The organism is Delftia acidovorans SPH-1, from assembly GCF_000018665.1.
GTDB classification, from domain to species: domain Bacteria; phylum Pseudomonadota; class Gammaproteobacteria; order Burkholderiales; family Burkholderiaceae_C; genus Comamonas; species Comamonas acidovorans.
The window spans coordinates 2,092,231-2,143,825 of record NC_010002.1 but is presented as its reverse complement, the minus strand read 5'-3'; the positions used below and the strand labels follow the sequence as shown (position 1 = coordinate 2,143,825).

At 63.5% G+C, this 51,595-nt stretch carries 72 protein-coding genes, 1 tRNA gene and 1 pseudogene (2 of these 74 running past the window's edge); 33 read left to right on the top strand and 41 right to left on the bottom strand.

The annotated features are described in order from the left end of the window. The 27 genes from DACI_RS31925 to DACI_RS09630 form a co-directional block, all read right to left on the bottom strand. On the bottom strand, window positions 1-899 hold the 5' portion of the coding sequence (locus DACI_RS31925) for a hypothetical protein (protein ID WP_012203880.1). The gene continues 112 nt to the left of window position 1, outside the view; 899 of the gene's 1,011 nt are visible here — the first part of the coding sequence; the start codon lies at window positions 897-899; its stop codon lies off the left edge, out of view. A gap of 253 nt (window positions 900-1,152) precedes the next feature. Then, entirely contained in the window at window positions 1,153-2,697 is a 1,545-nt protein-coding gene (locus tag DACI_RS09755) for a hypothetical protein (RefSeq protein WP_012203878.1), read from the bottom strand. A 41-nt stretch (window positions 2,698-2,738) separates the two neighbouring features. After that, entirely contained in the window at window positions 2,739-3,110 is a 372-nt protein-coding gene (locus tag DACI_RS30730) for a hypothetical protein (protein ID WP_012203877.1), read from the bottom strand. 862 nt (window positions 3,111-3,972) lie between these two features. Beyond that, window positions 3,973-5,037, bottom strand: a complete 1,065-nt coding sequence (locus DACI_RS09745; RefSeq protein WP_012203876.1) for a hypothetical protein — start codon at window positions 5,035-5,037, stop codon at window positions 3,973-3,975. 1 nt (window position 5,038) lies between these two features. Beyond that, window positions 5,039-5,656: a phage adaptor protein gene (locus DACI_RS09740; protein WP_012203875.1), complete on the bottom strand. Its 618-nt coding sequence runs from the start codon at window positions 5,654-5,656 to the stop codon at window positions 5,039-5,041. Further along, on the bottom strand, window positions 5,653-5,964 hold the full coding sequence (locus tag DACI_RS09735) for a hypothetical protein (protein ID WP_012203874.1): 312 nt from the start codon (window positions 5,962-5,964) through the stop codon (window positions 5,653-5,655). Before DACI_RS09735 ends, DACI_RS09740 begins: the two co-directional genes overlap by 4 nt. Then, a complete protein-coding gene (locus tag DACI_RS09730) occupies window positions 5,964-6,278 on the bottom strand; it encodes a hypothetical protein (protein ID WP_012203873.1) in 315 nt (104 codons plus the stop codon). The genes DACI_RS09735 and DACI_RS09730 overlap by 1 nt, the downstream gene beginning before the upstream one ends. Window positions 6,279-6,338: 60 nt before the next feature. After that, window positions 6,339-6,770: a hypothetical protein gene (locus tag DACI_RS09725; protein ID WP_012203872.1), complete on the bottom strand. Its 432-nt coding sequence runs from the start codon at window positions 6,768-6,770 to the stop codon at window positions 6,339-6,341. A gap of 39 nt (window positions 6,771-6,809) precedes the next feature. After that, window positions 6,810-7,730, bottom strand: a complete 921-nt coding sequence (locus tag DACI_RS09720) for a DUF5309 domain-containing protein (RefSeq protein ID WP_012203871.1) — start codon at window positions 7,728-7,730, stop codon at window positions 6,810-6,812. A 34-nt stretch (window positions 7,731-7,764) separates the two neighbouring features. Next, window positions 7,765-8,700: a hypothetical protein gene (locus DACI_RS09715; protein ID WP_012203870.1), complete on the bottom strand. Its 936-nt coding sequence runs from the start codon at window positions 8,698-8,700 to the stop codon at window positions 7,765-7,767. Window positions 8,701-8,887: 187 nt separating this feature from the next. After that, a complete protein-coding gene (locus DACI_RS09710; protein ID WP_043781090.1) occupies window positions 8,888-9,208 on the bottom strand; it encodes a hypothetical protein in 321 nt (106 codons plus the stop codon). Next, window positions 9,186-11,465, bottom strand: coding sequence for a portal protein (locus tag DACI_RS09705; RefSeq protein ID WP_157059638.1), 2,280 nt, complete (start codon window positions 11,463-11,465; stop codon window positions 9,186-9,188). Before DACI_RS09705 ends, DACI_RS09710 begins: the two co-directional genes overlap by 23 nt. A gap of 41 nt (window positions 11,466-11,506) precedes the next feature. After that, window positions 11,507-12,808: a PBSX family phage terminase large subunit gene (locus tag DACI_RS09700; RefSeq protein WP_012203867.1), complete on the bottom strand. Its 1,302-nt coding sequence runs from the start codon at window positions 12,806-12,808 to the stop codon at window positions 11,507-11,509. Beyond that, window positions 12,805-13,278, bottom strand: a complete 474-nt coding sequence (locus tag DACI_RS09695) for a terminase small subunit-like protein (protein WP_012203866.1) — start codon at window positions 13,276-13,278, stop codon at window positions 12,805-12,807. The genes DACI_RS09700 and DACI_RS09695 overlap by 4 nt, the downstream gene beginning before the upstream one ends. Window positions 13,279-13,281: 3 nt before the next feature. Continuing rightward, complete coding sequence (locus DACI_RS09690; protein ID WP_043781089.1) at window positions 13,282-13,515, bottom strand: hypothetical protein; 234 nt, start codon at window positions 13,513-13,515, stop codon at window positions 13,282-13,284. A 573-nt stretch (window positions 13,516-14,088) separates the two neighbouring features. Continuing rightward, entirely contained in the window at window positions 14,089-14,475 is a 387-nt protein-coding gene (locus tag DACI_RS09685) for a sigma-70 RNA polymerase sigma factor region 4 domain-containing protein (RefSeq protein WP_012203865.1), read from the bottom strand. Window positions 14,476-14,488: 13 nt separating this feature from the next. Then, window positions 14,489-15,064, bottom strand: coding sequence for a recombination protein NinG (locus tag DACI_RS09680; protein ID WP_012203864.1), 576 nt, complete (start codon window positions 15,062-15,064; stop codon window positions 14,489-14,491). Beyond that, a complete protein-coding gene (locus DACI_RS09675) occupies window positions 15,061-15,393 on the bottom strand; it encodes a hypothetical protein (protein ID WP_012203863.1) in 333 nt (110 codons plus the stop codon). Before DACI_RS09675 ends, DACI_RS09680 begins: the two co-directional genes overlap by 4 nt. Further along, on the bottom strand, window positions 15,390-15,728 hold the full coding sequence (locus DACI_RS09670) for a hypothetical protein (protein WP_012203862.1): 339 nt from the start codon (window positions 15,726-15,728) through the stop codon (window positions 15,390-15,392). The genes DACI_RS09675 and DACI_RS09670 overlap by 4 nt, the downstream gene beginning before the upstream one ends. After that, window positions 15,721-15,918: a hypothetical protein gene (locus tag DACI_RS31115; RefSeq protein WP_012203861.1), complete on the bottom strand. Its 198-nt coding sequence runs from the start codon at window positions 15,916-15,918 to the stop codon at window positions 15,721-15,723. Before DACI_RS31115 ends, DACI_RS09670 begins: the two co-directional genes overlap by 8 nt. Continuing rightward, window positions 15,915-16,163: a hypothetical protein gene (locus DACI_RS09665; RefSeq protein WP_012203860.1), complete on the bottom strand. Its 249-nt coding sequence runs from the start codon at window positions 16,161-16,163 to the stop codon at window positions 15,915-15,917. The genes DACI_RS31115 and DACI_RS09665 overlap by 4 nt, the downstream gene beginning before the upstream one ends. Beyond that, window positions 16,160-16,657 carry a hypothetical protein gene (locus tag DACI_RS09660; RefSeq protein WP_012203859.1) on the bottom strand — a complete coding sequence of 166 codons (498 nt, stop codon included), beginning with the start codon at window positions 16,655-16,657 and terminating at the stop codon, window positions 16,160-16,162. Before DACI_RS09660 ends, DACI_RS09665 begins: the two co-directional genes overlap by 4 nt. Window positions 16,658-16,829: 172 nt before the next feature. Then, window positions 16,830-17,801 (bottom strand): DnaB-like helicase C-terminal domain-containing protein, encoded by a 972-nt coding sequence (locus DACI_RS09650; RefSeq protein WP_012203858.1) that lies wholly within the window; start codon window positions 17,799-17,801, stop codon window positions 16,830-16,832. Beyond that, window positions 17,779-18,153 carry a hypothetical protein gene (locus DACI_RS09645; protein WP_012203857.1) on the bottom strand — a complete coding sequence of 125 codons (375 nt, stop codon included), beginning with the start codon at window positions 18,151-18,153 and terminating at the stop codon, window positions 17,779-17,781. The genes DACI_RS09650 and DACI_RS09645 overlap by 23 nt, the downstream gene beginning before the upstream one ends. Next, complete coding sequence (locus DACI_RS30725; protein WP_012203856.1) at window positions 18,150-18,926, bottom strand: hypothetical protein; 777 nt, start codon at window positions 18,924-18,926, stop codon at window positions 18,150-18,152. The genes DACI_RS09645 and DACI_RS30725 overlap by 4 nt, the downstream gene beginning before the upstream one ends. A gap of 244 nt (window positions 18,927-19,170) precedes the next feature. Beyond that, a complete protein-coding gene (locus DACI_RS09635) occupies window positions 19,171-19,398 on the bottom strand; it encodes a hypothetical protein (RefSeq protein ID WP_012203855.1) in 228 nt (75 codons plus the stop codon). Between the two features lie 27 nt (window positions 19,399-19,425). After that, window positions 19,426-19,641, bottom strand: a complete 216-nt coding sequence (locus tag DACI_RS09630) for a helix-turn-helix domain-containing protein (protein ID WP_043781084.1) — start codon at window positions 19,639-19,641, stop codon at window positions 19,426-19,428. A 70-nt stretch (window positions 19,642-19,711) separates the two neighbouring features. On the opposite strand from DACI_RS09630, the gene DACI_RS31110 reads away from it, so the two are divergent. Both DACI_RS31110 and DACI_RS09620 read left to right on the top strand, forming a co-directional pair. After that, the gene (locus DACI_RS31110) at window positions 19,712-20,359 is read left to right on the top strand and encodes a LexA family protein (RefSeq protein WP_012203854.1); all 648 of its coding nucleotides are present in this window, start codon (window positions 19,712-19,714) and stop codon (window positions 20,357-20,359) included. A gap of 11 nt (window positions 20,360-20,370) precedes the next feature. Further along, complete coding sequence (locus DACI_RS09620) at window positions 20,371-21,060, top strand: hypothetical protein (protein ID WP_043781082.1); 690 nt, start codon at window positions 20,371-20,373, stop codon at window positions 21,058-21,060. 15 nt (window positions 21,061-21,075) lie between these two features. Here DACI_RS09620 and DACI_RS09615 read toward each other — a convergent pair whose 3' ends face one another. Further along, window positions 21,076-21,273, bottom strand: coding sequence for a hypothetical protein (locus DACI_RS09615; RefSeq protein ID WP_043781081.1), 198 nt, complete (start codon window positions 21,271-21,273; stop codon window positions 21,076-21,078). 10 nt (window positions 21,274-21,283) lie between these two features. On the opposite strand from DACI_RS09615, the gene DACI_RS09610 reads away from it, so the two are divergent. Beyond that, complete coding sequence (locus tag DACI_RS09610) at window positions 21,284-21,481, top strand: YegP family protein (RefSeq protein WP_012203852.1); 198 nt, start codon at window positions 21,284-21,286, stop codon at window positions 21,479-21,481. Here DACI_RS09610 and DACI_RS31920 read toward each other — a convergent pair whose 3' ends face one another. Then, on the bottom strand, window positions 21,482-21,640 hold the full coding sequence (locus DACI_RS31920; RefSeq protein WP_157059637.1) for a hypothetical protein: 159 nt from the start codon (window positions 21,638-21,640) through the stop codon (window positions 21,482-21,484). Between the two features lie 836 nt (window positions 21,641-22,476). Here DACI_RS31920 and DACI_RS09605 point away from each other — a divergent pair. The 22 genes and pseudogenes from DACI_RS09605 (at window position 22,477) to DACI_RS09510 (ending at window position 32,873) form a co-directional block, all read left to right on the top strand. After that, a complete protein-coding gene (locus tag DACI_RS09605; RefSeq protein WP_012203851.1) occupies window positions 22,477-22,818 on the top strand; it encodes a hypothetical protein in 342 nt (113 codons plus the stop codon). Between the two features lie 82 nt (window positions 22,819-22,900). After that, on the top strand, window positions 22,901-23,146 hold the full coding sequence (locus tag DACI_RS09600) for a DUF7446 family protein (protein ID WP_012203850.1): 246 nt from the start codon (window positions 22,901-22,903) through the stop codon (window positions 23,144-23,146). Between the two features lie 45 nt (window positions 23,147-23,191). Next, the gene (locus tag DACI_RS09595; protein WP_012203849.1) at window positions 23,192-23,503 is read left to right on the top strand and encodes a hypothetical protein; all 312 of its coding nucleotides are present in this window, start codon (window positions 23,192-23,194) and stop codon (window positions 23,501-23,503) included. Window positions 23,504-23,947: 444 nt separating this feature from the next. After that, on the top strand, window positions 23,948-24,196 hold the full coding sequence (locus DACI_RS31915; protein WP_012203848.1) for a hypothetical protein: 249 nt from the start codon (window positions 23,948-23,950) through the stop codon (window positions 24,194-24,196). Beyond that, window positions 24,193-24,489: a hypothetical protein gene (locus tag DACI_RS09590; RefSeq protein ID WP_012203847.1), complete on the top strand. Its 297-nt coding sequence runs from the start codon at window positions 24,193-24,195 to the stop codon at window positions 24,487-24,489. Before DACI_RS31915 ends, DACI_RS09590 begins: the two co-directional genes overlap by 4 nt. Further along, entirely contained in the window at window positions 24,479-24,673 is a 195-nt protein-coding gene (locus DACI_RS09585; protein ID WP_043781078.1) for a hypothetical protein, read from the top strand. Before DACI_RS09590 ends, DACI_RS09585 begins: the two co-directional genes overlap by 11 nt. Before the next feature lie 9 nt (window positions 24,674-24,682). Further along, window positions 24,683-24,919 (top strand): hypothetical protein, encoded by a 237-nt coding sequence (locus DACI_RS09580; RefSeq protein WP_012203846.1) that lies wholly within the window; start codon window positions 24,683-24,685, stop codon window positions 24,917-24,919. After that, complete coding sequence (locus DACI_RS09575) at window positions 24,907-25,206, top strand: hypothetical protein (RefSeq protein WP_012203845.1); 300 nt, start codon at window positions 24,907-24,909, stop codon at window positions 25,204-25,206. Before DACI_RS09580 ends, DACI_RS09575 begins: the two co-directional genes overlap by 13 nt. Window position 25,207: 1 nt before the next feature. Next, window positions 25,208-25,585: a hypothetical protein gene (locus DACI_RS09570; RefSeq protein WP_012203844.1), complete on the top strand. Its 378-nt coding sequence runs from the start codon at window positions 25,208-25,210 to the stop codon at window positions 25,583-25,585. Then, window positions 25,582-25,767, top strand: a complete 186-nt coding sequence (locus DACI_RS09565; protein ID WP_012203843.1) for a hypothetical protein — start codon at window positions 25,582-25,584, stop codon at window positions 25,765-25,767. The genes DACI_RS09570 and DACI_RS09565 overlap by 4 nt, the downstream gene beginning before the upstream one ends. Before the next feature lie 385 nt (window positions 25,768-26,152). Further along, entirely contained in the window at window positions 26,153-26,413 is a 261-nt protein-coding gene (locus DACI_RS09555) for a hypothetical protein (protein ID WP_012203842.1), read from the top strand. Between the two features lie 105 nt (window positions 26,414-26,518). After that, window positions 26,519-27,442, top strand: coding sequence for a recombinase RecT (locus DACI_RS09550; RefSeq protein ID WP_012203841.1), 924 nt, complete (start codon window positions 26,519-26,521; stop codon window positions 27,440-27,442). Next, window positions 27,423-28,052, top strand: a complete 630-nt coding sequence (locus DACI_RS09545; protein WP_012203840.1) for a lambda exonuclease family protein — start codon at window positions 27,423-27,425, stop codon at window positions 28,050-28,052. Before DACI_RS09550 ends, DACI_RS09545 begins: the two co-directional genes overlap by 20 nt. A gap of 16 nt (window positions 28,053-28,068) precedes the next feature. Continuing rightward, window positions 28,069-28,461, top strand: a complete 393-nt coding sequence (locus DACI_RS09540; RefSeq protein WP_012203839.1) for a helix-turn-helix domain-containing protein — start codon at window positions 28,069-28,071, stop codon at window positions 28,459-28,461. Next, on the top strand, window positions 28,458-28,655 hold the full coding sequence (locus DACI_RS09535) for an NrdR family transcriptional regulator (RefSeq protein WP_043781072.1): 198 nt from the start codon (window positions 28,458-28,460) through the stop codon (window positions 28,653-28,655). The genes DACI_RS09540 and DACI_RS09535 overlap by 4 nt, the downstream gene beginning before the upstream one ends. Window positions 28,656-28,691: 36 nt before the next feature. After that, complete coding sequence (locus DACI_RS09530) at window positions 28,692-28,979, top strand: H-NS histone family protein (RefSeq protein ID WP_012203838.1); 288 nt, start codon at window positions 28,692-28,694, stop codon at window positions 28,977-28,979. 32 nt (window positions 28,980-29,011) lie between these two features. Next, window positions 29,012-29,401, top strand: coding sequence for a hypothetical protein (locus tag DACI_RS09525; RefSeq protein WP_012203837.1), 390 nt, complete (start codon window positions 29,012-29,014; stop codon window positions 29,399-29,401). A 179-nt stretch (window positions 29,402-29,580) separates the two neighbouring features. Then, window positions 29,581-30,621, top strand: a complete 1,041-nt coding sequence (locus DACI_RS32360) for a hypothetical protein (RefSeq protein WP_012203836.1) — start codon at window positions 29,581-29,583, stop codon at window positions 30,619-30,621. Window positions 30,622-30,838: 217 nt separating this feature from the next. After that, window positions 30,839-31,081 (top strand): hypothetical protein, encoded by a 243-nt coding sequence (locus tag DACI_RS32355; protein WP_012203835.1) that lies wholly within the window; start codon window positions 30,839-30,841, stop codon window positions 31,079-31,081. After that, on the top strand, window positions 31,021-31,638 hold the full coding sequence (locus DACI_RS31105) for a Lar family restriction alleviation protein (RefSeq protein WP_318773083.1): 618 nt from the start codon (window positions 31,021-31,023) through the stop codon (window positions 31,636-31,638). The genes DACI_RS32355 and DACI_RS31105 overlap by 61 nt, the downstream gene beginning before the upstream one ends. A gap of 81 nt (window positions 31,639-31,719) precedes the next feature. Next, window positions 31,720-31,818 (top strand): annotated as a pseudogene (locus DACI_RS32785) (hypothetical protein); the annotation flags it as partial. A 53-nt stretch (window positions 31,819-31,871) separates the two neighbouring features. Further along, the gene (locus tag DACI_RS09510; RefSeq protein ID WP_012203834.1) at window positions 31,872-32,873 is read left to right on the top strand and encodes a tyrosine-type recombinase/integrase; all 1,002 of its coding nucleotides are present in this window, start codon (window positions 31,872-31,874) and stop codon (window positions 32,871-32,873) included. A 37-nt stretch (window positions 32,874-32,910) separates the two neighbouring features. Here DACI_RS09510 and DACI_RS09505 read toward each other — a convergent pair. Then, a tRNA-Ser gene (locus tag DACI_RS09505) sits at window positions 32,911-33,000 on the bottom strand. A gap of 33 nt (window positions 33,001-33,033) precedes the next feature. Further along, entirely contained in the window at window positions 33,034-34,350 is a 1,317-nt protein-coding gene (gene serS, locus DACI_RS09500) for a serine--tRNA ligase (RefSeq protein WP_012203833.1), read from the bottom strand. 137 nt (window positions 34,351-34,487) lie between these two features. Between serS and DACI_RS09495 the strand changes: the two genes are divergently transcribed. Then, window positions 34,488-35,186: a CBS domain-containing protein gene (locus tag DACI_RS09495; protein ID WP_012203832.1), complete on the top strand. Its 699-nt coding sequence runs from the start codon at window positions 34,488-34,490 to the stop codon at window positions 35,184-35,186. A 76-nt stretch (window positions 35,187-35,262) separates the two neighbouring features. On the opposite strand, the gene ispH is transcribed toward DACI_RS09495, so the two are convergent. Together ispH and DACI_RS09485 are read right to left on the bottom strand one after the other, a co-directional pair. After that, a complete protein-coding gene (ispH, locus tag DACI_RS09490; protein WP_012203831.1) occupies window positions 35,263-36,261 on the bottom strand; it encodes a 4-hydroxy-3-methylbut-2-enyl diphosphate reductase in 999 nt (332 codons plus the stop codon). 1 nt (window position 36,262) lies between these two features. Continuing rightward, complete coding sequence (locus DACI_RS09485; RefSeq protein WP_012203830.1) at window positions 36,263-36,733, bottom strand: FKBP-type peptidyl-prolyl cis-trans isomerase; 471 nt, start codon at window positions 36,731-36,733, stop codon at window positions 36,263-36,265. 97 nt (window positions 36,734-36,830) lie between these two features. Between DACI_RS09485 and radC the strand changes: the two genes are divergently transcribed. Next, complete coding sequence (gene radC / locus DACI_RS09480) at window positions 36,831-37,511, top strand: RadC family protein (protein WP_012203829.1); 681 nt, start codon at window positions 36,831-36,833, stop codon at window positions 37,509-37,511. Window positions 37,512-37,580: 69 nt separating this feature from the next. Then, on the top strand, window positions 37,581-38,240 hold the full coding sequence (locus DACI_RS09475; RefSeq protein ID WP_012203828.1) for a Smr/MutS family protein: 660 nt from the start codon (window positions 37,581-37,583) through the stop codon (window positions 38,238-38,240). A gap of 15 nt (window positions 38,241-38,255) precedes the next feature. On the opposite strand, the gene DACI_RS09470 is transcribed toward DACI_RS09475, so the two are convergent. Both DACI_RS09470 and DACI_RS09465 read right to left on the bottom strand, forming a co-directional pair. Further along, entirely contained in the window at window positions 38,256-39,539 is a 1,284-nt protein-coding gene (locus tag DACI_RS09470; RefSeq protein ID WP_012203827.1) for an MFS transporter, read from the bottom strand. 35 nt (window positions 39,540-39,574) lie between these two features. Continuing rightward, window positions 39,575-40,081: a MarR family winged helix-turn-helix transcriptional regulator gene (locus tag DACI_RS09465; protein ID WP_012203826.1), complete on the bottom strand. Its 507-nt coding sequence runs from the start codon at window positions 40,079-40,081 to the stop codon at window positions 39,575-39,577. Window positions 40,082-40,186: 105 nt separating this feature from the next. Between DACI_RS09465 and DACI_RS09460 the strand changes: the two genes are divergently transcribed. Then, window positions 40,187-40,783, top strand: a complete 597-nt coding sequence (locus DACI_RS09460; RefSeq protein ID WP_043781068.1) for a PaaI family thioesterase — start codon at window positions 40,187-40,189, stop codon at window positions 40,781-40,783. A gap of 72 nt (window positions 40,784-40,855) precedes the next feature. Here DACI_RS09460 and DACI_RS09455 read toward each other — a convergent pair whose 3' ends face one another. Next, on the bottom strand, window positions 40,856-42,934 hold the full coding sequence (locus tag DACI_RS09455) for a bifunctional 2',3'-cyclic-nucleotide 2'-phosphodiesterase/3'-nucleotidase (RefSeq protein ID WP_034390839.1): 2,079 nt from the start codon (window positions 42,932-42,934) through the stop codon (window positions 40,856-40,858). 310 nt (window positions 42,935-43,244) lie between these two features. Between DACI_RS09455 and DACI_RS09450 the strand changes: the two genes are divergently transcribed. Beyond that, complete coding sequence (locus DACI_RS09450) at window positions 43,245-43,505, top strand: hypothetical protein (protein WP_157059636.1); 261 nt, start codon at window positions 43,245-43,247, stop codon at window positions 43,503-43,505. A 60-nt stretch (window positions 43,506-43,565) separates the two neighbouring features. Here the strand turns inward: DACI_RS09450 and DACI_RS09445 are convergent, their stop codons facing one another. From DACI_RS09445 to DACI_RS09430, 4 genes are all read right to left on the bottom strand, one after another. Next, a complete protein-coding gene (locus DACI_RS09445) occupies window positions 43,566-43,943 on the bottom strand; it encodes a hypothetical protein (RefSeq protein WP_012203822.1) in 378 nt (125 codons plus the stop codon). Between the two features lie 245 nt (window positions 43,944-44,188). After that, the gene (locus DACI_RS09440; protein ID WP_012203821.1) at window positions 44,189-45,079 is read right to left on the bottom strand and encodes a LysR substrate-binding domain-containing protein; all 891 of its coding nucleotides are present in this window, start codon (window positions 45,077-45,079) and stop codon (window positions 44,189-44,191) included. 64 nt (window positions 45,080-45,143) lie between these two features. Continuing rightward, complete coding sequence (locus tag DACI_RS09435; protein ID WP_043781065.1) at window positions 45,144-45,542, bottom strand: hypothetical protein; 399 nt, start codon at window positions 45,540-45,542, stop codon at window positions 45,144-45,146. 650 nt (window positions 45,543-46,192) lie between these two features. Continuing rightward, window positions 46,193-47,581, bottom strand: coding sequence for a hypothetical protein (locus tag DACI_RS09430; protein WP_012203819.1), 1,389 nt, complete (start codon window positions 47,579-47,581; stop codon window positions 46,193-46,195). 145 nt (window positions 47,582-47,726) lie between these two features. Between DACI_RS09430 and DACI_RS09425 the strand changes: the two genes are divergently transcribed. After that, complete coding sequence (locus DACI_RS09425) at window positions 47,727-48,656, top strand: LysR family transcriptional regulator (RefSeq protein WP_012203818.1); 930 nt, start codon at window positions 47,727-47,729, stop codon at window positions 48,654-48,656. 3 nt (window positions 48,657-48,659) lie between these two features. After that, a complete protein-coding gene (locus DACI_RS09420) occupies window positions 48,660-49,589 on the top strand; it encodes a tripartite tricarboxylate transporter substrate binding protein (protein ID WP_012203817.1) in 930 nt (309 codons plus the stop codon). Between the two features lie 51 nt (window positions 49,590-49,640). On the opposite strand, the gene DACI_RS09415 is transcribed toward DACI_RS09420, so the two are convergent. Beyond that, a complete protein-coding gene (locus DACI_RS09415) occupies window positions 49,641-50,504 on the bottom strand; it encodes a DMT family transporter (RefSeq protein ID WP_012203816.1) in 864 nt (287 codons plus the stop codon). A 123-nt stretch (window positions 50,505-50,627) separates the two neighbouring features. Here DACI_RS09415 and DACI_RS09410 point away from each other — a divergent pair, with 123 nt between their 5' ends. Continuing rightward, window positions 50,628-51,595, top strand: the 5' portion of a protein-coding gene (locus tag DACI_RS09410) for an aminotransferase-like domain-containing protein (protein WP_043781063.1). 412 nt of this gene lie beyond the right edge of the window; 968 of the gene's 1,380 nt are visible here — the first part of the coding sequence; its start codon is at window positions 50,628-50,630; its stop codon lies off the right edge, out of view.

Here is a 51,595-nt window from a genome sequence, read left to right as displayed (position 1 = left end):
CCCAGCTGTGCACCACCCAAAGCCCCCAGCAGAGGGTTGCCCTGAGTGCTTCCGGTTCCCGTGGTGGTGCCAAATCCAGAGCCGATGCTGTTGATCAGATTCCCGAAGTTGTTGAGGTAGTTCAGCGGCGTGTTCTGGATGTTCGTGCCGGCGTTGATGCCGGTCTGGTTGTTGCCCATCAACTGGTTCCAGGTGTTGTTGCCCAGTTGCGCCCCCTGCAGCGCCCAGCTGTTGTTGTCGTTGTTGATCTGACGGTCAAGACCGGCGTATCCCAATCCTAGATTGCCCAGGCCCAGGTTGTAGCTGTTGCCTGCGTTGTAGAAGCCGAGATCGTTGTTCCGGCGCCCCAGGTCGTACTGCAGAGCGGTGTTGAATCCGTTGCCGCGCAGACCCGCGAGACCGCTTGCGATCTGACTCTGCAGATCGTTGTTTGCGTTCGCCTCAATGACGCCTTGGCGGGAACCGCCAAAACCACCCGCAGCCATGGCTTGCGACCCAATACCAGGAAGCACCCGGGTATTGAAGTTGTTCGTCATGTCCTTCGTCAGTGCGTCCGCCTGTTGTTGCAGATACGGATTCGTGCCCTGTTGGTAGTAAGCGCCGCCAGAAGAACCACCAGAGGATCCGCCGCCATAGGAGTTGTCTCCGGTGCTGACGTTGTAGCCGCCTGGACTTGTTCCTCCGAAGACTGCATTGCTGCCGCCGCCGATACTGCCACCACCAGTGGATGGACTGGGGGTGTTCGCACCCACAAGCCAGCCGTTGGCGTTGCCATCGCTGCCGAGGTACTTCCCCTCAATGACGCCGCCATACTCGTTTGTCAGCGCGCGGCCGTCAGCGCCAATCTGGTACGGGCTGCTGCCGGTCGTTCCATCCGCGTATTGGTAGGTATATGCCATTGTTCACCTCATCCCAAAAGGCGCCAGGCGCCGTTTCTGTATCCGTAGTACCCGGCACCGCTGCCAGGGTTCCAATCTGTGCCATCAGCCAGGACTACAAGGCCATCGAACAGCCTCGCAGGCTCTTTGTGCAGCGGCTGCAGATAGACAAAAGGCGCAGCTGCTTGCCACGCCGTCTGGATGTTCAGCAGTTCTTGATGCAGGAACTCTGGCAGTGCGCCAGGGTCTGGCGGGACGTTTCTTGGCACGTACATCAGTACCTCCCTTGCACGACGAAATCAGCATCGAAGCTCTGGAAGCGCCACGGCTGGTTGTCCAGTGATGTGACGCGGATGGCCAGGTATCGGCCCGTAGCGAACGAATCGACTTGACCGTATGGATTGGCTCCGATGGTGTGAACTACAGCAGGAGACCACTGCACCGGCATCTCGGGGCTCATCTGCGCGCCAAGCTCGATCTGCAGCTGCACACCCTGCGGCCCTGTCGCGCGGAATCGCAGGTTGCGGATCAGCTTGACCATCTCCGTTGTGTCAAGCGCCAGTCCTGTACGTTCTGCGACGCTTGTGTAGCGCGTACCGTTGATCGTCCCAGTGATGTCCACTGCATTGATCATTGGCTGCGTCGAAGCAATCAACAGCCGTTCTTGAGCAGGGGAAAGCTCATCCTCGCTCCAGGCCTGGACAGCATCGTCCCAGGCGTAGTTCTGAGAATCCCATGTGCTAGTGGTCACGGTGTCCAGCTGTCCAACTGCGCCATAGGTCACATTGCGGAGCTGCCGGATGGTCCATGTGTTCTCATCCCAGTTCCAGACCGCTGCCAGAGTGCAGGAATCGGCGCCGAGCTCAGGGAAGCACACCCACACTTCCTTGTAGGGAGGATTCGTGGTCAGAAATGCCCGGTTGCGGTTCGTGCTGTCGATGTTCATGAACAGCCACTTGCGCAGCGTTCCGTTGATGATCGAGCGAGGCCCCTGGCCAGCATGGAGGATCACATCCCCATGGGTCAGCACCACATGTCCTAAAGGCGTCTGAGCAATACAACCTCTTGCCATCGCACCGACCGAACCCGGCAATCGTTGGAAGGAAAACACGTCCAGGCCGCCTGTGGCTCGCATGGCATACATGCTGTTTTCTTTGTAGATGATGTTCACATCACCCAAAGGCAATTGGTCGATCAGCAAAGACGGCTCTTCCGCAAGTTCCAACTCGCCAGCCAGTTTCGTCTTGTCCGTCTCATCCCAGCTTTGAGGCACCGTTCCAGGGTCTGCCGTGTGCGACCACTTGACCATCTGCGCATAGCGCTTCGGTGTCGCTCCCTTGGTCACATCAAGTGCGACGAGCACATTCTTGAACGGCCTCACTGAAGCTGCCTTCATGTTCGCCGGCCAATTTGGAAGCACGGTCAGTACCCCGGTGCCACCCCAATACCACGGCGTCTGCACACCGTTGTTCACGACGAGCACGCCATTCAGCACGCCGCCTGTGTAACGGTCGTCTATGGCGCCTGACGGCGCAGGGGTCGGGGTGATGTCGGTCCTTGTCGTGCCGTCATCAGCAGAGATCTTCGCGAGCCCAGCGTGAATCCAATAGCGCTTGCCCCCCTGGTAGTACGGCTGCAACCAATATGGCGTAACTGTAGGAGTAGCGAACACCTGCTGTTCACCCTTCATGCGCTCAATCCCGCCATTGCGAAAGCGCATGTTCATCGCGTCAGACCAGGCATTGATGGGCAACTCCTGGGAAGCAACGTCCTTGACTACACCTATCTTTCCTAGGTCCAAGAAGGTCTTGCTGGGCATAAAAGAAACCCGCCGAAGCGGGTTGGTGTGATGGTTTCGGGTCAGAGGGCCACAGCTCGCGCGAAGGCCTCATCAAGTGATTCCGGCGTGCCGCCGAGTTGAGCCCATAAGGCCGAGAGGAACGGGTTGTGCCGCTCCCAGGTGTCCGCCTCGTACTCGATCTGAGCCGCACGCTTGTCGGCGCCATCGGGCATTGCGGCAATGGCAGCCTCGGCGGCCTCAAGCAGGCCCAGCATGAGCAGCGCAAGCCGGCCCTGGCGGCGAGTGCATGAGATGTGCGTCACTGCGAGCATGGGCTCATACTGCTCAGCAGCCACGCGCCAGGCCCCAGGGTGCAGCTGCTCCGCAACTTCAGGCGTAGCGATGATCGTGTTTGCGGCTGTGCCGTCTGCGTTGAGTATTTCGATTCGCATAATCACGCCACGGGCTCATATTGCAGGTAAACATAAGCAGCGCCCCCCACCCCAGCAAGTGAGGCAGAGGTGCCAGATCCTCCACCGCCGCCAATAATTGCATCTGTATATGCATTATTACTTGCGGTATTCGTTGAACCGCCGCCACCAAAGAATCCAGGCTGGATGCTGCCCAATATGCCGCCCTGTCCAGGGCCTTTCGATCCACTCGCAGAAACAAGCCCCCAGTTAGCAAGAGCTAGATATGGAGTAACAGGGGAGCCAACATCGTTCCCAACAGAACCACCGCCCATGCCAACGCTATTATTTGTAGCGTTCGGCGATCGCCCAAGACCAGATTGAAGAATATCGCTAGCAGCACCTCCGCTTACAGACTGGCCACCAGAAGCTACGGTTGCACTACCCGCCCTCAGACCTGGCACCCAAAAATCACAGCCGGTGACTGTTGCAGCAGGGGCGGGAGCGTTAGCAGTCCCGACGTTGTTATAGTAAGTGCCACCCTCACCGCCTTGGGCTGTGATGATCGTCGTTCCATTAAGTGTCGCTGTCGTCGTGCCCCCCTGCAGGCCGTTGCTGCCGCCAGTTGCCGGCCGAGCACCACCCGCGCCAATTGACAACGCGAGCACATCGTTCGCCGCAACCCGAAAGACTTTTACGCCCCACGGACCCGAATTGCCCCCGGTTGCGCACGTACTTGTCGCTCCAGCAGTTGCAGCGCCACTGCCTCCCGCCGACTGCACAGCAACACGCACAAACCCCGATTTTGGGAAAGTAATTGATTTCGCCGCAAAGACTTGCATTGCCCAGCCGCGGGAGATGGACGACCCGCCGCCACCACCGAAGAAATCAGAAAACTCGCTGCTCATACAAATCCCCCGGTAGCGGAGTTCCAGCGAACATACCCGCGAACGTTGTTACCACTGAGCGTCATCACGCCAGGCTGGCGCCCAAAAAGGTTCCTGGTTCCCCAATCAATGGTGTTGATGCTTGCCGTGTCGACATGTACGAATCCAAGCGGATCCTTGTCTGTAAATGATGCTGGCAACGTGAACGCCTGACCAGTGCAGTTCAGGATGTTCAATTTTCCGACCTGAAGCACTCCGCCGGCCGTGTGCACAACAGTCCCGAGTTGCGCCCAGTCCCAACTTGCCGCAGATCCGTCTGTCGTGACGAACTTCCCAGCATTCCCGGTTTGCCCGGGAAGCGATGAAGAGAGCGCCGTTGCAGCAACAAATGCAGTCGTTGCCACGTTCTGGGTGGAATCGCCCGTGGTCCTGGTTGGCGCGAGGACGCTGCCTGAGCGGAAATCGTGAGCTCCAGACCATATCTGGCCATTGATGGCGCCCTTGGAATCGATCTGGACCTGTACATCACTCGTGACAGTGGCCAGATAGCCCTGCTTCGTTGGAGTCAGTGGGCCGACAGTTGTGGTTGATGGGAAGGAGTGGGTTCCCGACCATGTTTGACCGTTGATGGCACCCTTGCCGTCGATCTGGGTCTGAATGCCAGATGTGACACCAGCGACGCGGTTCAACTCAGTTGTGGATGCTGTGATGGGGCCTGTGTAGTTTGGCAGCCTGGTCGCCCACTCGTTCTGCACGAATGCCGTGGAAGCGGCTCCGACTGTGCTGGTGCCCTGAGCCAGGGTCGGCACCGTGATGGAGCCGCTGAAGACATGGGGTCCAGTCCACGTCTGCCCCGTGATTGCACCCTTGCTGTCTATCTGCGGCTGAATTGCCGATGTGACGCCAGTCACATAGCTGAGCTGTACATGGGATGCGGAGACCGCGCCGGCCACGTTCGGGAAAGATGCCTGAAGCGTGGATTTGGTGGTCCGAATGTGCCCAGCACCTTCCCGCACAATGTCCGATTGCAGCGGCCACGACGGATTGAGCTGGTTGATGTAGGTCGCGGTTTCGACAGTCATATCAATTCACCGTCCTGACTCTCAACGCTGTACCGCTATGCACTGCAGCATCGTCTACGCTCTGCAAAGTGCCGATCTCTTGTGTTGCTTTTGAGGCCCATAGCACGGCACGCTCATCGTTGACAAGAAACAATTCCGCTTCGGCCAGCGCGGAAAACAGATAGATGCTGGGATGGTTCTGCAGCAGCCAATTCGTTGTGTTCACATCTGACAGCGGGACGAACCGTGCGTAGTACGTGACGTCAATGTTGTAGACACCATCCGGCACCGGGCCGAGCAGCAACTGGTTGCCCAGCAACGTGTAGACGCCTGGCATGGCCGTGTAGTTGGCCGGGTACTTGGTGTCCAGGTGCTCGATGGGCACGAACGTCAACTGACGCGGCTCACCACCATCAAGGGTGATGTTCTCGGCCTCAAGGTAGTTATCAGGCAGATCCACGCCTTGCACGCCACCAGTGGTGACAAGCGTCACCTTGGTGATCTGCTTACGCAGGCGCAGATCGCGCGCAATCCTGCCTTCCGCCAATGAGATGAAGTCAGGAATGTTTGCCGTCAAGTCAGAGCGCTTGAGCCATCTCGCGATGGATGCCTGCAGGCCGGCATAGGTTGTAAGGCTCATATGCGCCCCTTCCAGACACGAAACGAGCTCAACGCAGGATCACTGAGCATGCGGCGCTTGAGCTCTGCCGAGCGGCCCAGGTCCTCGTATCGCACGCCGTTGTCGTTGCACCATTTCTCGATCACAACCACGGGAATCGAGGCAGCCAGGCGCATGTCCTTGGAGCCGTGCATGCCCTCGTTGTGCAGTGCCTTGCTCCGCTCCAGGATGGACTCGCAGTCCTGCATCGTGCCGGTCGTCAACGAACCATCGCCATTCAGCTGGACCAGCGTCTTGACACCGTTTCCTTGGTCGATGACGGTCCGCATCAGGCCTGCTCCAGCGGAGTGACATTGACCTGGCCAGCTGCCGTGCCCTGGATGTACGCGATGTGCGTGATTCCATTGGGCACGTGCAGGATCACTGAATCCGCGGGCTGCACCAGGATGTCATTTGCCGTGGCAACGACAGTCGAGATGCCCAGCTTCACGTAGCACTCATTGCGCGCGGCCACACGCACATAGCGGGGTCGATTGCCGTCCGACGCCACAGGGATAGCCGTCGCGGCCGAGGATGCGCCCGTAGCAGCGCTGAAACCCGGCATCGTGATCGTGACGAAACCGGCGCAGTAGATTTGCGACATGAGGATCTCCGACGCTTCTCAGCGGTGAGAGAAAAAGGAAAGGGGCCGGAGCCCCTGTGATCAGTTGGACGGCGCCAAAGTCACGGTGATGTTGCCGACTGCCGATGTGGGCGTGCCAGTCAGGTCGAAGAACAGGCTGTCGCCCGCTGCAATGACCAGATCGGTCGCCGTCGTGGACAGCGTGAGCGTCTGCACCGCATTGGCCGTGCCGACCAGGTTGAAAGTGCCTGTGTGCAGTGCAGTGCCGGACGTGCCAGCAGTGCCAGACGAGACCTTGCGCATCACCGCAGTGCATGCGCCGCCAGTGCCGGCCACATCGACGCGGCCACGAATGCCCTTTACGATGTACGCCCGGTCAGCAGTGAAGAACGACGTGTCGGCGATGGTCGCCGTATAGGCCAGCGGGGCGATCTCGAAACCACCATCGCCGCCAGTTGCATCCCCCACCAGGCCTACGGAGCCATCGGGGTTCTGTTTGAGGTTCACACCCATGTTCTCTCCTTGATGGCAGGGCCGAAGCCCCGCCGTTGATTACAGGATGTCGTACACCGCGCCGTGCGCCTTGGGAGCGCGGCATTCCAGCGTGTACTCAACGATGATCTGTTGAGCATCGCTGTCGCCGGTCTTGGCGATGTCGGTGGTCTGGAAGGGGCGCAGGTAGGCCACGGCCAGCTTGTCCGACTGCAGCAGGAACACGTCGCGCGTGGCCATGAAGCGGTTCGGAACGGCCTGGATCGTGCCGAAGTCGGACACGTAGTAGTCCACCGATGCGTACAGCTTGGAGTCCTCCGACTTGTCCATGCGCGTCGCGTTGCCGGTGAACGTCGAGAACGTCTGCTTGGCAGCGGGAGGCATCATGATCGTGTCTGGCTCGCCGCCAGCCGTGTAGCACTTCTGCAGCACGTCCTTCACCTGCGACTCCACGAACGCACGCTGCGTGCCGGGGGTGTAGCCGGTGTTGGCCACGTAGTCGGCCAGCGTGCCGCCGTTGCGGTTCACGTTGTCCACCACCCAGCCACGCAGGCCGCGCGACTTGCGGGGAGAGGTCGCCGCCACATCGCTTTGCGTCAGGTCCAGCTCCATGTCACGCTTGATTTCCAGCGAGGCCAGGGACAACTGGTAGGCCAGTTCATCCTTGCGACCCGCAGGATTCATCGCGCGCTGGGTGCCGGACACGCGCACGGTCTTCGTGCTGATCTGCGTGCGGTTGTTCAAGCGCACAGTGGGCGTCACGGTCTTGGCAGCGGCGTCGTCACCTTCCACGGCGGCATTGGACGCGGCGGCTGCCAGGTCCTGAGTCTGCCACTCATGCAGGGTATTGGTCGCCTTGGCCTTGGACGCCATGTTCAGCGTGGGCGTCTGGGTCGGGCTGATGCGATAGATCACATCGGTCAGGTCTTCACGGTTGCCGATGGCAGCCGTGGTCAGGAAGGTTCCGCTGGGTGCGGCCATGGTGAGTCCTTTCAGCGTCTCTCGACGTTAGAAATCAAAGAAATTGGGCGAATACCTGAGCAGCGTCTTCAACACGCCCGGTCTTCGAAAGCTTCTGGAATGCCGCAGTGCGACGGTCCAGGTTGGGATTGGCGCCAGAGCCAGGCTGCTCCACCTTGGTAGGCAGGTTGGCAACCTTCTTCGTAGCCGCATCCGTTTTCGAGATCATCTGGTCGTAGAGCATCGCCTTGCGGGCAATGACGACGGCGCGCGAGTCGTTCACGCTGTTCACCGCGTCAGTGTCGTAACCCTGGCCAAGCAGGTAGTCACGGATCGCCGCGCTTTCGGCCTTTGCTCTGGCTTCGTCCTTCCATTCGGGCAGCTTGTCAACGAGCTGTTGGTGCTGCTCCGAGAGATGGCGCTGATAGCCCTGTCGCTGGTCGGCCTGGATCGCTTGGGCGACGCGCTGTTGCTCCGCATACACCTGCTGCAGTTGAGCTTGCCTCTGATCCATGAGGTGCTTCTGCCGCAAGGCCTCCTGCGGGTTTTCAGCGATCAGTCGGTCCCAATCGATCTGACTTTGAGACTGCAGTGCAGCCTCCGCTTGAACCCGCAGGTTGTGCAGGTTCTGAGCGTACTGTTGGCGCTCGTATTGAGCACGCTGGGTCTCTGCTTCAGCGGCCTTGCGCTGCTCAGAGACCTCCATGGTCTTCTTGGTGTAGTCCTGCTGCCGCTGGTAGCCGTTCTTGAGCTCGGACAGCGGGACTTCCACCTCTTTGCCGTCGATCTTGACCGTGACCATCTGGTCCTGCGGCTCCGTCGAGGCATTGGGCTCGCCTTGAGGCTGCTCCTGCTGCTCGGCAGGCTGGTTTTGCTCGCTGGCAGGCTGCTCGCGCTCCTGTTCAGGCTCCGCATCGAGCACCTGGCTGAAGGCCTGGGCGGCGGAATCGAGGTTCAACGGCTGGTTGGATTCCGTGGTCGGATTGTCCATCTACATCTCCTGGGGGCGCATCACTGCGATACCCAAACACACAACAAACAATGCCGGTTGCGCTTCGGCTAGATCGATTCAGGGCCGACGTTGACCTTGATCGGCCAGTCAGCGTGGATCACGGGGTCGACGGGCGCCGGGTGGGACACGGTGTTGAAGCTGCGGCCACTGTTCGCGGCTTTTTCCTTCACTCGGTCAACGAATCCCAGCCATCCTTCACGCGTTGGCGCAGGCTCCGGTTGTGGTTCAGGTCGAGCTCCGCTATCTGCCCGTCCTTCATCGTTGACTCCAGGTGCGTCCGCACCTTCTTCAGCAGCTGTAGGTACGCCCACAGCTTTTCGCGGCCTTCCGCGTCGCGGGCTGGTGACTTCTTCCATTCTTCGATTACCTCCGACTCGATGGCGACGAATGCGCCAGAGAATGCTTCGTTCTCCAGCACCTCACGTGCCCGGTTTGCGTCATAGATGCGCTGTTGCAAGCGCTCGTCAGGAACCTGTTCCAACGTCATCCCCCAGGGCAGCGTCGGCTGCGTTGTCCATCTCTTGCGTGGCCGGCGCCTTCGCCTGCATCTGCGCGGCGATCAGCTTGGCCTCGTTGTTCATGTGCGCCACCTGCAATGCAGTCTCCTGCTCCAGGCGCGCCTTCAACTCAGCCAGTTGCATTTGCGCCTGGACTTTGAACTGCTCCAGCTCACGCTCCATGCTCATCTTCAGCTGCTGCTGCTGCGCCTCAGCTTCCTGACGGTTGCGGTCGACCTCAGCCTGCATTGCCATCCGCTCGCGCTCCAGTTGGAGCTCGGCGGCCTTGGACTGCTGGTCCGTCTGCGCTTTCAGTTGGGCCTTCATCGTCTCAACCTGGGCCTGGATCTGTGCAGGATCTGGTTGCGGAGGCTTCGGAGGCTGCGTGGACGGGTCAACAAAGAACTTGTCAGGGCTCTTGAACCCGACAGCCTTGGTCAGCTGCGCCTGCGTCTCGTAGACGTTCTTGGGCGTTGCGGTGCCGATTTGCAGGCCCAGCGTTTGCTGCTGGCCAATCATCATCAGCTGCTGCACAAGCTGGTCTTTTGATCCTGTGCCCAGGCCCACGTTGATAGTGGCATTGAACCCACGACGCCACTCACGCGGGCTCACCGGCACCCACTTGCCGCGCAGCTTGACCATGTCCTCAGTCTGCTGGTACTGCGAGCACAGCTTGAGCATCAGGCGGAACAGCTCGCGGAAGCCATCAGCGTAGTTCCTGGCGATCAGGTCGAGGCGCATGTCGGCGCGGTTGACGATCTGATTCACGCCTGTGGCAGTCTGGTTCAGAGAATCACCGTCCGAGCCCTGGTTGTAGCGGGTCCAGCCGGTGGAGTCCTCTTGGAACCCCTTCATGTACTCCATCATTTGGAGATTCAGACCAGAGTTGCCAGCGCCCTGGTCAAGTCTGCCGGCCATCCCCGCTGACTTCATGCGGACCACGCCACCAGGACGCGATGTCAGCAGGTCGTCCAGGTTCACCTGGCCTTCAACCGCGAAATACCGCCCGTTGACCTCCAGATTGTTGTTATCCAGCTGGTTGCGCAGCAGGATCGTGTTGATGCGCTGGCCTTCCAGGGCGAGATCCGCAACGGACAGGCCAAAGAACTTGTGAGGCATCGGCACCGGAGTGATGCTCACGAAAGGAGCCACATCGCAAACCTCGTTCTCGAGGATCTGGTTGCCAGCACGAACCACCTTGCGCAGCTCTGCAATGCCGTCGCCGTCATAGTCGCAGCGCAGATAGCACTCAGTTACCCAGATCTGCCTCTGGGACGTGTCCATCGACTGGACGTTGTCCATCTGCAGGTAGGCCATCTCGTCATCCCACGACAGGCGCTCGATCCGCTCCATGTTCAGGCTTGCGGCCTGGTCGTCGCTGGTGATGTCGTCCACGTTCTTGTAGCCCATGGACTTGAGCTCAGAGATGGTCCGTGCGACACGGTGGCCAACAAACGACGCATCCTCGATGGACTTGGCCTTGCGGGAAATCAGGAACTCTTCAGGCGGCACGTTCTCGACACGCACCCGGCCACCCTTCTTCACGCGCTTGCAGACCACATCCCAGAGCATCTTCGGCGGCGTGGCCTGGATCTGCTGCATCTGGCCCTGGATCTGCGGGATCGCCTGGGCGGCCTGCTGATTGCCCTGCTGGGCAGCATCCAGCGCCTGATCCAGTTGCTCTTGCAGCTTCTCCAGCGCCTTCATGCGCTGCTCTGCGTCTTCTTCGTCTGGGTAGGACTTCTGCTCTGTGACCTCGACCTCTTCATCGTCCATCAGCTGGGCGAGTTCGACATCGTGCAGGCCCTCATACTCTTCGCGGGTCTCGTCCCAGCGCGTGTCCCACCATACCTTCACGATGCCATTCTTCGACAGCAACGCGTCCTTCATCCAGTTGTAGACGACGCGCTCGCCGTGGTTGCGCACGAACAGCAGATAGTTGAGGTAGTCCGTGGCCTGCTCGGCCATTTCCTCATCACCCTGTTTCGTGGGCTCGAACTCCACCACGGTATCGCCGCCGCAGAACTTCACCATCAGCTGCGGCAGCATCGATTCAATTGTGTTGCGCACATCTGGCGACACCACAGACGAGCGGCCGTCCACTTCGGGTGGCGAAAGGTCCAGCTTCGCCTCGCCCAGGTAATAGACCATGGCCTTCATGCGCTGGTTTGCCAGCTTGCCGGACCAATAGCCGACGGCCAGACGCATCTCACTGTCTGTCAGTGCGCGCAGCTCGTCTTCTGTCATTCGTTTTGCCATAGTTCAGGGGCGCTTCTCAGCGTTGCCTTTCATGCGTGGCTCAGTCTTGGATAGTTCAGGGGCTTGGACTCGCGCGGCTCTTCATAAGCCACGCACATCAGCCCGAATGCATCAGCACCGTGGCTCGACCAGTCGTGTTCTGGACCTAGGCCGATGCCGCGCTGCTCGTCTCGCTTTTCGTGATACCAGCCCAGCGCCTCAAGGCCTGGCTGGGTTGTGGCCTCGTTGAACCACATCGACCCGAACAGACGCCTGCCGGCCTCAATACGAGCCTTTGCAGCGCCCTTGCCCTGGTTCGGCACGACCGTGACCGTGTAGCCAGCCTGGCGTAGCGCGGACTCATAGGACACGTCGTGCACCTTGTCTTGTGTGGCGCCATCGTGTGGCAGCCAGATCTGGGCCTTGTCGTAGCCCTTCTCACGCATCCAGTTCAGATGCGATGACAGCGGCTGGCCGACCTGCTCGTAGTAGTCGAGCACTCGAATCTCTTTGCCGACGAACTGCGCAATCCACATCGCGAAGGCATCAGCCCTGGCGCCTGTGCCGCCGATGTCCACAAAGGCCCTCAGCGTCATCAGCGGGTCGGCCGGCACGCGGCCAATCCTGTTGTCCTGGCGCGCTTTGACGATGTGCGATGCGAAGTACGCGCCCTCGATCACCGTGGCGTAATCGCCTTCCCATATGTGCGCGTACTGCTCTGGGCGTTCAGCCAGGTCGCGCAGGCGCACACGCTCGAGCAGCGCGGGGAACTTCGGGTTGTCCTTCCAGTTGCAGCGCACGTACTTCATGCGCGGATCGCTCGACCCTTTGAACCGCTTCTCGACCGGCGCGCTCTTGCGCTTCGGGTTCCATGTCACCCAGAGTTCAGCGTTCCAATCAGTGCCCTCTTCTCGCAGGGTTGGGATCAGCGTCGTCCAAGCCTCGTCGGTCACTGGCTCGGCCTCATCAACCCAGCACAGCAGTAGGCGGCCCTTGGACTTGATCGACGCGATGTTGCGGTCCAAGCCAGCAAACGCGAACGTGATCCGCCCATCGCGGCTCTTGATGTACTTGTCGCCAACGTCGTAGTAGGCAGCAAGCCATGGCTCATCCTCAATGGCCCGCTTGCACTCTTCCAGGCTGGAGTCTTCCAGCGAGTTCATGAACTGTCGGGCGCACAGCAAGATGCCAGTGACACCCGCCTTGCCGTACTGGTAGCCCTTGACCGCAGCCATCTTGGCGAAACTGCGCGTCTTGCCAGACCCACGACCGCCATCACACGCGCGCACGTCTGCCTCCCCCGAGAACAGCTCAATCAGCTTCTCGGGGATGGCAATCTGCGCGGTGGTCATTTCAGGGGGACTAGCTCTATTCTCGTAACGGTCTCGACTGGGCCGCCACCGGCACCGACGACCTCCTGGGTCACCTTGTCGCCGTATTTCTTCGGGGCCATCTTGCTGGCCACCCACTTGCGGGCATCCACACGCAGCTTGTTGCGAGCGACCGCCGTGGCGTCAAACACGACCTCGGTGTTTCCCTGGCCGTCATCGTCCTTGCTGCCGTGCTTATCGGATCGCACCATCGTGCATTCCTCGTCGGCGATCTCCAGCATCTCTTCGACCAGCTTGTCGGCCTGGGCATCACGCGCGCATGCGTATTGCTCTCGGAAAGCCGCGTTCTCAGGCTTTCCCAGCCACCGCATCACAGTCGCCATGCTCGGCATCTTGGGATCCGTGCAGATCTTGCGGAGGGACTCTCCTGCTGCTATCCGGTCACAGAGCTTTGTTGCGATGTCTTCATTGAATGTGCTGATACGACCCATCCGTCAACCTGTGTATGTCTTTGGCAGGGCCTGCGAATGGGTCATGTCAACACGAAAGTTCACTCCAACCTCACGCTGGTCAAGCCAGGCATCCCGCTGCTTCCGGCATTCATCAGACAGCCGGTTCTGCTCCTTGCAGATCAGCCAGTCCAGGCGGCAGCACTCTTCCCATGCTTTGTCGCGCTGGGCTTTCAGTTGCTCAAGCGGGATGGGCTGCGAGTCCTGTGATCCAAGCATGGTCGTTCCTATGTTGGTCTCAACGCCCGGATGCGAGCCCGGGTTTGCCAGTTGGTTGCTTCCACTACCTTGGTCGGCTTTCAGTCTTTCGACTTGGACGGCTGTTGCGGTTTCCCACTCACCCGGGCCTGATCCAACATGGCTAGCGAGGTCATTAGCAGGTCGCGCCTGCGGTTACGTCGAGGTAAATGTCCTGTGGTTCTTCTTCATCCCGGAGCCACCAGGGTTACTGGGCTTTGCTACACAGGCCGGGATCTGCTGGGGTGCAGGGCTAAGCACTCGAAGGAGGGGCAGTTGAGGGGTTAGTGCCGCCCTGCGGAAATGAAAAAGCCCCGACTGCGTGAGCAATCGAGGCTTTGGTGTTGATCCTCGTCTTTCCGAGGTGTCAGGAAGTCTATCCCGGTCAAGGGATTCGCCACTCATCCGCATCACTTCCTTCGCGGACTCCCAGTCGACTAGCTGGAGACCTTTCCTTCAGTCGACAGTTGCGGCGGACTCATTTTGTTAGCCCGCGCCAAACCCGGCGCAAACCGGGTTCGTCCTATGCTGCTGCTAACGATTAGGCGAACGTTATCACACGTTTTTCGGTTTCGCAAGTGGCTTGGATCGGTTCTTCAGCATCGTCCTGCCGTCATGCACCAGAGCATCGAGCGCCTCCAGCGTCACCCCCATCTGCTTCGCCGCAGTCTTTGGGTTGCTGGCGTAGACATACCACCAGCGGATGGCTTGGCGGTTCTTCTGTGGTAGGTCCGCTATCAGCTTCTCCACCTCATGTGCATCCAGGGTGTTGCAGGTGCTGGAAGGCTGTGGCTCCCGCTCTTTGAAGTAGCGCCACATGGGGTGGGTCATCCATGCGAACCTGCCAACCCGGGTCCACTTGGCCCAGTTCTGCAGCCTCAGGTGGATCTCTTCGTGCTCGGCCTTGATGATGTTGTAGTCAACGTAGGCTTTCATCAGCATGTGGGCTCCTTTTTCAGTTGCAGCGTTTTTCGATGCGGCGCAGGCGCTTGCCCATCACTCGCTTGAATTTCTTGAGGTACTCGACGTCGTGCTTGACGAGCTGGTTCTGGGTGTAGAGCCAGTCCACCTTCTCATCGCCGATGCGGGCGCGGATGCGCGGCAGGTACTCGGCCAGGTTGCCGCTCAGGTGGTTGTTGCAGATGGAGCAGCCCTTGTGGATGTTCCAGAGGTTGAACCGGACTGCTGACGCGGCGCCCACGGAACGCAGGTGCGATGCGTGCCACTGGCCATCCCATTCGGGGCCGCGGTCACATGAGCAGCAGCCCAAGTGCTTGTCGCGCAGACGGACGATCTTGTTGATGATGTCCTGGCACTCGGACAGCCACTTGGCGCGCGGCTTGGTGGCCTCCTTGCGCCGACGTGTCTCTGCCTTCTCTACCCTGGCTGCAGCTCTCGCCTGCTTCTGTCGCTTGCGCTCTGCCTTGGCGCCCTCGGCTTCGGCGTAACCGGCAATGCAATGTGGGTGGATGCGCTGGCCGGGGTCCAGCTTGGCGCGACAGTGGGCGCAGCGTGTGCGACGGAAGGTCATTGGCCTCCCTTCAGTGCCGCAATCTCGGCCTCAAGCTGCTGAATGCGCTCGTGCAGCTTCTTGTGCGCCTGGTATGCATGCCAGGATGAGCCTGCGCTGACGCTCTTGTGGATCGCGGCCACATCCTCTGGTGTCAGGCGAGTCAGAGGCATGGCCGGGATCAACTCGAACGTGCCGCGCTCCCAATCCATCCCGTATCCAGCCACCTGAAGGGGGACAGAAGAACGCGGCCCAACCTTCCCCGGGTTGTGAACGACGATCCGAACTTCATCATCCAAGTTGCGGGTCGATGCGCGAAGAATGATCTCTGCCAGTTGGTCGGCTTTCATCGAACCACCCTCCCCTCTGCGCGGCTACTTGCCTCCTGGCTGCGCCAAATCTCCACCTGCAGCTCTGCCGCCTTCATCTTCCAGCGGAAGAGTTCTTCGGCCTCCACGGCAGCTTCCAGGCCATTCAGCAGCTCGATGTACTCCGGGTGGGCGTATGCAGAGGCCTCGCGGTCCGCCACGGTCTTCCCTTCGGACTGCTGCATCAGGATGGCCTTCTTGCTCTTGCGGAACTCCTCCAGCTGCACGCGCTTTGCTTTCGCAGCGGCGTAGCGGGGCGCGGTCTGGAGCATGTAGTCCACGGCCACCTGGGGATCGATGGGGGTGCGGTCAGTCAATGAGGTCCTCCTGATTCAACACGCGGTCATAGACCACGACAGCGCGCGCCCGGGCAGCGTTGGCATAGCGCCGGACGCGCCCCAGGGTCGAGTCACGCCGATAGAGCCATGACAGCCAGTGGCATTCGCTCGCGTAGAGGGCCGAGACCACCCAGAACTGGATGACCATGTGTGCGGGGGTCGTGCTCATGCCTGAGCCCCCTTCCCCGCCCGCACCATGTCGGCCAGCTCGTCATGGCCCGTGATGGCGTCGATTTCGGCCATGGCGCGGCGCAGGTAGATCGCCTGGTCCAGGGCCTCTTCGTATGCGTGCTTGAGCCACTGGCGCAGTTCCAGCGGGTTCTGGGCTACGGTAGTGCCGTACTTGTGCAGGCCAAACTGCTGCCTGCGCGCGATGTCTTCGCAGACCTGGGCCTCGATTCCTGTGGGGGTCATGCTTGCTCCTTCGCGGCGCGAGTGAAGTGGTCCACGATCTCGCTCTCGGAGAGTCCGTTGGGCAGCGTGAAGGTCTCGCTGGCCAGCGCCTTTTCCATGCGCTCCCGGTCTATCCCAACGCATCCGTTTGCATCCGATTCCGTCCGTTCGCATCCGTTTGCTGGTGGCTGAGCCGCAGCACAGCGCAGGATTGCCAGGCGCATTCGGTCCGCGCGCTGGGATTCGTCGGGGACGTCTTCCATGAACTGTTCCGCGCGTCCCAGATGGTTGGACACGCTCGCACAAACCCAAGGACGCTTTTCGTCAGCTGGACTGTGCTCAACACTGATGCGACAGACGGCCTGCAACTCTTGAGAGCAGTGACCCTGGCCACGCGGGTCCCAAGCGACAAGATTGCCTATGAAGTTCAGGCACCAGATCTTCCCGTCCTCGTAGTCGCCGCTGATGCCCACATGCTTTGCCGCTGCTTCGAGCATTTCGCGTTCGGTACTCATGCCAACCTCCACAGCAGCGAAGCGATCCAAACGAGCAAAACCGGGATCAGCGCAACCACTACAACAAAGCCATGTGCAATCGTGTCCCACGCGCTCCGCTGGGGCCAAAACAGAACTACCAACCATGCGACGGTGATGCAGGCTGGGATATGCCACCAAGAAACAGTGATGCTCATGCGACCTCCGGTGTGTAGAGGACAAGGGGTTCCTCCCCATGGGATGCGACGAATTGCTGGCTGTCGCGCTCGAACCAGAGGCCGATGGAGCCCTCCCACTCGCCGTTCCGTTGCTTGTCGCAGATGAGCAGGCAGTCGGGCTCTTTCACGTCGGCTTCCTCGGTCAGCAGGCCCTCATCGCGCTTGCGCTCCTTGGGCTTGTTGCGCCACACGGCGATCACGTTGTCCACCTGGTCGGTAATGGCGCCCGAGCCCTTCATGTCGTACTTGTTGGGCTTGTGGTCCTCGCTGGCAGGCTTCTTGATGTGGTGGATCAGATGGATGTGGATGCCGTGGTCGCGGGCAATGGCAGTGAGCTCGTCAACAAAGAGCTTCTGGCCGTTGTAGTCGTCCTCGCCCTGCACGCACTTCATCAGGCTGTCCACGACGAAGTGAGTGACCTTGAGCTCAACCGCGGCGTAGCGGACCACGGCGCAGACCTGGGCGGTAGTCACGGTGCCCTGCTGGTCGTACAGCCACAGCTTGTTGTCGGTCCAGTCGCGGAATTGCTCGTATGTGTCGATCAGGATGCGTTGGCCGTCGTCGTTGCCTGCATAGGCCGGATGCGCGGGGTTCGTGCCGGACCACTGCCGGCCCATGCGCTCCAGCGTCTTGATGGGCTTCATCTCAAAGCTGGCGATTGCCACGCGCTCGCCTTGACCGCACAGCGACAGCGCTACTTGCCCGGTCACCAGGGACTTGCCATTGCCGTTCGCGCCACCCCACAGCGTCACCTCACCCGGGCGGAACTGCACCAGCTGGGCCGTCTTGCGCCACGGCATGAACGCCTGCTTTGCGCGGATCGGGTTGCGAATCCGGTCGATCAACTCCTGCACCCAGGACGATGCCGGGAGCACCTTTTGCTGCGCGTCGGTCTCGTGCTCGTATGCAGCGAAATCGATGTCGTCAGGCATGAATACGTTTGCCATTGCCGCCTTGCTCCTTCGTGTAAAACCAGATTTCGTCGGGCATGGCGCAGCACAGAATGGCTGGCTCAACTGCCCGGATTGCTTTGAACAAACGCTGTGCCCGCTCTTGGCCTCGGTTGGCTTCCAGCACCACGCCCAGTTGACGGCAGAACCGCACGTCCAGGCGTTCAGGGCTGTCTTCCTGGCCGACGACCACATGGGGCGTGAACAGGCCGTTTGCCGAGCTCGGAATGCGGTGCCATTGCTGGGCAAGCTCGATTGCGAACTCGCTGTCACCGTCGATGACGTGGACCACGTCGTAGGGCAGCACGCCATCGCGGCGCATCTTCAGCAGGGGGGTATGGCCGATCACACGAAGTTCCTCGGGGCGGTGTCTGCCCGTCCATTGACCTGGGTGTGCTGGTAGCCCTGGCCCTGGCGCTGGTTCCGCACCCAGTTGCGCCACGTCGCGTGCCAGTCCGCTTTGCGTCCGTCCTTCCCCGGCTTGGCAATCCAGAAATCGCGGAACGAATCTCCAACCTTCGCCATGTCCAGATCCGGGCGTTCCTTCTCTGCCCAGGTTTTCCAGTCATCAGGAAGGGTCCAGTCCGCCGCCAAGGCGGTGCCGCGTGGCGACTTCGCAGAAGGAGCTTCTACATGTTCCTGTTCCTGTTCCTGTTCCTGGCTTGCATGGGCCTTGGAAGGGGCTTCTGAGGGGCTGGTCTTTTTGCTCTGTTTTTCCAGGTGGTAGACATCTGAATACATAGCAAAGAATGCAGCCTGCAAGCTGTGGGAAGCGATGTTCAGCCACTCACGTTCAACACCCTTGCAGCGCTTGTCAGCGGGTGCCAGAGCTTCACCAATTTGATAAGCAGCCATCCGGTGCACAAACACCGTCTCGTTGGCTTCGTCATAGGTGCAATACCCTGCTTTGATGAGGCATTGAAGGGCCTTCGATGCTCCTTCCATGCTCAAACCGGTGTCATGCGCCATGTACAAAACAGGGCAATGAAACACGCCGATCATGTTGGCGTGCGGGCTCGTCACCAGATACAAGGCAAGGACCTGAGCATCAGCATTGCCACGCAGAGCCTTGCCTGTTTCGCCGATCCAGAACCTGGGAGACACCATTCCGTAGTCGCGCATGTCTGCTCCGTGTTATTTGAGTGCTTTAAAAAATCAGCTGGGGTTCCGAGCAGGCGCGCGGCCTGTCAGAACGTCCGTGTAGGCAGCAGATGCGCCACGGCCGATAGCTGCTGCAATGACCTGTTCCAAGGTCCTGCCTGTCCTTGCTGCAATGCGCTTGGCCAGCTTCAGCTGGACATCAGTCAGCTCTGCAACGTGGTTGGGTTGGGGTGGTTTGCGTGACATGTGCAGTGCCTCAAAAGGGCTACGCAAGGCAGGAACCTACGTCTCGCTTGTTGCCGGCACCCTGAGCACACTCCTGGGCATGCAATTCCTTCTCCAGCAACTCCAGCCCGCGCTCAAATGCATCGCGGCTGACCACGGATTTCTCGCCACCTTGGATCTCCACCAGACGAGTCAGGCGCTCGTAGATGTAGTCATCGAGATAGACGGGGACACGGTTGCTGCGGATGCGTTTGGGATCGGCGTACATAGGAGGCTCGGGTTCTTTGTTGTTGGGTTAGCGGGAGGTGGGTTGCTGTTCCTTGCCGTCGGCGTTCAAAACGTCCTTTGGCACAGACACGCCAGACCGAACGCATGCGGCAATCACACGGTCAGCGATACGCGGTGGAAGAGACTCAGGCCACTTGACTACGGCCTGGTAGGAGATGCCGATGGCATCGGCAGTGGCGGTCAGAGTGCCGCCCAGCAGTTCAATGGCTTTTTGCTTGAGCATGCCGAATTGAACCACGGTTCAAGCTCACTTGTCAACCCAGGTTCAAGCACGGACCGGCAAAATTGCAACCATGGTTGATACTTATTGGGAGCGGCTACTTCCTGAGCTAGAGGCTCGCGGCTGGAAGATCCAGCAGCTGGCTGACGCCATGAAGATCAGCTATCAGGCAGTCAGGAAAGTGAAGGAAGGCGGCAGCTTCAGTTCACAGAACAACATCAAGGCGGCGAAGCTGTTCAGGCTGAACCCCGCATGGCTTGCGACAGGCGTTGGACCGAGGGAAATGGACGGCACTGACGAAGATGACGACACCTTAGGCAAGGTGCCGCTGATCTCTTCTGTCCAGGCGGGCAACTGGTCGGAAATTGTGGATAACTTCCAACCAGGGGATGCATCTGAATGGATACCCTGCCCTGCAAAGCACGGTCCACACACATTCGCGCTGACGGTAGAAGGCGAGAGCATGAGCAATCCCGGCGTACATCCTTCATACGAGCCGGGAAACATCATCTTTGTCGATCCAGGCAGATCAGCGCAGCCAGGAGATCGGGTAGTCGTTCGACTCGAAGCCCAGGATCAGGCGACGTTCAAGCAATACCTTGAAGAGGACGGCCGAAAGTTCTTGCGGGCCATCAACCCCGACTGGCGACCAAAGTTCATCGAGATAAACGGGGACGCCACGATCTGCGGCGTTGTCATAGGCAAGTGGGTTCCAGAATAGAGAGGTGCCACATGATCAAGAAAGCAATCTTCGTAGCCGTCACTGTGGCTGCAACCATGACTGCGCATGCAGAGGGGAAAACTTTCCAAGAGGATAGCGCCGAGTTCTCCCGATGCATCTTGGCAGAGCCCCAGGCCAGTGTCATAGGAAAGCTCCAGCGGAACAGATTCGGCGTTGACGCGCGGACCGACGATAGCCCAATAACCAAGCAGCAGAAGAGCGGCCTCAAGGAATCTGCAAAGACTTGGGAGAAATGCATGGCCAACATCGATACCGATGGCTTCATGGTCCTGGCAAGGGTCCAACTTGAGCCCCTGGTTGCCGGCGCCTCTGGTCAGTTCAAAACCTGGAACGAGTTCCACGCAGCCCAGATCAAGGCTCTCAGCGACCTGCAGCAGGCCATGGCAAAAACAGAGGCCCAAGAAGCTCAACAAGCAATAGAGGCTCAGGCCCGGCAGCGGCAACAGGCGGCAGCTGAGTCCCTACTAAAATCTGCTCGCGAGGACTCGGAGCGACAAGCGGAAGCCCAGCGACGAATGGCCGAAGCTCAGGAGCGTATGGCCCGTGACAATGCCATCAACAATGGCCTGATGCTACTCCAGGCAGCCCAGCCCAAGCCGCAACCCATCGCGCCACTGAGGCCGCAGGTCAACTGCACATCGCGCAACGTCATGGGGACGGTGCAGACCAACTGCTGGTGACAGGGTGTATGGGGGCTACCGTCCGTCGTTGTGGATGGAGACCTCTTCGACAGGCCCACCCAGCAGCACAGCAGACTCCCTCAGGCTGCGCACCTTGGCCTCTGCATCTGCGTCATCAACTGCGTGAATAGTGAGTGCCCAGCGGGCTCCGTTGTGATGGAACTCCACTGCATAGGGCGTCTGGGCTTTCCAGTTTTCAATGTGTGTTTTCATAGGAGGACTCATGAAGTTTGAAATCTATCCATCCAAGATGGCCGGCCTTCTCTCCAGCCCTACCGAGTGGCGTTGGCGCCTCAGGGCCTCCAATGGGGAGATCATTGCCAGCGGCGAGAGCTACGTTCACAAAGCGGACTGCATGCACGCGATCAACCTTGTGAAGACCACATCCAGCGCAACACCTGTTGTTGAGTTGCCAGGCTGATCACTGCAGGCCAGCATCAATGCACCGCGTGGCCTCGTAGACCGCAGCAGCCTGCGTGCGCCACTTCACATCAGTCAGCGGTATGGCTAGGCCATGTGCCATCACGTAGACCATGTAGCCGTCATCCTCTAGTCGCTCGATGCTGAGCATGTAGTTCATCACAACCTCCTAGCCCGCCCCATGCGGGCTTTTTTGCGTCTGTTCGATGGTTGACAGTGTACGAGAACTTGAACTTTTTTTGAACCTACGTTGACTTTCAATTTGAACCGTGGTTCAATACACCCATCGCAGCAACAAACGCCCCAGGGCGGCTGCGGAGGGTGTCACGGGATCGGCCGGGCGCTGACTGGTCTTTAACAACAGAGGGCTACAGAGAGATGCGGACGCACCAAAGGTAACGGGGGTGCACCACAGTCGAAACGCGAGGGTTGATGACCTCGGGAGGGCAATCAGTCCATGCCCAAGACGGCGCGAAAGCGCGGGAGCATGGCTTGCGAGGCACGTCAGACAGTGTCATAGCCGGGAATTGCCGTCCGGCCCGCATCTCTCTGTAGCCCTCAAGGAAGGATGAACAGGCCGCAAGGCCCTGCCCCTGTGATCTGTCGGCAGAAGCGAAAGCGAAAAGACAGCGAGCGCACGAACCAACACCTGCGACCTAGGCCCCAGCTGGGGTAGATCAAAAAAGCACTCGCGAGCCGGCGCGGACATCCGGCGAAACACCAGCAGCCCCGCGCTGCGAAGGAGAGCACATGCGACACACCTGAGCCGGCAGACCCGGCCACCACCTGGCCGCGCAGTCTCGCGGACATGCGAAAGGCGAGTTACCGGGCATGGAACCATCAGGCACCGGGTACTTGGGAGTGGCGACCCCTCAACGCAATCAGTGAAGCCACAGCGTGAGACCGGGAAACCGGCGCGGCCCAGAGCGACATCTGGGCAAAACAAAGCGCATTCGCCGAGTGCGCTTCGTTTTTTCAACCACCACGGAGTGACTCATGAGCACACAGACACGCGAGACCTTGAAGGCTGAAATCAACGCCGCCCAGAAGGCCCTGGAGGCTGCGAAGCAGGCCTACGACGAGTTCGACCAGGCAGCCGAGAACAACGTCTTCCCATCTTTGGAAGATGCCGAGGCTCTGGAGGAGGTCCTGGCGAACCGCGCGTTCGATGACTGCCAAGGCGCCTACAACTGTGGAAATGATGTCTATGAGCAGGAGTTCATGGTTGGCGATGTGGTCTACGTTGCCACACTGAAGTGCGAATACAACCGCCACGACAAGACCTACTACTACCTGGATGGCCAGGAGTTCAGCATCGCCCCGAAGGCGTCCGCCTGACCGCCCGCCCCTGGCGCACAGGGGCAGAACCAAAGGCGCCATGACCCGTTGCGGCGCCTTTGGTTTTTCAACAGGAGAAGACATGGCGAAAGCAAAGACTGAATTCCGCGTGATGCTGTCGCCCCTCACGGGCACCGTATACGCCGGCCGCGTAACCGACCTTGGTAGCGGCAACTACAAATCTGCAACCCTGCGCCATGACGTGACCCAGGACTTCCATCGACTGACCATCGAATACGCGCAGTCCAAGGGCGGCGCATACGAGATCGTCGGCGGCGGCGAGACCTACGACGTGACCGTAACGAAGCGCGCGCCAGCCGCAGCCTGACCCCCTCCCCCGGCTCGTAGCCGGGGCACACCAAGGAGATGAGAGATGAACCTCGCTGAGTACATGGAAGCACACCGGGAAGAAGTCTTCCCAGGAGTGCTTGGCCCGTTCCCGCGCATCAATTGCAAGGATGGATTCTCCATTTCGATCCAGGCTGGCCGTGGCCTGTATTGCACACCTCGCGACAACCAAGGGCCGTGGCGTGAAATGGAGGCAGGCTTCCCGAGCGATCGTCCATCGGATGCGTTGATGGAGTTCGCCGAGGAATCAGAGAAGCCAACCAGAACCGTCTACGGATACGTCCCGGTCGAAGTTCTGCAGGCAGAGCTTGATTTGCACGGCGGCATCGACGCCTGATCCCCCGCCCTGGCAAGCCTAGGGCCCATCACATCTGCCCATGAGTCCCTCGGGATAGAACGGCCGTTCTGTCGTGGGTAGATGTGATGGTGACGCGCAGTTGCGATGCGCTACGAGTGCCAGTTACTGGACTGGTTCGACAAGCTATGACTCTATGGTGCGCGGAATAGCGGGCTCGATGGCAAATCCTCCGAGCAATAGGCTCCCGCTGCAAACGTAAGGACACCAAGCCAGACAAGCAACCGGCCACCATCAACTTTTCCAGCCGCGCGCTTCCCACCGCCCAGCAAGTCGGATGCTGGGATTGAAGCGCGAACACGGCTCTCTTTTCAGCCGCGCGCGTCGGATTGATCGCAAGCGACGTGGCGCGCACCACGCGGCTCTTTACACAGGCTCTGCAATGCAGGGCCTTTTTTCATGGCCTGCGGGCCGCAAGGAGGCTTCATGCCAACAGATCAAGAGAAGGTTCAGGTAGCAAACCAGAAGCGCGACCTGTTGCAAGGTCAACTGCGCGACCGCATGCGCAAGAGCATTGCCGAACAGGGTGCGTGGGGCGTGCGCCAAACGACGATGTGGGCCAAGAAGCACCGCCTCGCGCAGCTCTGCATCGGCCGCGAAAACGCGACGCTCAAGACGATCAAGAAGCGCATCAAGGAACTGGATGACGTGGCCAATTGGGAGGTGCCGCAATGAACGAACGTATCCCATGCCTCGCCAGCCGAGACGCCGATGCTCTGGCCGCGCGCGAAAGCGAGTACGACGCCGAGGACGCTGCTCTTGATGCCTACACCCGGGAGCACTACGGCCCTCCGTTCGCACCGGAGTTCGTGGAAGAGGCGCTGCACAAGGCTCCGTTCTCCACGGCAAAGAAGATCGCAGCCGCTGGCCACTACATGGCCATCTGCAGCGCCATTGACGACTGGCTGCGCGACTTCGCAACACAGTGCGCCCGCCGCGACATGCAGGAGGCACGCAATGCTGCCTGACGCCGCAACCGTCGCCAAACACCCTGCCCTGGCCGAGTTCCGGCTGATGGAGCTGGAGGAACGCTGCGCAACTCTCGAAGCCGCGCTGCAGCGCCAATTCTCCGAGCCGATGCCGCCCGAGCTGGTGCGCGCCGCGCTCGCAACCCAACCCCAGGCGCTGGAGTTCAGCGCTGATGCCATTTGAGGACACACCATGGCCGACAAATGCAAGAAGGATCGCTGCGGCGAAGTGGAGTTCTGCGAAGCGGCGAAGACTGCCTGGGCCGAAGGCTTCATCGAACACCAGACGCTGAAGAACCGCACCACTGGCAAGCGTCGCGAGCGCATGGCTCTGATGAAAGGGAAGTTCAGCATGGAGCTGCCCTTCTGCCCGTTTTGCCGCGCCAACGTGAACACCGCACCGAAGGAGCCACAGCAATGCAACGAGTGACCCCGGCAGAGCCCTTCAACCCAGACCCCGATGCCCGCTACCTGCGCGAGTGCTCGCGGCCTGGGCCTGTCTACGAGCCAGAAGCCGATGGCGTGCCAGGCGGCTGGCTGCTGATGGTGGTGGTCGTCCTGGTCCTGCTGGCCCTCACCGGCTGCGCTGATGCCGGCGCACAGGAGCCCCAGCCCACGCCACAGGAGCAGCGCGTCGCGCGCGCCGCAGCCCGGGCCTGCGAGGGCCTCACCCCTGTTTTTGAAAACGGCAGCTTGGTCTGCCTCAAGGAGAGATGAGATGAAGAAAGAGCACCCGCACGCGAAAGTACTGCGCTGGATCGCAGATGGGGAGACTGTGCAGGTTCAGTTCGCCAAAGATTGGCACGACCTGAGTCTTGAGGGGCTCCTGAGGCACATTGCCGAACCTCGGGGTGACTACCCATTCCGGCTCAAGCCCAAGACCATCCTTGTCGGCGACCGTGAGATAGAGGCGCCTGTGATGAGCGGCCCGGGGTACTACATCACAGACCACGGCGATGCCTTCCGCTGGTTCGGTGAAGCAACCCTCGACCCTGGCGCCAACCTGCAGAAGCTGGGGCGTATCTACGCAACCGAGGAAGCCGCCCGCGCAGCACAGGAAGCAATCACAGCACTGCTGACCAGGGAGCCGTCATGAGCAAGCTCACAGAGACAGAGCAGGCCACTCTCAAGATGGACGTGTTCCGCATGGCGCGTGATGGCGGCTACACCAGGGCAGAGCCACTCATCAGGGATGCATTGAAGCTGTACCCCAAAGCATCGCGCGACGAGATCAAGGATGCCCTGCTCGTCGTACTCAAGATGAAGGAGCCGTCATGAGCGAAGCAATCAAGCCGACGCCTGGGCCTTGGGCTGTCTCGGGCCTTGGCGGGCCGTGGGAGTCCACTCTCCGCATTCGGGCTCCAGGCTGGGGCCTCGTTGCCCAAATCGGCGTGAACCCCGGCATGCCCCACTGGGACTTGCCACAACGAGCCAATGCCGCGCTAATCGCCGAGGCCGGCACGGTCCACCACGAAACCGGCCTGACGCCGCGCCAGCTGGTTGAGCAGCGGGATGCGCTGCTGGCGGCGATACAGGCAGCCGTCGATTCTGGGATGGTCCCAGTATCTTCCGCAAAGGACGGTGGGGCATCCAGGCACAGCGCCCAAGTTAGGGCGGCTGATCAAATCCGATCCGCCCTGGCCCTGGTGAAAGGAGCGAAGCCATGAGCGAGCGAGACGAAATCTGGGATGCCCTCAAGGAGCACAAGAAATCGAAGTTCGATGAAGACCGCGCGCGCTTCATGAAGCAGGCCAACGAGGACAACGACGGCGGCTGGAGCATCCACACGGACTACCACTGGTCCCGAATGGTTGCAGGCAGGCGCCTCGACTACTGGCCCAGCAGGAAGAAGTACCAGTACGAGGGGCGCGTGATGCGTGGCGATGTGATGGCCTTCATCAAGAAGCAGGAGGGCCGCGCATGAGCACCATCTTCTACGCCTTCGCATGGCTGGCATTCAACGCAGTGGCGTTCGGATTGGCCGCCGCGCACCTCATCAACTCCGGCGCCTTCTGAGCGCGAGATCATCATGAGCGCCATCCAAACCATCTCCAACTTCGTCTACGGCGCGGAAGACAGCTTCCACAGCGTGCTCGTGGACCGCTCGATCAACTTCGAGCGCGAGGCCGGCTTCGCCATTCAGGTGCTGACGGCAGGTGACTACATCGCCAAGTTGGCCGCCAACGACCGCCAGTCCGTGGTGAACGCGGTGACCAACATCGCGGCCATCGGGATCAGCCTGAACCCGGCCAAGAAGCAGGCCTATCTGGTGCCGCGCAAGGGAAAGATCTGCCTGGACATCAGCTACATGGGGCTGATCGACCTGGCCGTGCAGGCCGGCTCCATCCTGTGGGCTCAGGCGGATCTGGTCTACGCCAGCGACGCCTTCACGCTGAATGGCTTCGACCGGCCACCCACGCACTCCTACAACCCATTCAGTCGCGAGCGCGGAGAGTTGGTGGGCGCGTATGTGGTGGTCAAGACGCCCAGCGGAGACTACCTCACGGACTGCATGAGCCGCGAGGAGATCGACGCTATCAAGAACCGCTCCGAGTCCGTGAAGGCGGGCAAGTCGTCGCCCTGGGACACCGACTACGGTGAGATGGCCAAGAAAACCGTGGTCAAGCGGGCCTACAAGTATTGGCCCAAGTCGGACCGCCTCGACCAAGCCATCCACCACCTCAATACCGAGGGCGGTGAGGGCCTGGCCACAGCGCAACCGGCGCGCTCGGCTGCCATTGACCCGCAGCCCATCATCGAAGGACTGCGCCAGACCAAGACCATTGAAGAACTGAAGGCCTATTGGGCAGAGCAGAACGGCAGGCTTGCCAATGACCTGAGCGCCCATAACGAACTGAAGGACGCCTACAGGGCTCACCTGGCGCGCATCCGCGCGGAGACCGCGAAGAACGTAACCGACGTGGAGGACAAGAATGCCGTGGATCAATCTTGAACAGGGCACACCGGACTGGCTGGCCGCGCGCCGCGCACACATCACCGGCAGCAACTTCCGCACTGCGCGCGACAAGCTGAAAGACGGCCGGCCGAGCAAGGCGGCGCTGGACTATGCCCGCGACGTGGCCCGGGAGCGCGTTGGTGGCCACGCTCCGTCGAAGTTCCAGAACGCAGCAATGCGCGCTGGCAACGAGCAGGAACCCGTCGCGCGTGCTATGTACGAAGGGCGCACCGGCCATCTGGTGGAAGAAGTTGGGTTCTTCGAGACCGAGGACGGCCTGTTCGGCCTGAGCCCTGACGGCCTGATCGATGACGACGGCGTGCTGGAGATCAAGACCATGGTCAGCAGCGACACGCTGTTCACCGCCATGGCCGACGGCGACCTTTCCGCCTACATGGACCAGTGCCTTGGCTATCTCTGGCTGCTGGGCCGGCAGTGGGTGGACCTAGTGCTCTGGTGCCCCGACCTGCAGCATCTTGTCATCCACCGCATCACGCGCGACGAGGACGCCATCCAGAAGCTGCAGGACGACCTGATGGCCTTCGCCGCCTTGGCAGGCCAGTACGAAGACCAGCTGCGCGCCGCGCTGGCTAAGACGACCGCATGAGAGAAAAGGAGGAAGCATGCCATCCCCACCTGTCGTGCGCGATGCCATAACCCACGCCCTGCGCGAGCTCGGCCCCATGAGCGCGCTGGAGATAGCCGAGGCCACCGGCCTGCCACGCGGCAAGGTGAATGCGTCTCTCACGAACGCCAGGGCCAACCACCCTGGCAAGTTCTTCCGCATCAGTCGCTGGCAGCTGCAGGTCGGGCGCAAGGGCCGCGAGACACCGATCTACGCGGCAGCGCCAGGCAAGGACGCGGAGCGACCGGCGTTCGATGAGGCGCACCGCAAGGCCGCGAACCAGCGCAACTACCGCGCCAACCGTGCCCGCTGGGCCGCGCAACGGAAGCGGCGCGCAGGCGTGGCGACGTCTCCATGGGCTGGGCTGATTCCGATGGAGACCAGGCCATGAGCAACAAGCCCAAATGCGTCGAATGCGGCGCTGACACCCAAGTCACGGAAACACGGCCGGGCGACGGGGCCGCGATCATGCAACGCAGAACCCGCAAGTGCAAATGCTGCGGAGCTTTGTTCAACACGATCGAGATTTACGCGCCCGAGCAGAGCATCCCGAGGAAAGACCGCAGGCCACACGCCAGCGCCTGACATCAACCACGGCGCCCGCGCCAAGAAAGGAAACCCATGACCGACTACAAGACCCTGCTGGCCCGCAAGGCCGAACTCGACGCCCAGATCGCCCAGGCCCAGGCCGAGCACAAAGCCGAGGGCATCGCCGCGGCCCGCGCGCTGATCGCAGAGCACGGCCTGACCGCTGCCGATGTCTTCCCCACCGCGAAGGCAAAGGCAGGCAGTGTGGGCGTGCCGAAGTACCGCAACCCCGCCACCGGAGCCACCTGGACCGGCCGGGGCAAGCCCCCGAACTGGATCAACGGCAAGGACCGCGCGCCGTTCCTGATCTCCGCCGCCTGACCTCGCTCCCATCACAACCACCGAGGACCACCATGACCCCCGAACAGAAGTTGAAGCACGCAATCTTGCTGCTTGCCGCCAAGTGGAAAGACATCACCCTCGACGCTGATGCAGCGATCACCGCCGAGAACGTGGACGCACTCTACGAAGAGCACGACCGGGACGGAATGCTGCAAGACGCGCGCAATGAGCTCCGCAGCACCGGCGAGGAAACAGGCCTCAGCGCACCTGGATCGCGCAACTACGAGACCGAAGCGGTCGCCAAGCAGATGCCAGACGGATCCTGGGTGGGCTGGACCCACTACTACGGCGGTGGAAAGCACAGCGACCCCGACTCCATCCCGTGGATGAATGAAGCCTATGACGTGAATTGCACCGAAGAGCAGGTGATGACCACGAGGCGCACTTTCACGAAACCCTGATCCCAGAGGCATGAGCACAGCGCATGGGCGCTGTCCTGATACCTCCCCTCCCGGTATGCCGCGAGGGCTTTCCTGTTTCTTCATCCCGTGAATTCCAACTCTTCCCAGTGCCCGCTGCTGCAGCGCGCAGGCCACGTCATCAACACCACCAAAGCGCTATGGCGCGTAGAGGAAGCCTCATGACAGCAACCAAGATCCAGCCCGGCGACGACCTGCACCTGACGTCGCTGATGTCGCCCCACTCCCTGAACTTCGTGACGGGCGCAGATCGCGCAGCACTGCTGGCCTACGGCCGAGACGTGTTTGCCGCGGCGCGCAACTCGAAGTGCCTGGCCCAGATCGAGGAGCCGGCAGCTCCTGCCGCTGTGGCGCCCCGGGGCGAATACCCGCATGAGCAAATGGATGCCATGGCGCTCGCGCGTTACAAAGTCGTGCCATCTCACGCAAGCATGCTTTGGAGCCACGCGGTCGTTGCAGGAGACGGCGCGCAGCAGCTCTATGTCGGCCGAGAGGTCGAGTGCCAGAACATGGCACGCAAGTTTGCGGGAGCGTTCCTTGATGGCGCCTTTGCATTCCACTCTATGGCTGCCGCGCCCACCGCCCAGGCAGCGCCCGCCCTGGAAGCGCCTGCAGCCCCTGTCACGCTCATGACGGAAGACCAAGCCAGCAGATGGGCGTGGGATCAGATCCGAGAAGAGGTCGGCACCAAAGGCTGGACTGCAGGCGACTCCAGCAACTTCTTCGGCTTTTTCCTGCATGGATGGAACTACCGAGGCCAGTACGAATTGCAGCGCCCTGCTGCCCTGCTGGCTCGCGCCGCGCTTGCAGCAGCGCCCCAGGCACCTGCTGCGCCCGCCGAGGCCCAACGCCTCGCCCAGTTCCTCCAACGCATGCGCACGCATCTCGGCTCCTGCCGCGAGTCAGCAGGCACGTACAACCAGCAGGCCTGGGACGACTACGAGCGCGCGTGGACCATGCTGCTTGGCATGGCAGCACCTGCTGCGCCTGCAGTGGATGCCAGCGACGACACGGCGCTGCTGGATGCCATGCAGCGGCACCGCATCGCGCTCGTGCCCGAGTTCGAGGGTCCATGGGACGCTGAGATCTTCAACGATGAAGCGGAGGCGCACCCCATCGCCAGCGGCAACACCCCGCGCGAAGCCCTGCGCGCCGCTCTCGCAGCCCAGGCAGCAGCCAAGGGGGAGCACGACCATGGCTGACTGCGCGCCACTGGAGGCGCTTACCTGTCCATTCTGCGGTGGCAATTGCCGAGTGTTCTTCAAGCGCATCAGCAACAGGCGCTCTGGCTATTTCGCGGAATGCCTCGGCTGCGAAGTTCGCCAAGCGCGTCCCGCACCCACGCGCGATGCTGCCGTCGAGGCCTGGAACTGCCGAACCACCCCACCGCGCCCCGCAGCGCACAAGGAGAGCTGACACATGGACCTCAACTACCTGATCGCCATGGGCCTGGGAGTCCTCGGCGGCGGCCTGGCCGTCTTCATCGTCTGGATGCGCTCCCCTGACGCCATGGATGCCGAGCGCTACCGCTGGCTCAAGGCCACCACCAACCACGTCACCAGCGGTGGCGAGCGCATAGACATTCGTGGCCGTGCCGGCGAGTGGGACGCAATCATCGACAAGCAGCGCGCCCAGGCGCAGCAGAAAGGACAGACCCCGTGACCACAGCACCAACACCCCACCTGCTGCCCTGCCCGTTCTGCGGAGGCGGGGAAACTATTGTTCAAGAGGGAAGCAAGCCATACCCTCGCCTGAAGTACAGGCAGCCGACGAGCGTCGCCGTAATGCACCGCTGCACGCTCTCTGAGGACGGCCGGGCGCATACGGTCTCTCTCGTGGGCCAGGATCGCGACAGCGCCCTTGCGGCCTGGAATCGGCGGGCAGAGCTGGAGGCGCGCAAGCCGCTGCCGCTGAGCGCCGAAGGACCAGTCATTGCATGGAAACCGATTGAGACAGCTCCCAAGGATGGAACATGGATCATGCTCTGGCGCGCGCCAGCCAAGGCTGGAGAGAGCTGGACGGCAGACCCGCTAGTCATCGCGCGATGGCACGAAGATGATTTCGGTGACGCGGAATGGAGCTGGCCAGATGATGTATTCGACCCATTCACGCCGCACGGCATCGCGCGCGCAAACGACGCTGTCGAATCTGGTGCGTCCTGGGGAGACAACAGCTTTACACACTGGATGTCACTGCCACAGCCTCCGGGGGACGCATGAGCTGCACGGAAATCCGAGAAGTCAAGGCATCGCCCCAACAACCCCAGCCCCGCTAGTCGGGGCTTTTTTATGGAGGACTGAATGCAAATCTCCGCTCAACAAGCCGCCGTGCTGCTGGGGGTCAGCCCCCGCAAGGTGTACGGGCTCGCGGCCCCTGGTGGTCCAATCCCGTGCTACCGAATCGGCCGTAACGTGAATTTCGATGAAACAGACATCCTGGAGTACAAGCAACAATGCCGATCGTCCGTGATAAATCGCGTGGTACGTACGTCTTTGAATTTGACCGCATCGTCAACGGCGGGCGTATCCGCATACGAAAGCGCCTTCCTAAAGCTTGGACTTCGGCTCAAGCCGACGAGTTCGAGCGCAAAGAGTCAGCGCGGATCTACGCGGCCGCGAATGGCGTTGGTTCAGAGGACAGACTGATCACTGACGCCATCGCTCTCTACGTCGCTGAGAGGGCGCCACTATTAAAACAGGGGAAGAATGCCGCACGCGAGATCCATCAGATCCACTGGGCATTCAATGGAAAGCCCATCAGTGCCTTAGCTGAAGTGTGCCGCGCCGTGGTCCAGAAGTCTGGCAAGTCACGGTACGGCAAAGAAATGGCACCGGCCACGATCCGGGCGCGCATCCGCTATTTGGTGGCAGCGTGCCGCTACGCATGGAAGTACCATGGGTTCGGCACTGCCGACCCTGGCGCCCGGGTGATCACGCCCCAGGTGCGCAACGAACGGCGGGTCTACATCGACCGCCGCGAGATGCTCAAGATCGCGCGCAAAATCAGAAACCGCAAGGTGCGGCGCGTAATCCGCATAGCGTTCTACAGCGGGATGCGACTGGGGGAGATCCTATCCGCCCGGGTGGAGGGTGGTCGGTGGCACTTGGACGATACGAAGAACGGGGAGCCGCGCATCGTCCCAATTCACCCCCGAGTCTGGACGGCAGCGCACAACACGTCGCGCAAGCCTGCAAAGATCACAGTGCAGTCGTACTTCAGGGAAGCCGCCCGGGCATTGGGACACAATGATCTGCACTTCCACGATCTGCGGCACTCCGCGGCGTCGGAGATGATCAACAACGACATCGACCTCTACACGGTCGGCGCGGTGCTAGGGCATAAGGATCAGCGCAGCAGTGCGCGCTATGCCCACCTAGCGGTAAAACGACTCGACTTGGCCATCAAAAAGATAGGGCAAAAAACCCCCACCACAGAGCGCAAAAAAGCCGCTTGAGACTATTGTTTTGATAGCACTCAAGCGTCTTGCATCTTGGCGGAGAGGGAGGGATTCGAACCCTCGGTACGTTCGCACGTACGCCTGATTTCGAGTCAGGTACAATCGACCACTCTGCCACCTCTCCGCAGCGTCGAAGCTGAAATTATAGCCTAAAAATTCAGGCCTTCAGCAAAGTCTGTCCACCCATGTACGGGCGCAGCGCCTCGGGGATGGTCACCGAGCCGTCGGCGTTCTGGTAGTTCTCCAGCACAGCCACCAGCGTGCGGCCCACGGCCAGGCCGGAACCGTTGAGCGTGTGCACCAGCTCGTTCTTGCCCTGGGCGTTCTTGAAGCGTGCCTGCAGGCGGCGGGCCTGGAAGGCCTCGCAGTTGGAGACCGAGCTGATCTCGCGGTAGGTGTTCTGCGCAGGCAGCCAGACTTCCAGGTCATAGGTCTTGGCCGCGCCAAAGCCCATGTCGCCCGTGCACAGGCTCATCACGCGGTAGGGCAGGCCCAGCTTCTGCAGCACGGCCTCGGCGTGGCCCGTCATTTCTTCCAGCGCCTCGTAGCTCTTTTCCGGATGCACGATCTGCACCATCTCGACCTTGTCGAACTGGTGCTGGCGGATCATGCCGCGCGTGTCGCGGCCATAGCTGCCGGCCTCGGAACGGAAGCAGGGGCTGTGGGCCGTGAGCTTGATGGGCAGCTGGTCCTCGGCCACGACCACGTCGCGCACGAAGTTGGTCAGCGGCACCTCGGCCGTGGGAATCAGGTAGAGCGCCGCGTTGTCGGGCACCGGCTCGCCGTCCTGGCCGCCCTTCTTGGCGGCGAACAGGTCGCCCTCGAACTTGGGCAACTGGCCCGTGCCCTTGAGCGAGTCGGCATTGACGGCGTAGGGCACATAGCACTCGGTGTAGCCATGCGAGTCGGTCTGCAGGTCGATCATGAACTGCGCCAGGGCGCGGTGCAGGCGGGCGATGGGGCCCTTCATCACGGTGAAGCGCGAGCCCGACAGCTTGACGCCCATGTCGAAGTCCAGTCCCAGCGGCTGGCCCACGTCCACATGGTCCTTGACCTCGAAATCAAAGGTCTTGGGCGTGCCCCAGCGGCGCGCCTCCACATTGCCGCTTTCGTCCGCACCGACGGGCACGCTGTCGTGCGGCAGGTTGGGCACGGCCAGCAGCATGGTCTGCAGCTCGCCCTGAATCTGCTCCAGGCGCGTGGCCGACTGGTCCAGCTCGGTCTTGAGGCTGCCGACTTCGGCCTTGGCGGCCTCGGCAGCGTCCTTCTCGCCCTTGCCCATCAGCATGCCGATCTGCTTGGACAGCTGGTTGCGCTTGGACTGCAGCTCCTCGGTCCGTGTCTGCAGGGACTTGCGCTCTGCTTCCAGGGACTGGAAGGCCTCCACATTCAGGAAGGCCTGGGGCTTTTTGCGGGTCTCCAGCCGTGCGACGGCCGAGTCAAGGTCTTTGCGAAGAAGAAGGATATCGAGCATAGCCGGCAATTTTAGGCGGTATCGCCATGGCAGCGCCCGCCCCTGGGCGTTGGGGGTCTTGCCGCTACAGAAATCCCGCGCCAGCGCCGATACTTCCGATATGCCGCCCACAGCGGTTTGCGCACCCGGGAGCTCCCATGTTTTTTGTCTTCGGTCCCAACGGACAGATGTTTCGCGGTCCCGCCGAGCGGCTGGGCCAAGTGGCGCCCGTGCGCCGCGTACAACGCCCGCAGGCCCTGCGCACACGCTCGGCCGATGTGATGGCGGGCGACGCCGCCGCCTCGTTCCCCGCCATCCTGGCCGACCTCGCGGGCCAGCCTGCCGCCGCGCCGGAGCCCGCTCCGCGGCTGCGCGGAGCGGTCGATGCCTACCTTTCCACGGAAAAAGGCCCCAGCCAGCCACGCCAGCCCCTGCAGACCGTGGCCGACGTGATGAGCCACGAGGCCGTGACGGTATCGCCCGAGGCCGGTGTCAACGACGCCTGGCGCGTGCTGGCCGAGCATGGCGTGGCCCAGGCCCCCGTGCTGGATGCCGGTGGCCGCGTGGTCGGGCTGCTGCTGCGTGCCGATATGGCGCCGCTGGACCTGCTGCCCGAGCCCGGTGCGATCAAGGACGCCATTGCCCTGGCGCGCCGGCCCGTGAACGAGGTCATGATCTCCCCCATTCCCACGGTGGCCACCACCACCGACCTGCGCCGCGTGGCCGGCGTGCTGCTGGAGACCGGCCTGCCGGGCCTGCCCGTGACCGATGAGCAGGGCCTGCTGGCCGGCTTCATCAGCCGCACCGACATCCTGCGCGCCGTGGCCTCCGATCCGCCGCTGGATCTGTGGAGCTGAGGCTTTCGACCTCACCATGCAAAACGGGCGCCAGGCGCCCGTTTGCTTTTTGGCCAATGTCCGCTGCGCCTGCGGCTCAGCCGCCCGTCTCGGGCTGCTTGCCCACGGAGATCTCCAGGCCCGTGGCCGCGTCGATCTTCAGGCCCTTGGGCAGCGGGAACTTCACGGTCTCCTCGATGCCATCCATCTTGCGCACCGACAGCGCGCCCAGCTGGCGCAGGCGCTGGATGACCTCGTCCACCAGCACTTCGGGTGCGGAGGCCCCGGCCGTCAGGCCCACGCGCCCGGCATTGGCAAACCATTCCTCGCACAGCTCGCCCGCGTTGTCCACCATGTAGGCGGGCGTTCCCAGGCGCGCGGCCAGCTCGCGCAGCCGGTTGCTGTTGGAACTGGTGGGACTGCCCACCACGATGAGCACATCCACCTGCGGCGCCAGCACCTTGACGGCGTCCTGGCGGTTTTGCGTGGCATAGCAGATGTCCTGCTGCTTGGGCTCGCGCACCTGCGGAAAGCGCGCGCGGATGGCCGCCGTGATGCCGGCGGCATCGTCCACCGACAGCGTGGTCTGCGTGACCACGGCCAGCTTCTCGGTCTGGCGGGGGGTGACACGGGCCACATCGGCCTCGTCCTCGACCAGGTGGATGCCCTCGGACAGCTGGCCCATGGTGCCCTCGACCTCGGGATGCCCCTTGTGGCCGATCATCAGGAACTCGTAGCCTTCCTTGGCGAGCTTGGCCACTTCCACATGCACCTTGGTCACCAGCGGGCAGGTGGCGTCGAAGATGGAGAAACCGCGCCGCCGCGCCTCTTCCTGCACCGCCCGGCTCACGCCGTGGGCGCTGAACACCAGGGTGGAGCCGGGCGGCACGTCGTCCAGCTCCTCGATGAAGATCGCTCCCTTGGCCTTGAGATCGTTGACCACGAAGGTGTTGTGCACGATCTCGTGGCGCACGTAGATGGGCGCGCCGAACTTGGCCAGCGCACGCTCCACGATCTCGATGGCGCGGTCCACGCCGGCACAGAAGCCCCGGGGCTCGGCCAGCAGGATTTCCTGGGGCGAGGTCGAATCCAGCACCTCAGAGCACCCCGATGATCTGCACTTCGAACGTCACCGGCTGGCCCGCCAGCGGGTGGTTGAAGTCGAACAGCACGGCGCCGTCCTCGCGCACCTGCACCACGGCGCCCGCGTAGCTGCCCAGGCCGTCGGGCGTGGGGAACTGCACCACGTCGCCGGGCGCGTACTGCTCGTGCGGGTCGCCCAGCTCGTTCATCAGCTTGCGCGCCACCCACTGCATCATGTCGCCGTTGCGCTCGCCGAAGGCTTCGCCGGCCGGCATCTCGAACGTGGTGCGCGTGCCTTCGGCCAGGCCCAGCAGGCGCTGCTCGACGGCGGGCGACAGCTCGCCCGCGCCCAGGGACAGCGTGGCGGGCTTGTCGTTGAAGGTGTTGATCACATCGCCTGCAGGCCCGGACAGGCGGTAGTGCAGCGTGAGGAACGAGCCGGTCTGGACCGTGGGGAGGGCCGAGGAAGAAGCGCTAGAGGTCATGGAAGTCCCGATAAACTGGCCCGTATTGTAGAAAAACATCCATGCCCCCACGCCCCGTGCAACGGTGTCCCTGCGGCGCCCCCCACCTGGCTGAACCATGGCTCTCAAAGACCTGCCTGCCCAGGCCCAGCCGCGCGAAAAGCTCGCGGCGCGCGGCCCCTCGGCGCTTTCCGATATCGAACTGCTGGCCATCGTGCTGCGCACCGGCATGGCCGGCAAGGGCGTGCTGCAGCTGGCCCAGGAACTGCTGCAGCTGCCCGGCCGGGCCGGCCTGTCCGGGCTGCTGCAGGCCGGGCACGCCGACCTGAAGGCCATCAAGGGGCTGGGGCCTTCCAAGTGCGCGCAACTCCTGGCCGTGCTCGAACTGGCGCGCCGCGCCATGGCCGAGCAACTGCGCGAGCGCCCGGCCCTGGCCTCGCCCGAGGCCGTGGCGCGCTACCTGCAGCTGCACCTGGCGGCGCGCCAGCATGAGGTGTTCGCCGTGCTCTTCCTGGACGGCCAGCACCGGCTGATCGCACTGGAAGAAATGTTCCGGGGTACGCTCACGCGCACCAGCGTCTACCCCCGGGAGGTGGTTCTGCGCGCCCTGCACCACCATGCGGGCGCCGTCATCCTGGCCCACAACCATCCCAGCGGACAGGTCCAGGCCAGCGCCGCCGACAAGGCGGTCACGCAGAACCTGCAGGCCGCCTTGCGCCTGGTGGACATCCAGGTGCTGGACCATGTGATCGTGGCGCCCGGTGCCTCGCTGTCCATGGCGGGCCAGGGGATGCTGTAGGACCCCGGCTCCCGGCTGGGCCCGCCATGGCCGCCGGGGTGCCGAAATTGCGGTACAACCGGCGTCACCATGACTTTGAAAGCCACCAGCCTGCAGGACCTCGCGCCAGTGCGCCGCGCACTGGCCGAAGCCGCCGCCCAAGAGGCCCTGCTCCAGCAGCAGCGCGCCGAGGCGGCGCGCCGCCTCCTGGCCGAGCAAAAGCTGTTCGAGAACACCGTGGGCCCGGTGCATGCGCTCAAGTCCGCGCACGCCCGCCACCTCCACGCCCCCGAGCCCCCCGAGCCGCTGCCCCTGCAGCTGGAGCTGGACGAGCAGCGCGTGCTGCAGGAGGCCATGAGCGACGAGTTCGACGTCAGCACCCTGCTGGACACCGACGACCAGCTCAGCTTCCGGCGCCCCGGCATCGGCCTGGACGTGACGCACAAGCTGCGCGCCGGGCAGTGGAGCATCCAGCGCCAGCTGGACCTGCACGGCCTGCGCGTGGACGAGGCGCGCGAGGCGCTGGGCCAGTTCATCCGCCTGTCGCACCGCACCGGCATACGCTGCGTGCGCGTGGTGCACGGCAAGGGCCTGGGCTCGCCCGGCAAGACCCCCGTGCTCAAGGGCCGCGTGCTGCGCTGGCTGGTGCAGAAAAAGGAAGTGCTGGCCTTTGTGCAGGCCCGCCCGGCCGAAGGTGGCGCGGGCGCCCTGGTCGTCCTGCTGCAGCCGGGCAGGCGCCAGCTGTACTGACGACGCGCAGGGTCTTCAGGCCGCGGCCACCGCCGCCGCCTTGCGCGCCCGCCCTATCACCAGCGCCATCACCGCCGCCACCAGGCAGGCCAGGCCGGCCGCATACAGCGCGGGCGTATAGGTCAGCAGCAACGTGCGCGTCAGGCCCGCGCCCCAGGCAGCGGTGGCCGCGCCCAGCTGGTGGGCCGCGAAGATCCAGCCGAACACCAGCCCCACCTTCTGCGGCCCGAAATGCTGGGCCGTGAGCTTGACCGTGGGCGGCACTGTGGCGATCCAGTCCAGCCCGTAGAACATGGCGAACAGGCCCAGGCCGTAGAAGGTGAACTCCGAATGCGGCAGCCAGAACAGCGACAGGCCGCGCAGCCCGTAGTACCAGAACAGCAGCTTGCGGTTGTCGTAGCGGTCCGACAGCCAGCCCGACAGCACGGTGCCCACGAAGTCGAAGGCCCCCATCATGGCCAGCACCGACGCGGCGGGCACCGCGCCCATGCCGTTGTCGCCGCACAGCGAGATGAAGTGCGTCTGCACCAGGCCGTTGGTGGACAGGCCGCAGATGAAGAAGGTGCCCGCCAGCAGCCAGAAGGTGCGGTTGCGCGCGGCCTCGGCCAGCACCTTGAAGGGCGTGCCGAAGTTCATGGCCATGGCCGGTGGCGGCGGGGCCGAGGCATCGCCGCCAAAGGGCGCCAGGCCCAGGTCCGAAGGCCGGTCCCGCACGAACAGCAGGGCCAGCACGGCAATCAAGGCGCTGGCCACGAACACCGGCACCGTGGCCGAGCGCCAGCCCCAGTGCTCGATCATCCAGGCGGCCAGAGGCAGGAAGGCCAGCTGCCCCGTGGCCGCACTGGCCGTGAGCACGCCGATGACCAGGCCGCGCCGCGCCGCAAACCAGCGGTTGGCCACCACGGCGCCCAGCACCAGCGCCGTCAGGCCCGTGCCCATGCCCAGCAGCAGGCTCCACAGCAAAAACAGATGCCACAGCTGCGTGGCCTGCGTCACCATCGCCATGGCGCCGCCCACCAGGGCCAGGCCCATGCACATCACGGCACGCAGTCCGAAGCGCTCCATCATCACCGCCGCAAACGGCCCCAGCAGGCCGAACAGCGCAAAGCGCAGCGCCAGGCTGCTCGATATCTGCTCCGTACTCCAGCCGAACTCGCGCGACAGCGGCTGCAGCATGGCGCCCGGCAGGCCCAGCGCGGCCGACATGGTCAGCATGGTGAGGAAAGTGATGGCCGCGACCAGCCAGCCGTAGTGGATGCCGCGCCGCTGCAGCCAGCGCGCCGTGGAGTTGGAGAGCATGGGAGTCTCTTCGGGGGTTGGGAATTCGGTAGGGCCTACGCCTGCGGGCCGTCTGCAGCGTTGCCATCGCCAGCGCCACCACCAGCGCCATCGCCATCGCCGCCATCGAGCAGCACCAGGCATTCGTCGATCAGCGCATGCAGGGCCGCCACGCGCTCCAGGCCCACGCGGGCGTTGAGCTCGTTCTGTGCAGTCTTCCAGCTTTGCTTGGCCTCTTCGCGCTTGGCCTGGCCCGCGTCGGTGATGTGCACCAGGCGGCTGCGCTGGTCCTCGCCCTGGCCCATGCGCACCCAGCCGGCGTCGATCAGCGGCTTGAGGTTGCGCGTCAGCGTCGAGGCGTCCATGCGCATGCGCCGCGCCAGGTCCGAGGGCCGCACCGGACTGGCGGCCAGCACGTGGCTGAGCAGCGAGTACTGCGTGATGCGCAGCCCCGTCTCGTTCAGATGGGCGTCATACACCTGGCCCACGCTGCGCATGAGCTGGCGCACGCGGTGGTTGGTGCAGCCCTGGGGCACGGCGAGGATGTCTGGATTCACTGGCATGGCGCAGATTATTGCATATACAACTGTTGTAGATACAATAATATCCACGCCGCCATCCCAGACAGCCTGGCGCCCGCATTTTTCCCAATGAAAGAGAGACATTCCATGGACACCCGCACCCACTCCCCGGAGCAGGCCGCCCGCAACACAACCTCCGGCGCCATCTCCCCTGCCCTGCAAGCCTGGCTGGACGAGGAACAGGCGGTCACCCTCCGGCTGGACGCCGGCCCCGGCGCAGGCGTGTCGCGCCCCGACCAGGTCGCAGGCCGCAGCGGGCTGGAGCTGATGCAGGCCATGCTGCGCGGCGAACTGCCCTACCCGCCCATTGCACGCACGCTGGACTTCATGCTGATTTCCGTGGGCGAAGGCAACGCCGTCTTCCAGGGCCGCCCCGGCGCCAACCACCTCAACCCCATGGGCACGGTGCACGGCGGCTGGTTCGCCACCTTGCTGGACTCGGCGCTGGGCTGCGCCGTCCACACCTGCATGCCGCCGGGCCGGGGCTACACCACGGCCGAGCTGGGGGTGAACCTGGTCAAGGCACTGACCCCGCGCGTGCCGCGCGTGCGCGCCGAAGGCCGCGTGCTGCACTGCGGCCGCCAGCTGGCCACGGCCGAGGCGCGCCTGGTCGGCCCCGACGGCACGCTCTACGCCCATGCCACGACCACCTGCCTGGTGTTCGAGATGCCGCCTGCGCGCTGAAGCCCGTTCGGCACAAGCAAAAAAGCCCCGTGCCAGATGCACGGGGCTTTTTTGTTGCTTGCCTGCCGGAACTTACTTCGACAGATCCAGGCGGTACTTGGACGTGCCCTTGCCCGAGCCGTCATCGGCGGCCACCAGCGAGATGTTGGCCAGGCCCGCCGCCTGCGCCACCGGCAGCGCGTTGGCGCCGGAGCTGAACACCACGTTGGCCGAGGTGGCCACCTTGGTGAAGCGCCAGCTCTTGGCCGCGCCATTGGCAGCGCGCGTAATGCTGCCCTTCTTGCGCACGTAGCCGATCACCACGTCGCGGTTGGCATCCGGCGAGGCCCAGATGGCGCTGGAGCCGTCGAGCTTGGCGATGAAGCTCTTGCCGCTGGTGGCGCGGTAGTTGTTCGTGGCGATCACGAACTCCTGCGCCGGGTCGATGGCCTTGCCCAGGTACTGCAGGTTCTTGATGCGGCTACCCACGGGCTGGGTCACGTCGATCTCGTACTGCACATCGGCCGTGGTGAACATGTCGAAGTTGTAGCCCGGGAAGGTGCTGATCAGCTGCTGCTCCCCCGTCTTGGCCGGATCGATCTGGTTGAAGCGCTTGGCAGCGGCCTCCAGCCAGTCCTTGATGTCGGCGCCATTCACCTTCACCGCATACACGGTGTTGGGGTACAGGTACAGGTCGGCCGCGTTGTAGATGGCCAGCGGGCCCACGGCCACGTCGGTGTAGTCGGCGCCGCCCTGGAAGCCCGACTTGAACGGCGCGCTCACCGACAGCACGGGCAGCTGCGCGTACTGCGGCAGGCTGGCCTTCACATAGTCGGCCACATAGTCGCGCTGCGCCTGGTTGACGATCTGGATGGCGCCCGGGTCGCCCACATCGGCGAACAGCGTGCTCATGCGGAAGTCCGTGCTGCCAATGGGCGTCTTCACGTACTGGATGGCGGCCTGGTGCTGGCTCTCGATCAGCGGCGCCACCGTCGGGTCCACGGCCACGTAGGTGGCCTTGCCTGCGGCGTCCTTGCCGGTCTGGATATTGCGCAGCTCGCTCTTGCCCGCGCTCTTGTCCACGCTCCACTGCTTGCCGTCCCACTTGAGCGCCAGCTGGATCACGCCCAGCGCCTTGCCCCAGGAACTGGCCATCACCGACTGCACGCCGTTGATGGTGCCCGCCTTGTTGTCCACGCCCGCCTGCGTGAAGGCCGGCGTGGCCGCCGCATCCGGGAACACGCTGTGCTGGTGGCCCATGACCATGGCGTCGATGCCGGCCACCTTGCTCAGGTGCAGGCCGGGGTTCTCCATCGTCGGCGAGTAGGCCGCGCCATCCAGGCCGCCGTGCAGCATGGCCACCACCACATCGGCGCCCTTGGCGCGCATCTCGGGCAGGTACTTCTGGGCGGACTCCACGGCGCCTTCGGTGTAGAGCTTGCCCTCCAGATAGCGCTTGTCCCAGTTCATGATGCCCGGCGTGGTGAAGCCGATCACGCCGATCTTGATGGGCAGCTCCACCGCCTTGCCATCCTTGTCCTTGGCCGCGATCTTGCGCTCCAGAATCACGTAGGGCTGCACCAGCGGCTGCTTGGTCTTGCTGCTGTAGACATTCGACAGCGCCATGGGAAAGCCGTTGCCCGCGCACTTGAGCGCCTTGTCCACGCCGTCCACGTCCAGGCCGCCGCCCAGCACCTGGTTCAGGAAGGGCAGGCCGTAGTTGAACTCATGGTTGCCCAGCGTGCCCGCATCAAAGCCCAGCGCGCCCATGGCCTTGTACATGGACAGCTGCTGCGTGCAGGGGATCTTGGCCACCTCGGCCTCGTAATCGGCCAGGGCCGTGCCCTGAATGGTGTCGCCGTTGTCCACCAGCAGCGTATTGGCAAACTCCTTGCGCGCCGCACGCACCAGCGTGGCCGTGCGCTCGAAGCCGTAGGAGGCATCCTCGGCCAGCTTGAAATAGTCATAGCTGCGCACATTGAAGTGCAGATCCGTGGTCTCCAGCACGGCCAGCGTGGCCGTCGCGGGCTGGCTGGCCACCGGGGGCGTCGTGCTGTCGTTGCTGTCGCTGCCACCGCAGGCGGCCACCAGCGCGGCGCTGGCCAGGACGCTCAGCGCCAGGCGGCGGGACAGGAGCAGGGATTGCAATGTGGGGAGTTTGCTCAGCGGCATGTGGTTTTTGTGGGGGTGGTGAAGGGGGGGAGTGTGGTGGTGGGGGTTTACAGGGGTGTGACAGGTGGCGACCCGGCCTTCCCTTGCCATGCCAGGGTGCAGGCCCCAGGAAGCCAGACGAAGCCATGCGACCCGCAGCGCGTGCGACGAACGTCCTGCCAAGGCCGGTGTTCGGCGGTGATGCCTGCACGGACAGGGCTGCTACATTTCTCCCATGCGTGTCCATCTCTTTGCCCTCGCTCTGATCGCAACCACCATGCAGGCCTGTGCGCCCCGTGCCGAGCCGCTGCCCCCTGAATGCGTGGATGCCATGCAGAAGATGGAAAAGCTGGGCGGCACTCTCAAAGCCAACGGCTCCATACCGGACGACTACATCAAGGCCCAGGAAAAGGACTACGCCACGCTCAAGGCCAACGCGCCCAAGGTGGATGCCGCACAGCGGCCGGGCTTTTGCCGCTTCTATGGCAGAGGAGCCGAAAGGGTTCAGCAAATTCTGGATCGGGATAGCCGAGGGATGGACCAGGAAATCCGGGAGATGAAGGACAAGGGCTTTTTGAAGGGGCCCATGTAAAAAAAGCGGGCTCCACGATGGAGCCCGCTCGATCCGGCACGGCGATCTACCGCCAAGCCTTTACATCATCGATGCTTCGATCAGCGCGTTCTGGACATGCGTGCGATTGGCGGCCTTGGCCGTATTGACGCAGATCTTGTAGCGCGAAGAGCCGAGCAGGACGTCAATCCAGTCGGCCCCCGTCTTGGACACTTCCTCGCGGGCGGCGGCCAGCAGGGCCTTCCACGAACTGTACGTCGTGCCGTAGAAGATCGAGAACACCGCATCGATGCCAATCATCGCCTTGGAGCATTCACGGATCGATGTAAGCGCCACATCGACTTTTTCGATCACATCGTCATTGATGTTGTCGATGGTGTTCTGTGGGATGACGCCAACGCCCCAGATGGCGTTGATGACATTGACATAGTCTTGCTTTTCTTGAGTGGTTGCAGGCATGGAACTTCCTTGAAATCGGAGGGTTGAGGGAGGCCACTGCGCAATGGACAATTTCCATTCTTCAGGAAACGGGCGACTTCCGAAATCGATGCTGGAAGTGCATGGCAATCACACAGAAACCACCGGTTCAAACCGCCCAAATGGCAGTCGGCCCACACGCTGAGCGACGGTGTTACGGCTCTGTTGCCGGGCGTTCACTCCGGTCCAAAGAGCCGGTGCCGCGCTCGACCCTCTGAGTTCTTGTTTCAGCGGCCCAGGCTGGTTCGCGTGGCGGGTGCCAGCTGCGCCGCGAACTCGCGTGCCGCTGCGCTGTAGCTCGCACCGCGACGCCACAGCAGGCCTGCCGTGCGGATGAGCTGGGGGGCGACCAGGTGGATGGCCACCATGTCCGTGGCCTGCTGGGCGGCGCGTTCGGGGACGATGGTGGCCATGTCGCCCCAGCGGCACAGCGCGATCAGCGATTCCACCGAGCCCATTTCCGCGCGCAGCAAGGGCGTGACGCCTGCGGTGCGCAGCCCGTCCTCGATCAGGCTGCGCGTGTAGAACGTGCGCGGCAGCAGGGCCAGGGGCACGCCGGTCAGCGACTTGACGGACAGCGTGCGGCGCCCGGCCAGTGGGTGCGATGGGTTGACCAGCAGCATCATGCGTTCGTCGAACAGCGGCAGCGCGTCCAGCTCGGCGCGCTGGGGCGGGTGAAAGCTCACGCCCAGGTCCAGGCTGCCGTCCAGCAATCCCTGCTCCACGGGCGGGGCCAGCAGCTCGATCACCACCACGTTGACCTTGGGATAGGCGCGCATGAAAGCCGCCACGGCCGGGGCGACCAGGGTGTTGAGGAAGGTGGGAATCACACCGATGGTCAGCGTGCCGGTCTGCAGCTCGCTGAGGTCGGCCAGCGCCATCCGCCCGGCCTCCACCTCATGCAGCGCACGCTCCGCATAGTTGCGGAACACCACGCCGGCCTGCGACAGCTTCAGCCCCCGGCCAATGCGCTCGAACAGCGCCATGCCCAGCTCCTCCTCCAGCTGGCGCAGCCCATGCGAGAGCGTGGACTGCGTGACATAGAGGTTTCTGGCCGATGTCGTCAGGTGCTCGGTCTTGGCGATATCGACAAAGTAGCGCAGCTGGCGCAGTTCCATGGGTGAAGGCAAGGGGGTGTTCGGCGGGCCAGTTTCTCACAGAGATACGGGCACGCCGCACAGTTCACTCGCCGTCGTCCTGGTCCACGAACTCCACCAGCTCCGGCAGCATCTCCAACTGCTGGATGGCATCCTTGAGCCGCAGGCCAAAGCGTGACTGAGGCCGCCCGAAAGCGCCCTGCGCCAGCCGCAGCGCCGCCGTTGCCTTGATCCACTCCACCTCGAAGGCATAGCGGTCCGCATGCTGCTGGACACTCATGCGCTTGATGTGCTCCAGCGCCAGCTCCACGGCGCAGTCCACATCGACTTCGCTGTCGTCCCTGTCGGGATCGTCGACCATCAGTTCAATCAACTGCTGCAGCGTGCTGTGCACCAGGCCCAGCGAGGCGTGCATGGCCTGCCGCCAAGTGGGAAGAAAAGGTGGTTGGGGAGAAGACGCCTGTGCGGCGGTGAGAGGGTGCATGTCTTGGTTCCTGTATGAATCAAGAGAACCACACGCCACCGTACGACGGGCAACGGGTGGACGGGATGTTCGTAACACGTATACAGACGTGCGGCCATCCTTGCGGGTAAGCCCATCCCGTCCAAAACCGTTTGAGACGGACGCACGATGACGCATCTGCCCCAGGAATCTGGACATGACAAAGCCCCCTTCAAGGTGGGGGCCGCACCTCTGTATTGGTGTTACGACACACCAAGCCTTTCGGCCTGCCGCAAGTTTAACGGCTGCGTATCAAGAAACCAGGCCGAGCGCAGCGAAGGCCCGAGCAAGCTCCCCGTATGTCAGCGCCTGCGTCGTGGCGGTTGCGGGGTTGCAAGCCTGCCGGAGGACAGGCTTGCTTCGTGATCTGACTCGCCGTGATGTTTGAACGTAGCGCGCAGCGCGCAGTGAGTTCTGCGGCGAACCCCGCAGGCGGCCCGACGCAGGTTGCCCCGCAGCGCAGCGAAGGGGTCGCGGACATCCGGGTCGTCTTTCTTTTGCCTACCTTTCTTCGGCCGGCGTACCGGTGACGAATCAAAGAAAGGTAGGTCGGCTGCCGGGCCGAGACCCGGCCTCGAAAAACCACCACCCGGCAGGGTCAAAAACTAACCCGTTGCAGGGAAAAAACCAGCTCACTGCAAAGAAGGCCGCGCCCTCTCAGGCACCCGAGCCCCCAACGCAGCCGGCACATAAGCCGCATCAAAACTGCACCCCACCCCAAACTTGGCCTCATTCCCCACACAAGCAGCAGCAATCCCCGCAGCAGTCGGCTTCACCCCCGCCTCCACCCACTGCATCAACGCAGTCATCAAGGTGGGATAGGTCGCATCGCTGATATAGCTGTGCGTCCCCTGCCGCGTGAAGGTCTGCACCAGCCGGTCCCCGCTGCCGCCCTGCTGCATCACCGCACGAAACCGCGCATCCAGCTCCACGAAGGCCGTAGGGTCGCTGATCCACTTGGCCGAGAGGACCGGCACGCCAATCCTGCCCACGGGGTCGGTGTCATCGGCGAACTTGCGGTAGGCCGCAGGGTCGGCGCGGTAGCGCAGCACGCCGGCATTGAGCGCGGCATCGTCGGCCGAGCCGGCATAGACCGCACCCTCGTTGCCGAAGGGGCTGGCGCCGCCCGTGCGCTTGGCCGAGATGTCCTGGAAGTGCATGGTGCCCCAGTTCATGTGCGACTGGATGGCGCTTTCGGGGATCTTGATGACCTTGGTGATGGTGTCGATCTTCGCCTGCTGCGCGGCCGTGCGCTGGGCGGCGGGCTTGTCCAGCGCCAGGCATTCGTTCACGCGCAGGGCCACGTCGGCCTGGCGCATCTTGGCATCTGCGGGCAGGCCCAGGTTGAGCGCGTACTGCGGCTCATTGGGGCGCGGGTGGTTGCCGCACAGGTACTGGTAGACCACGCGCAGATCGGTGCGGAAGTCATAGGCATGGGTGCCGCCGCCCAGCACGCCGCTGGTCAGCAGCACGCCGTCGTAGGGGCGCTCGCCCACGGTCTGCTCGTTGAACATTTCCGCGCCCTTGGCCGCCACGCCCGCACCCCAGGACTGGCCGTGCAGGATGGTGCGCTGTGGCTTGGCCACATGCTGGCGGAAGATGCCGCGCAGGCGCTCGGTGTCCTCGGCGGCGGCGCGCACTTCCACGCCGCCCTGGCGGTAGGTGGAGCCGGCCCAGGCATAGCCTGCGCGCACCATGATGGACCAGCGCACCAGGTCTTCGGCCGCACGGTCGGCGGTGGGCGCGGCCAGGTCCGGGCCGCCGTGGGCGTGCAGCACCAGGGTGCCGTTCCACTGCGCGGGCTTGGCGATCAGGTAGTAGGCGCCCTTGGAGTCCTGCCCGGCCCAGCAGCTGACGCCCGCAGGAATCTCGGCGGGGCAGGCCGTGCTCTTGGGAGCGGTCTCGATGGAGGTGACCGGCCCGTGCAGCACGGCCGAGCCGCCGCCGCAGCCGGCCAGGGCGAGCGCGGCCAGCAGCGAGGCGCTGGCGGGGCGCAGGGGGAAATACGCGGATGCTTGCATGTCTTGTCTCCTGTCTTGGCTTCTTGTTGGAAGTCACCTGCCGCGCCGCGTCAAGCGGTCGCATCGGTGACTGGATCGGATTCTGTAGAGGCTTGTCCAATATTTCAAAGATTTTTAGGATATCGGCTGGATACTTTTCACATATATGGAACTGCGCCATCTCCGTTACTTCCTGGCCGTGGCCGATACCGGCCACATCACGCGCGCGGCCGAGCTGCTGGGCATGCAGCAGCCGCCGCTGTCGCAGCAGATCCGCGCGCTGGAGGAGGAGCTGGGCATTGCCCTGTTCCGGCGCCACCCCAAGGGCGTGGACCTGACCGACGCGGGCCTGGAGCTGCAGGGCGAGGCCACGCGGCTGCTGGCCGACTTCACCGCCATGCGCGACCGCATGCAGGCCTTTGCGCGCGGCGAGCGCGGGCGCATCCATGTGGGCTTCACCAGCTCGGCGGCGGCCCATGCCTTCACGCCCGAGGTGCTGCGCCTGTGCCGTGGCCGCCATCCCGACATTGCGCTGGATGTGAGCGAGAACAATGCCGCCGAGATCACCGAGGCCGTGCAGGCCGGGCGCATGCACTGCGGCTTTCTGCGCGTGCCGGTGGCCCGGCCCGAAGGCCTGGTGTTCGAGACGCTGCTGCAGGAGCCCGCGCTGCTGGCCATTCCCGTGGACCATAGGCTGGCGCGCGATGCATCGCGGCCCGTGGCGCTCAGGCAGCTCGATGGCGAACGCCTGATCCTTGTGCGGCGCACGGGCGCGCCGGGGCTGTACGCGAACCTGCTGGCGCTGTGCGCCCGCCACAAGGTACAGGTGGAGGTGGCCGCCGAGGTGGAACGCATGATGACCAATGTGAACCTGGTGGCGGCGGGCGTGGGCCTGTCCATCGTGCCGGCCTCGGTGCGCGGCGCCCATCCCGAGGCGGTGGTCTACCGCGCCTTCGAGCCCGCAGTGCGGCTGAGCGCCCCGCTCACCCTGGTGCACCGCGAGGCCGGCACGGAAACCGGCGGCGCAGGACCCGCGGCCACCTTCATCGCCCTGGCGCGCGAGCTGGCGCAGCGTCACCAGGCGCCGGGCGGCTGAGGCATGCGGGCACCGCAAGGCACCGATACCGGCCGGCGCGCCCTGCTGGCGGCGGGTGCCTGCGCGCTGGCCTGGCCCGCCCAGGCGCTGCCGGCCCGGCCCGCCTGGCCGGGCGCCAGCGTGCGGATTGTGGTGGCCTACCCCGCAGGCGGTGTCAGCGACATGGTGGCCCGCGCCCTGGCCGAGCAACTGGCGCAGCAATGGGGCACGGCCGTGATCGTGGACAACCGCCCCGGCACCAGCGGCACCGTGGCGCTGGAGCTGCTGGCGCGCAGCGCGCCCGACGGCCGCACCCTGGTCTTTGCCGCCGCCACCGCCGTGGGCCTGGCCTCAGCCTCCGTGACGCCCGTGGCCGGCGTGATGCGCACGCCCATGCTGCTGGTGGGAACATCGGCGCTGAAGGCTGCAGATTTCGAAGGCATGCTGGCCGAGGCGCGCGGCATGCCCGGCGGCATACGCTGGGCCACCACGGGCGAGGGCACGACGGGCCACGCCGTACTGCAGCGCATAGAGCAGGCCACGCGCATTCCCATCGTGCATGTGCCCTACAAGGGCGGGGGCCAGCAGCTCAACGATGCGCTGGCCGGGCATTTCGAGCTGCTGTCCACCAATGTGGCGCCGCTGCAGCTGCAGGCGCTGCGCGCGGGCCGCCTCAAGGCCCTGGCCGTGGGTGCGCCGCAGCGGCTGGCGGCCCTGCCCGATGTGCCCACGCTGGCGCAGCTGGGCCATGCGCAGGCCAATCTGGATTCGCTGTTCGGCCTGTTCGCGCCGCCGCAGATGGCGCCAGAGCTGGCCCAGCGCATCAATGCTGCGGTGGCCCAGGCGCTGCGCGCGCCGGCCATCCGCAGCCGGCTGGAGGCGGCCAGCAACCAGCCGTTCGAGGGTTCGGCCACAGAGTTCGCGCAGCAGGTGATGCGCGAGGCCGGGCGCTGACCGCCCTGCATCGCTCCCCCCGCACCACGCCCCGCACCACGCCGGACGGGCTCAGCGCGCGTACTTCTTGGCCCCGGCCACGCAGACCACGGCCGCCATGGTGACCAGCACCATGCCCCAGCTCACCTGCTCGTGCAGCAGCAGGGCCGCCAGGCCCAGGCCCATGAAGGGCTGCAGCAGCTGGATCTGGCCCACGGCCGCAATGCCGCCCTGGGCCAGGCCCCGGTACCAGAACACAAAGCCGATGAGCATGCTGAACAGCGAGACATAGGCCAGGCCCAGCCATGCGGGCCGGCCCACATCGGCCAGCGATGCCGGCATGCTGAGCAGGGCGGCCGGCAGCATGACGGGCAGGGCCAGCACCAGCGACCAGCTGATGACCTGCCAGCCGCCCAGCGTGCGCGACAGGCGCGCGCCCTCGGCATAGCCCAGGCCGCAGACGATGATGGCGGCCAGCATCAGCAGGTCGCCGCGCAGCGAGCCCCCGGCCCCGCCCACGGCCGCATAGCCGGCCACGAAGGCCGCGCCCGCCAGCGAGAACAGCCAGAACGCCGGGCGCGGGCGCTCGCCGCCGCGCAGCACGGCAAACACCGCTGTGGACAGGGGCAGCAGGCCCACGAAGACGATGGAATGCGCCGAGGTGACGTACTGCAGCGCCAGCGCGGTCAGCAGCGGAAAGCCCACCACGCCGCCCAGCGCGCTCAGCGCCAGCGAAGGCATGTCGGCGCGCGCGGGCCGGGGCTGGCGCAGCGCCAGCAGCATGGCCAGGGCCAGCAATGCCGCGATGCTGGCGCGCGCACAGGTCAGGAAGGTGGGGTCCAGGTCGGCGACCGCCACGCGGGTGGCCGGCAGCGATCCCGCAAAGATCGCCACGCCGATGAATCCGTTGATCCACCCGCTGCTTGTCTTGTCCATCAAAAAACTCCTTGGTTTGCAGCGGGAAGTGGGCCATTGCACGGCCGGATCTTCCATAGACAGTCCAATACAATTCAAAAGAACTGTTATGCACACAAAACCACTACAGAAGAAAGAGCAGCCATGCGCAGCGGCACACGCATCCAGGCGGTGATGGAAGAGATCCAGTCGCGCATCGCCGCGCGCACCTACCTGCCCGGCACGCGCCTGCCCTCGGTGCGCGCGCAGGCGCAGGCCATGCAGGTGTCGGTGTCCACGGTGGTGGAGGCCTATGAGCGGCTGGCGGCCGAGGGGGTGATCGTCTCGCGCCCGGGCTCGGGCTTTTATGTGGCGGGGCCGGTGGCACCGCTGGCGCTGGGCGGTATCGGGCCGCGCGTGGACAGGGAGGTCGACCCCCTGTGGCTGGCCCGCCAGTCGCTGCAGGCAGATGCCCACGCGCTCAAGCCGGGCTGCGGCTGGCTGCCTCCTTCATGGCTGTACGAGGAAGGCGTGCGCCGCGCGCTGCGCTCCCTGGCGCGCTCGGGCACGCTGGAGCTGACGGAGTACGCAACGCCGCTGGGCCACCCGGCACTGCGCCGCCTGCTGGCGCGGCGCATGGCCGCCATGGGGCTGGAGACCTCGCCCGAGCAGATCCTGCTGACGGAGTCGGGCACGCACTCCATCGACCTGGTCTGCCGTTTCCTGCTGGAGCCCGGCGATACGGTGCTGATCGACGACCCCTGCTATTTCAATTTCCATGCGCTGCTCAAGGCGCACCGCGTGCAGGCCGTGAGCGTGCCCTACACGCCGCAGGGGCCCGACGTGGCCCGGTTCGCCGACGCGCTGCAGGCACATTCGCCACGCCTGTACATCACCAATTCGGCCATCCACAACCCGACGGGCGCCACGCTGTCGCCACTGGTGGCGCACCGCATCCTGAAGCTGGCCGACAGCTCGGACCTGGTGATCGTGGAGGACGACATCTTCTGCGACCTGGAGACCCATGCGGCGCCCCGGCTGGCGGCCTTCGACGGCCTGTCGCGCGTGATCCAGATCGGCAGCTTCTCCAAGACGGTGTCGGCCTCGCTGCGCTGCGGCTTCATCGCGGCGCG

What these genes read in the sequence shown, in the direction of transcription:
- DACI_RS09755 (WP_012203878.1), bottom strand. Translation starts at nt 2,697, where the DNA reads ATGCCCAGCAAGACCTTCTTGGACCTAGGAAAGATAGGTGTAGTCAAG.
- DACI_RS30730 (WP_012203877.1), bottom strand. Translation starts at nt 3,110, where the DNA reads ATGCGAATCGAAATACTCAACGCAGACGGCACAGCCGCAAACACGATC.
- DACI_RS09745 (WP_012203876.1), bottom strand. Translation starts at nt 5,037, where the DNA reads ATGACTGTCGAAACCGCGACCTACATCAACCAGCTCAATCCGTCGTGG.
- DACI_RS09740 (WP_012203875.1), bottom strand. Translation starts at nt 5,656, where the DNA reads ATGAGCCTTACAACCTATGCCGGCCTGCAGGCATCCATCGCGAGATGG.
- DACI_RS09735 (WP_012203874.1), bottom strand. Translation starts at nt 5,964, where the DNA reads ATGCGGACCGTCATCGACCAAGGAAACGGTGTCAAGACGCTGGTCCAG.
- DACI_RS09730 (WP_012203873.1), bottom strand. Translation starts at nt 6,278, where the DNA reads ATGTCGCAAATCTACTGCGCCGGTTTCGTCACGATCACGATGCCGGGT.
- DACI_RS09725 (WP_012203872.1), bottom strand. Translation starts at nt 6,770, where the DNA reads ATGGGTGTGAACCTCAAACAGAACCCCGATGGCTCCGTAGGCCTGGTG.
- DACI_RS09720 (WP_012203871.1), bottom strand. Translation starts at nt 7,730, where the DNA reads ATGGCCGCACCCAGCGGAACCTTCCTGACCACGGCTGCCATCGGCAAC.
- DACI_RS09715 (WP_012203870.1), bottom strand. Translation starts at nt 8,700, where the DNA reads ATGGACAATCCGACCACGGAATCCAACCAGCCGTTGAACCTCGATTCC.
- DACI_RS09710 (WP_043781090.1), bottom strand. Translation starts at nt 9,208, where the DNA reads ATGACGTTGGAACAGGTTCCTGACGAGCGCTTGCAACAGCGCATCTAT.
- DACI_RS09705 (WP_157059638.1), bottom strand. Translation starts at nt 11,465, where the DNA reads ATGACAGAAGACGAGCTGCGCGCACTGACAGACAGTGAGATGCGTCTG.
- DACI_RS09700 (WP_012203867.1), bottom strand. Translation starts at nt 12,808, where the DNA reads ATGACCACCGCGCAGATTGCCATCCCCGAGAAGCTGATTGAGCTGTTC.
- DACI_RS09695 (WP_012203866.1), bottom strand. Translation starts at nt 13,278, where the DNA reads ATGGGTCGTATCAGCACATTCAATGAAGACATCGCAACAAAGCTCTGT.
- DACI_RS09690 (WP_043781089.1), bottom strand. Translation starts at nt 13,515, where the DNA reads ATGCTTGGATCACAGGACTCGCAGCCCATCCCGCTTGAGCAACTGAAA.
- DACI_RS09685 (WP_012203865.1), bottom strand. Translation starts at nt 14,475, where the DNA reads ATGCTGATGAAAGCCTACGTTGACTACAACATCATCAAGGCCGAGCAC.
- DACI_RS09680 (WP_012203864.1), bottom strand. Translation starts at nt 15,064, where the DNA reads ATGACCTTCCGTCGCACACGCTGCGCCCACTGTCGCGCCAAGCTGGAC.
- DACI_RS09675 (WP_012203863.1), bottom strand. Translation starts at nt 15,393, where the DNA reads ATGAAAGCCGACCAACTGGCAGAGATCATTCTTCGCGCATCGACCCGC.
- DACI_RS31115 (WP_012203861.1), bottom strand. Translation starts at nt 15,918, where the DNA reads ATGAGCACGACCCCCGCACACATGGTCATCCAGTTCTGGGTGGTCTCG.
- DACI_RS09665 (WP_012203860.1), bottom strand. Translation starts at nt 16,163, where the DNA reads ATGACCCCCACAGGAATCGAGGCCCAGGTCTGCGAAGACATCGCGCGC.
- DACI_RS09660 (WP_012203859.1), bottom strand. Translation starts at nt 16,657, where the DNA reads ATGAGTACCGAACGCGAAATGCTCGAAGCAGCGGCAAAGCATGTGGGC.
- DACI_RS09650 (WP_012203858.1), bottom strand. Translation starts at nt 17,801, where the DNA reads ATGGCAAACGTATTCATGCCTGACGACATCGATTTCGCTGCATACGAG.
- DACI_RS30725 (WP_012203856.1), bottom strand. Translation starts at nt 18,926, where the DNA reads ATGCGCGACTACGGAATGGTGTCTCCCAGGTTCTGGATCGGCGAAACA.
- DACI_RS09635 (WP_012203855.1), bottom strand. Translation starts at nt 19,398, where the DNA reads ATGTACGCCGATCCCAAACGCATCCGCAGCAACCGTGTCCCCGTCTAT.
- DACI_RS09630 (WP_043781084.1), bottom strand. Translation starts at nt 19,641, where the DNA reads ATGCTCAAGCAAAAAGCCATTGAACTGCTGGGCGGCACTCTGACCGCC.
- DACI_RS31110 (WP_012203854.1), top strand. Translation starts at nt 19,712, where the DNA reads ATGGTTGATACTTATTGGGAGCGGCTACTTCCTGAGCTAGAGGCTCGC.
- DACI_RS09620 (WP_043781082.1), top strand. Translation starts at nt 20,371, where the DNA reads ATGATCAAGAAAGCAATCTTCGTAGCCGTCACTGTGGCTGCAACCATG.
- DACI_RS09615 (WP_043781081.1), bottom strand. Translation starts at nt 21,273, where the DNA reads ATGAAAACACACATTGAAAACTGGAAAGCCCAGACGCCCTATGCAGTG.
- DACI_RS09610 (WP_012203852.1), top strand. Translation starts at nt 21,284, where the DNA reads ATGAAGTTTGAAATCTATCCATCCAAGATGGCCGGCCTTCTCTCCAGC.
- DACI_RS31920 (WP_157059637.1), bottom strand. Translation starts at nt 21,640, where the DNA reads ATGAACTACATGCTCAGCATCGAGCGACTAGAGGATGACGGCTACATG.
- DACI_RS09605 (WP_012203851.1), top strand. Translation starts at nt 22,477, where the DNA reads ATGAGCACACAGACACGCGAGACCTTGAAGGCTGAAATCAACGCCGCC.
- DACI_RS09600 (WP_012203850.1), top strand. Translation starts at nt 22,901, where the DNA reads ATGGCGAAAGCAAAGACTGAATTCCGCGTGATGCTGTCGCCCCTCACG.
- DACI_RS09595 (WP_012203849.1), top strand. Translation starts at nt 23,192, where the DNA reads ATGAACCTCGCTGAGTACATGGAAGCACACCGGGAAGAAGTCTTCCCA.
- DACI_RS31915 (WP_012203848.1), top strand. Translation starts at nt 23,948, where the DNA reads ATGCCAACAGATCAAGAGAAGGTTCAGGTAGCAAACCAGAAGCGCGAC.
- DACI_RS09590 (WP_012203847.1), top strand. Translation starts at nt 24,193, where the DNA reads ATGAACGAACGTATCCCATGCCTCGCCAGCCGAGACGCCGATGCTCTG.
- DACI_RS09585 (WP_043781078.1), top strand. Translation starts at nt 24,479, where the DNA reads ATGCTGCCTGACGCCGCAACCGTCGCCAAACACCCTGCCCTGGCCGAG.
- DACI_RS09580 (WP_012203846.1), top strand. Translation starts at nt 24,683, where the DNA reads ATGGCCGACAAATGCAAGAAGGATCGCTGCGGCGAAGTGGAGTTCTGC.
- DACI_RS09575 (WP_012203845.1), top strand. Translation starts at nt 24,907, where the DNA reads ATGCAACGAGTGACCCCGGCAGAGCCCTTCAACCCAGACCCCGATGCC.
- DACI_RS09570 (WP_012203844.1), top strand. Translation starts at nt 25,208, where the DNA reads ATGAAGAAAGAGCACCCGCACGCGAAAGTACTGCGCTGGATCGCAGAT.
- DACI_RS09565 (WP_012203843.1), top strand. Translation starts at nt 25,582, where the DNA reads ATGAGCAAGCTCACAGAGACAGAGCAGGCCACTCTCAAGATGGACGTG.
- DACI_RS09555 (WP_012203842.1), top strand. Translation starts at nt 26,153, where the DNA reads ATGAGCGAGCGAGACGAAATCTGGGATGCCCTCAAGGAGCACAAGAAA.
- DACI_RS09550 (WP_012203841.1), top strand. Translation starts at nt 26,519, where the DNA reads ATGAGCGCCATCCAAACCATCTCCAACTTCGTCTACGGCGCGGAAGAC.
- DACI_RS09545 (WP_012203840.1), top strand. Translation starts at nt 27,423, where the DNA reads ATGCCGTGGATCAATCTTGAACAGGGCACACCGGACTGGCTGGCCGCG.
- DACI_RS09540 (WP_012203839.1), top strand. Translation starts at nt 28,069, where the DNA reads ATGCCATCCCCACCTGTCGTGCGCGATGCCATAACCCACGCCCTGCGC.
- DACI_RS09535 (WP_043781072.1), top strand. Translation starts at nt 28,458, where the DNA reads ATGAGCAACAAGCCCAAATGCGTCGAATGCGGCGCTGACACCCAAGTC.
- DACI_RS09530 (WP_012203838.1), top strand. Translation starts at nt 28,692, where the DNA reads ATGACCGACTACAAGACCCTGCTGGCCCGCAAGGCCGAACTCGACGCC.
- DACI_RS09525 (WP_012203837.1), top strand. Translation starts at nt 29,012, where the DNA reads ATGACCCCCGAACAGAAGTTGAAGCACGCAATCTTGCTGCTTGCCGCC.
- DACI_RS32360 (WP_012203836.1), top strand. Translation starts at nt 29,581, where the DNA reads ATGACAGCAACCAAGATCCAGCCCGGCGACGACCTGCACCTGACGTCG.
- DACI_RS32355 (WP_012203835.1), top strand. Translation starts at nt 30,839, where the DNA reads ATGGACCTCAACTACCTGATCGCCATGGGCCTGGGAGTCCTCGGCGGC.
- DACI_RS09510 (WP_012203834.1), top strand. Translation starts at nt 31,872, where the DNA reads ATGCCGATCGTCCGTGATAAATCGCGTGGTACGTACGTCTTTGAATTT.
- serS (WP_012203833.1), bottom strand. Translation starts at nt 34,350, where the DNA reads ATGCTCGATATCCTTCTTCTTCGCAAAGACCTTGACTCGGCCGTCGCA.
- DACI_RS09495 (WP_012203832.1), top strand. Translation starts at nt 34,488, where the DNA reads ATGTTTTTTGTCTTCGGTCCCAACGGACAGATGTTTCGCGGTCCCGCC.
- DACI_RS09485 (WP_012203830.1), bottom strand. Translation starts at nt 36,733, where the DNA reads ATGACCTCTAGCGCTTCTTCCTCGGCCCTCCCCACGGTCCAGACCGGC.
- radC (WP_012203829.1), top strand. Translation starts at nt 36,831, where the DNA reads ATGGCTCTCAAAGACCTGCCTGCCCAGGCCCAGCCGCGCGAAAAGCTC.
- DACI_RS09475 (WP_012203828.1), top strand. Translation starts at nt 37,581, where the DNA reads ATGACTTTGAAAGCCACCAGCCTGCAGGACCTCGCGCCAGTGCGCCGC.
- DACI_RS09470 (WP_012203827.1), bottom strand. Translation starts at nt 39,539, where the DNA reads ATGCTCTCCAACTCCACGGCGCGCTGGCTGCAGCGGCGCGGCATCCAC.
- DACI_RS09465 (WP_012203826.1), bottom strand. Translation starts at nt 40,081, where the DNA reads ATGCCAGTGAATCCAGACATCCTCGCCGTGCCCCAGGGCTGCACCAAC.
- DACI_RS09460 (WP_043781068.1), top strand. Translation starts at nt 40,187, where the DNA reads ATGGACACCCGCACCCACTCCCCGGAGCAGGCCGCCCGCAACACAACC.
- DACI_RS09455 (WP_034390839.1), bottom strand. Translation starts at nt 42,934, where the DNA reads ATGCCGCTGAGCAAACTCCCCACATTGCAATCCCTGCTCCTGTCCCGC.
- DACI_RS09450 (WP_157059636.1), top strand. Translation starts at nt 43,245, where the DNA reads ATGCAGAAGATGGAAAAGCTGGGCGGCACTCTCAAAGCCAACGGCTCC.
- DACI_RS09445 (WP_012203822.1), bottom strand. Translation starts at nt 43,943, where the DNA reads ATGCCTGCAACCACTCAAGAAAAGCAAGACTATGTCAATGTCATCAAC.
- DACI_RS09440 (WP_012203821.1), bottom strand. Translation starts at nt 45,079, where the DNA reads ATGGAACTGCGCCAGCTGCGCTACTTTGTCGATATCGCCAAGACCGAG.
- DACI_RS09435 (WP_043781065.1), bottom strand. Translation starts at nt 45,542, where the DNA reads ATGCACCCTCTCACCGCCGCACAGGCGTCTTCTCCCCAACCACCTTTT.
- DACI_RS09430 (WP_012203819.1), bottom strand. Translation starts at nt 47,581, where the DNA reads ATGCAAGCATCCGCGTATTTCCCCCTGCGCCCCGCCAGCGCCTCGCTG.
- DACI_RS09425 (WP_012203818.1), top strand. Translation starts at nt 47,727, where the DNA reads ATGGAACTGCGCCATCTCCGTTACTTCCTGGCCGTGGCCGATACCGGC.
- DACI_RS09420 (WP_012203817.1), top strand. Translation starts at nt 48,660, where the DNA reads ATGCGGGCACCGCAAGGCACCGATACCGGCCGGCGCGCCCTGCTGGCG.
- DACI_RS09415 (WP_012203816.1), bottom strand. Translation starts at nt 50,504, where the DNA reads ATGGACAAGACAAGCAGCGGGTGGATCAACGGATTCATCGGCGTGGCG.